The 57,671-nt window shown below is 72.8% G+C and carries 50 protein-coding genes and 1 pseudogene (2 of these 51 cut by a window edge); 22 read left to right on the top strand and 29 right to left on the bottom strand.

Annotation, left to right across the window (positions count from 1 at the left end):
* Together EV371_RS03760 and EV371_RS03755 are read left to right on the top strand one after the other, a co-directional pair.
* Positions 1-785, top strand: partial view of an ATP-binding protein gene (locus EV371_RS03760; RefSeq protein WP_486484466.1) — the 3' portion only. The gene continues 289 nt to the left of window position 1, outside the view; only the last 785 of its 1,074 coding nucleotides appear in the window; its start codon lies beyond the left edge, outside the window; the stop codon is at positions 783-785.
* A 111-nt stretch (positions 786-896) separates the two neighbouring features.
* Positions 897-1,289, top strand: a complete 393-nt coding sequence (locus EV371_RS03755; protein WP_130460812.1) for an SCO5389 family protein — start codon at positions 897-899, stop codon at positions 1,287-1,289.
* A gap of 25 nt (positions 1,290-1,314) precedes the next feature.
* Here EV371_RS03755 and EV371_RS03750 read toward each other — a convergent pair whose 3' ends face one another.
* The 4 genes from EV371_RS03750 to lpdA form a co-directional block, all read right to left on the bottom strand.
* Complete coding sequence (locus EV371_RS03750) at positions 1,315-1,740, bottom strand: hypothetical protein (RefSeq protein ID WP_130460811.1); 426 nt, start codon at positions 1,738-1,740, stop codon at positions 1,315-1,317.
* A gap of 253 nt (positions 1,741-1,993) precedes the next feature.
* Positions 1,994-2,896: a TIGR01777 family oxidoreductase gene (locus tag EV371_RS03745; protein ID WP_130460810.1), complete on the bottom strand. Its 903-nt coding sequence runs from the start codon at positions 2,894-2,896 to the stop codon at positions 1,994-1,996.
* 66 nt (positions 2,897-2,962) lie between these two features.
* On the bottom strand, positions 2,963-4,792 hold the full coding sequence (gene sucB / locus EV371_RS03740; protein WP_130460809.1) for a 2-oxoglutarate dehydrogenase, E2 component, dihydrolipoamide succinyltransferase: 1,830 nt from the start codon (positions 4,790-4,792) through the stop codon (positions 2,963-2,965).
* 69 nt (positions 4,793-4,861) lie between these two features.
* Entirely contained in the window at positions 4,862-6,250 is a 1,389-nt protein-coding gene (lpdA, locus tag EV371_RS03735) for a dihydrolipoyl dehydrogenase (protein ID WP_130460808.1), read from the bottom strand.
* 265 nt (positions 6,251-6,515) lie between these two features.
* Here lpdA and EV371_RS03730 point away from each other — a divergent pair, with 265 nt between their 5' ends.
* The gene (locus tag EV371_RS03730) at positions 6,516-6,842 is read left to right on the top strand and encodes a hypothetical protein (RefSeq protein ID WP_130460807.1); all 327 of its coding nucleotides are present in this window, start codon (positions 6,516-6,518) and stop codon (positions 6,840-6,842) included.
* A gap of 48 nt (positions 6,843-6,890) precedes the next feature.
* Here the strand turns inward: EV371_RS03730 and EV371_RS03725 are convergent, their stop codons facing one another.
* Positions 6,891-8,468 (bottom strand): leucyl aminopeptidase, encoded by a 1,578-nt coding sequence (locus EV371_RS03725; RefSeq protein WP_130460806.1) that lies wholly within the window; start codon positions 8,466-8,468, stop codon positions 6,891-6,893.
* A gap of 196 nt (positions 8,469-8,664) precedes the next feature.
* Between EV371_RS03725 and gcvT the strand changes: the two genes are divergently transcribed.
* Positions 8,665-9,852: a glycine cleavage system aminomethyltransferase GcvT gene (gene gcvT / locus EV371_RS03720; protein WP_130460805.1), complete on the top strand. Its 1,188-nt coding sequence runs from the start codon at positions 8,665-8,667 to the stop codon at positions 9,850-9,852.
* Positions 9,853-9,928: 76 nt separating this feature from the next.
* Here the strand turns inward: gcvT and EV371_RS03715 are convergent, their stop codons facing one another.
* The 3 genes and pseudogenes from EV371_RS03715 to EV371_RS03705 form a co-directional block, all read right to left on the bottom strand.
* On the bottom strand, positions 9,929-11,221 hold the full coding sequence (locus EV371_RS03715; RefSeq protein WP_130460804.1) for a DUF2314 domain-containing protein: 1,293 nt from the start codon (positions 11,219-11,221) through the stop codon (positions 9,929-9,931).
* Between the two features lie 85 nt (positions 11,222-11,306).
* The gene (locus EV371_RS03710) at positions 11,307-12,095 is read right to left on the bottom strand and encodes an adenosylcobinamide-GDP ribazoletransferase (protein ID WP_207230396.1); all 789 of its coding nucleotides are present in this window, start codon (positions 12,093-12,095) and stop codon (positions 11,307-11,309) included.
* A gap of 88 nt (positions 12,096-12,183) precedes the next feature.
* Positions 12,184-14,265: pseudogene (locus EV371_RS03705) on the bottom strand (bifunctional adenosylcobinamide kinase/adenosylcobinamide-phosphate guanylyltransferase); the annotation flags it as partial.
* Between the two features lie 150 nt (positions 14,266-14,415).
* Here EV371_RS03705 and EV371_RS03700 point away from each other — a divergent pair.
* Together EV371_RS03700 and EV371_RS03695 are read left to right on the top strand one after the other, a co-directional pair.
* Positions 14,416-14,616: a hypothetical protein gene (locus tag EV371_RS03700; RefSeq protein WP_130460802.1), complete on the top strand. Its 201-nt coding sequence runs from the start codon at positions 14,416-14,418 to the stop codon at positions 14,614-14,616.
* 4 nt (positions 14,617-14,620) lie between these two features.
* Entirely contained in the window at positions 14,621-15,418 is a 798-nt protein-coding gene (locus EV371_RS03695) for a zinc metalloprotease (RefSeq protein WP_130460801.1), read from the top strand.
* Between the two features lie 89 nt (positions 15,419-15,507).
* Here EV371_RS03695 and EV371_RS03690 read toward each other — a convergent pair whose 3' ends face one another.
* The 5 genes from EV371_RS03690 to nadA all read right to left on the bottom strand — a co-directional run bounded on the left by EV371_RS03690 (position 15,508) and on the right by nadA (position 24,851).
* Complete coding sequence (locus EV371_RS03690) at positions 15,508-16,506, bottom strand: aldo/keto reductase (RefSeq protein ID WP_130460800.1); 999 nt, start codon at positions 16,504-16,506, stop codon at positions 15,508-15,510.
* A 138-nt stretch (positions 16,507-16,644) separates the two neighbouring features.
* On the bottom strand, positions 16,645-20,757 hold the full coding sequence (locus tag EV371_RS34060; protein ID WP_486484465.1) for a WG repeat-containing protein: 4,113 nt from the start codon (positions 20,755-20,757) through the stop codon (positions 16,645-16,647).
* Between the two features lie 470 nt (positions 20,758-21,227).
* Positions 21,228-21,836 carry a DUF3043 domain-containing protein gene (locus EV371_RS03680; RefSeq protein WP_130460799.1) on the bottom strand — a complete coding sequence of 203 codons (609 nt, stop codon included), beginning with the start codon at positions 21,834-21,836 and terminating at the stop codon, positions 21,228-21,230.
* Between the two features lie 203 nt (positions 21,837-22,039).
* Positions 22,040-23,395: a UDP-N-acetylglucosamine 1-carboxyvinyltransferase gene (murA, locus tag EV371_RS03675; protein WP_130460798.1), complete on the bottom strand. Its 1,356-nt coding sequence runs from the start codon at positions 23,393-23,395 to the stop codon at positions 22,040-22,042.
* Positions 23,396-23,681: 286 nt separating this feature from the next.
* A complete protein-coding gene (gene nadA / locus EV371_RS03670; protein WP_130460797.1) occupies positions 23,682-24,851 on the bottom strand; it encodes a quinolinate synthase NadA in 1,170 nt (389 codons plus the stop codon).
* 69 nt (positions 24,852-24,920) lie between these two features.
* Between nadA and EV371_RS03665 the strand changes: the two genes are divergently transcribed.
* The 3 genes from EV371_RS03665 (at position 24,921) to EV371_RS03655 (ending at position 27,834) form a co-directional block, all read left to right on the top strand.
* Positions 24,921-26,060: a glycerate kinase gene (locus EV371_RS03665; protein WP_130460796.1), complete on the top strand. Its 1,140-nt coding sequence runs from the start codon at positions 24,921-24,923 to the stop codon at positions 26,058-26,060.
* A gap of 195 nt (positions 26,061-26,255) precedes the next feature.
* A complete protein-coding gene (erpA, locus tag EV371_RS03660) occupies positions 26,256-26,624 on the top strand; it encodes an iron-sulfur cluster insertion protein ErpA (RefSeq protein ID WP_130460795.1) in 369 nt (122 codons plus the stop codon).
* Between the two features lie 235 nt (positions 26,625-26,859).
* Positions 26,860-27,834, top strand: a complete 975-nt coding sequence (locus EV371_RS03655) for a PfkB family carbohydrate kinase (RefSeq protein ID WP_130460794.1) — start codon at positions 26,860-26,862, stop codon at positions 27,832-27,834.
* 54 nt (positions 27,835-27,888) lie between these two features.
* Here the strand turns inward: EV371_RS03655 and EV371_RS03650 are convergent, their stop codons facing one another.
* Together EV371_RS03650 and EV371_RS03645 are read right to left on the bottom strand one after the other, a co-directional pair.
* Positions 27,889-28,122 (bottom strand): sulfurtransferase TusA family protein, encoded by a 234-nt coding sequence (locus EV371_RS03650; protein ID WP_130460793.1) that lies wholly within the window; start codon positions 28,120-28,122, stop codon positions 27,889-27,891.
* 125 nt (positions 28,123-28,247) lie between these two features.
* Positions 28,248-29,399, bottom strand: a complete 1,152-nt coding sequence (locus EV371_RS03645) for an aminotransferase class V-fold PLP-dependent enzyme (RefSeq protein WP_130460792.1) — start codon at positions 29,397-29,399, stop codon at positions 28,248-28,250.
* Between the two features lie 172 nt (positions 29,400-29,571).
* On the opposite strand from EV371_RS03645, the gene ctaC reads away from it, so the two are divergent.
* The 4 genes from ctaC to EV371_RS03625 all read left to right on the top strand — a co-directional run bounded on the left by ctaC (position 29,572) and on the right by EV371_RS03625 (position 33,402).
* Positions 29,572-30,534, top strand: a complete 963-nt coding sequence (gene ctaC, locus EV371_RS03640) for an aa3-type cytochrome oxidase subunit II (RefSeq protein WP_130460791.1) — start codon at positions 29,572-29,574, stop codon at positions 30,532-30,534.
* 7 nt (positions 30,535-30,541) lie between these two features.
* Positions 30,542-30,967, top strand: a complete 426-nt coding sequence (locus EV371_RS03635) for an aa3-type cytochrome oxidase subunit IV (protein WP_130460790.1) — start codon at positions 30,542-30,544, stop codon at positions 30,965-30,967.
* A 233-nt stretch (positions 30,968-31,200) separates the two neighbouring features.
* Positions 31,201-32,391 carry an FAD-dependent oxidoreductase gene (locus EV371_RS03630; RefSeq protein ID WP_130460789.1) on the top strand — a complete coding sequence of 397 codons (1,191 nt, stop codon included), beginning with the start codon at positions 31,201-31,203 and terminating at the stop codon, positions 32,389-32,391.
* 117 nt (positions 32,392-32,508) lie between these two features.
* Complete coding sequence (locus EV371_RS03625; protein WP_130460788.1) at positions 32,509-33,402, top strand: RNA polymerase sigma-70 factor; 894 nt, start codon at positions 32,509-32,511, stop codon at positions 33,400-33,402.
* A 53-nt stretch (positions 33,403-33,455) separates the two neighbouring features.
* Here EV371_RS03625 and EV371_RS03620 read toward each other — a convergent pair whose 3' ends face one another.
* Positions 33,456-34,256: an alpha/beta hydrolase gene (locus EV371_RS03620; RefSeq protein WP_130460787.1), complete on the bottom strand. Its 801-nt coding sequence runs from the start codon at positions 34,254-34,256 to the stop codon at positions 33,456-33,458.
* An 88-nt stretch (positions 34,257-34,344) separates the two neighbouring features.
* Here EV371_RS03620 and EV371_RS03615 point away from each other — a divergent pair, with 88 nt between their 5' ends.
* Positions 34,345-35,010 carry a winged helix-turn-helix transcriptional regulator gene (locus tag EV371_RS03615; protein ID WP_207230393.1) on the top strand — a complete coding sequence of 222 codons (666 nt, stop codon included), beginning with the start codon at positions 34,345-34,347 and terminating at the stop codon, positions 35,008-35,010.
* 134 nt (positions 35,011-35,144) lie between these two features.
* On the opposite strand, the gene qcrB is transcribed toward EV371_RS03615, so the two are convergent.
* The 4 genes from qcrB to ctaE all read right to left on the bottom strand — a co-directional run bounded on the left by qcrB (position 35,145) and on the right by ctaE (position 39,372).
* Positions 35,145-36,767 (bottom strand): cytochrome bc1 complex cytochrome b subunit, encoded by a 1,623-nt coding sequence (qcrB, locus tag EV371_RS03610; protein ID WP_130460786.1) that lies wholly within the window; start codon positions 36,765-36,767, stop codon positions 35,145-35,147.
* A complete protein-coding gene (qcrA, locus tag EV371_RS03605; RefSeq protein ID WP_130460785.1) occupies positions 36,764-37,852 on the bottom strand; it encodes a cytochrome bc1 complex Rieske iron-sulfur subunit in 1,089 nt (362 codons plus the stop codon). Before qcrA ends, qcrB begins: the two co-directional genes overlap by 4 nt.
* Positions 37,849-38,697, bottom strand: a complete 849-nt coding sequence (gene qcrC / locus EV371_RS03600) for a cytochrome bc1 complex diheme cytochrome c subunit (protein WP_130460784.1) — start codon at positions 38,695-38,697, stop codon at positions 37,849-37,851. The genes qcrA and qcrC overlap by 4 nt, the downstream gene beginning before the upstream one ends.
* A 75-nt stretch (positions 38,698-38,772) precedes the next feature.
* Positions 38,773-39,372: an aa3-type cytochrome oxidase subunit III gene (gene ctaE / locus EV371_RS03595; protein WP_207230392.1), complete on the bottom strand. Its 600-nt coding sequence runs from the start codon at positions 39,370-39,372 to the stop codon at positions 38,773-38,775.
* Positions 39,373-39,480: 108 nt separating this feature from the next.
* Between ctaE and EV371_RS03590 the strand changes: the two genes are divergently transcribed.
* From EV371_RS03590 to EV371_RS03575, 4 genes are all read left to right on the top strand, one after another.
* A complete protein-coding gene (locus tag EV371_RS03590) occupies positions 39,481-40,434 on the top strand; it encodes a cytochrome c oxidase assembly protein (protein WP_130460783.1) in 954 nt (317 codons plus the stop codon).
* 143 nt (positions 40,435-40,577) lie between these two features.
* A complete protein-coding gene (locus EV371_RS03585) occupies positions 40,578-40,988 on the top strand; it encodes a response regulator (protein ID WP_130460782.1) in 411 nt (136 codons plus the stop codon).
* A 59-nt stretch (positions 40,989-41,047) separates the two neighbouring features.
* Complete coding sequence (gene trpD, locus EV371_RS03580) at positions 41,048-42,109, top strand: anthranilate phosphoribosyltransferase (protein WP_130460781.1); 1,062 nt, start codon at positions 41,048-41,050, stop codon at positions 42,107-42,109.
* 217 nt (positions 42,110-42,326) lie between these two features.
* A complete protein-coding gene (locus EV371_RS03575; RefSeq protein WP_130460780.1) occupies positions 42,327-42,986 on the top strand; it encodes a DUF4142 domain-containing protein in 660 nt (219 codons plus the stop codon).
* Between the two features lie 103 nt (positions 42,987-43,089).
* On the opposite strand, the gene EV371_RS03570 is transcribed toward EV371_RS03575, so the two are convergent.
* The 6 genes from EV371_RS03570 to EV371_RS03545 all read right to left on the bottom strand — a co-directional run bounded on the left by EV371_RS03570 (position 43,090) and on the right by EV371_RS03545 (position 49,748).
* The gene (locus tag EV371_RS03570; protein ID WP_130460779.1) at positions 43,090-43,989 is read right to left on the bottom strand and encodes an alpha/beta fold hydrolase; all 900 of its coding nucleotides are present in this window, start codon (positions 43,987-43,989) and stop codon (positions 43,090-43,092) included.
* 67 nt (positions 43,990-44,056) lie between these two features.
* On the bottom strand, positions 44,057-44,344 hold the full coding sequence (locus EV371_RS03565; RefSeq protein ID WP_130460778.1) for an Lrp/AsnC ligand binding domain-containing protein: 288 nt from the start codon (positions 44,342-44,344) through the stop codon (positions 44,057-44,059).
* A 110-nt stretch (positions 44,345-44,454) separates the two neighbouring features.
* A complete protein-coding gene (locus EV371_RS03560) occupies positions 44,455-45,471 on the bottom strand; it encodes a nucleotidyltransferase family protein (protein WP_486484464.1) in 1,017 nt (338 codons plus the stop codon).
* Positions 45,468-46,004: an NUDIX hydrolase gene (locus EV371_RS03555; RefSeq protein WP_486484463.1), complete on the bottom strand. Its 537-nt coding sequence runs from the start codon at positions 46,002-46,004 to the stop codon at positions 45,468-45,470. Before EV371_RS03555 ends, EV371_RS03560 begins: the two co-directional genes overlap by 4 nt.
* A 52-nt stretch (positions 46,005-46,056) precedes the next feature.
* Complete coding sequence (locus EV371_RS03550; RefSeq protein ID WP_130460777.1) at positions 46,057-47,838, bottom strand: HD domain-containing protein; 1,782 nt, start codon at positions 47,836-47,838, stop codon at positions 46,057-46,059.
* Positions 47,839-47,981: 143 nt separating this feature from the next.
* Positions 47,982-49,748, bottom strand: a complete 1,767-nt coding sequence (locus tag EV371_RS03545) for a DEDD exonuclease domain-containing protein (RefSeq protein ID WP_130460776.1) — start codon at positions 49,746-49,748, stop codon at positions 47,982-47,984.
* Positions 49,749-49,874: 126 nt separating this feature from the next.
* Here EV371_RS03545 and EV371_RS03540 point away from each other — a divergent pair, with 126 nt between their 5' ends.
* The 4 genes from EV371_RS03540 (at position 49,875) to EV371_RS03525 (ending at position 54,322) form a co-directional block, all read left to right on the top strand.
* The gene (locus EV371_RS03540; protein WP_130460775.1) at positions 49,875-51,377 is read left to right on the top strand and encodes an NYN domain-containing protein; all 1,503 of its coding nucleotides are present in this window, start codon (positions 49,875-49,877) and stop codon (positions 51,375-51,377) included.
* Positions 51,378-51,538: 161 nt separating this feature from the next.
* Positions 51,539-51,763, top strand: coding sequence for a hypothetical protein (locus EV371_RS03535; protein WP_130460774.1), 225 nt, complete (start codon positions 51,539-51,541; stop codon positions 51,761-51,763).
* 178 nt (positions 51,764-51,941) lie between these two features.
* Positions 51,942-53,201 (top strand): M48 family metallopeptidase, encoded by a 1,260-nt coding sequence (locus EV371_RS03530; protein ID WP_130460773.1) that lies wholly within the window; start codon positions 51,942-51,944, stop codon positions 53,199-53,201.
* Positions 53,198-54,322, top strand: coding sequence for a glycosyltransferase family 4 protein (locus EV371_RS03525; RefSeq protein WP_130460772.1), 1,125 nt, complete (start codon positions 53,198-53,200; stop codon positions 54,320-54,322). The genes EV371_RS03530 and EV371_RS03525 overlap by 4 nt, the downstream gene beginning before the upstream one ends.
* Before the next feature lie 106 nt (positions 54,323-54,428).
* Here the strand turns inward: EV371_RS03525 and EV371_RS03520 are convergent, their stop codons facing one another.
* The 3 genes in view from EV371_RS03520 to EV371_RS03510 are tightly spaced (at most 14 nt apart) and all read right to left on the bottom strand, a layout consistent with a single transcriptional unit that may run on beyond the window.
* Positions 54,429-55,097, bottom strand: a complete 669-nt coding sequence (locus tag EV371_RS03520) for a response regulator transcription factor (RefSeq protein ID WP_130460771.1) — start codon at positions 55,095-55,097, stop codon at positions 54,429-54,431.
* Between the two features lie 7 nt (positions 55,098-55,104).
* Positions 55,105-56,799 (bottom strand): histidine kinase, encoded by a 1,695-nt coding sequence (locus EV371_RS03515; RefSeq protein ID WP_130460770.1) that lies wholly within the window; start codon positions 56,797-56,799, stop codon positions 55,105-55,107.
* 14 nt (positions 56,800-56,813) lie between these two features.
* On the bottom strand, positions 56,814-57,671 hold the end of the coding sequence (locus EV371_RS03510; RefSeq protein ID WP_130460769.1) for an AMP-binding protein. It continues 957 nt past the right edge of the window; only the last 858 of its 1,815 coding nucleotides appear in the window; the start codon falls outside the window, past its right edge — the gene reads right to left on this strand; the stop codon is at positions 56,814-56,816.

Here is a 57,671-nt window from a genome sequence, read left to right as displayed (position 1 = left end):
GTGGCTCCCGACTGCTGCCGGTCGACGGCGACAACCCGCTGTACGCGGCGGTGGTCCGCGAGGTGGCCGGGGTCCGGCTCGCGGTGACCGGCCCGTTCGGCGCAGACGACCTCGGGGTCTCCTGCTACCACGCCAAGGTCGGCGCGGTGGAGCTCCTGCTCAACCACCTGGTCGACGGCCCGGGGGAGTACGTGGTGGTGGACATGACCGCCGGGGCGGACTCGTTCGCCTCCGGACTGTTCACCCGCTTCGACGCCACCTTCCTGGTCTGCGAGCCGACCCTGCGCAGCGTCGCCGTCTACCGGCAGTACGTCGGCCACGCCCGGGAATACGGCGTCCGGGTGCACGTGGTCGGCAACAAGGTCGACGACGACGCCGACGTGGAGTTCCTGCGCCAGCACGTCGGCGCCGACCTGCTCACCTGGCTGAACCGCTCCGACTACGTACGCGGCGCCGAACGGGGCGTACCGGCGCCGCTACACGCCCTGGAGCCGGCCAACCGGGCCGCGCTCGACCTGCTCCGGGCCACCGTCGACGCACAGGTGCGGGACTGGGCGACCTTCCAGCGGCACGCGGTCGAGTTCCACCTGCGCAACGCGGTCGCCTGGGCGAACGAACGGATCGGCGAGAACCTGGCCGACCAGGTGGACCCGGACTTCACGCCCGGGCCGCCGATCGTGTCCGGGCCGCCGGTGGTGTCCGGGCTGCCCGACGAGGTGACCCGGCGCACGGGGACGGTATCCGGGCCGCCGGTGGTGTCCGGATCGCCGGCGCCGGCCGGGTGACGGCGTCGCCGGTCGGGACTGTTCGGTCCGGTCGCCGCGATGGCGCCGGCTGAGGTGTTGCCGGTCCGGGCGCCTGGCCCGGATCGGGTCGAATCGACGACAGGAGAAGAGATGTCCCTGGACGTACCTGCCGCACTGCTGGAGCGGGCCGAGGCCGGCCGGGTCGACGACGAGGAGTTCGTCGACTGTGTCCGGCGGTCCCTGCCGTACGCCTGGGCGGTGGTCGCCGAGGTCTCGGCCCGGGTCCACGCGTCCCCCGCCGACTACGCCGACCACGCCGTACCGCCGCCGGGTGAGGCGGAGCGGGGCCAACTGCTCCGTGCGCTGGCCAGCGACGCCATCCGGGGCGGACTGGAACGCCACTTCGGGGTACGCCTCGCGTTCCAGAACTGCCACCGGGTGGCCGCGTTCCGGCCGGCGGCGGTGGGCGGGACGACGTACCGCTGGTTCGTCTCGCCGCTGGCCCAGGTCCGCAACCAGTCCCCGGAGCTGCGCGACTGCTGACCGCTGTGTCGCGGGGCCCGTCCGGCTAACCGGTGGGCCCCGCCTCGCCGGCGCGGCGGGATCGGCGGGCGACCGCCACGATCAGGGCGCCGGTGAGCACCAGCAGGGCGCCGAGCGCCGGTAGCCAGCCCGCCGACGCCGGGTCACCGCCGCCGGTGACCGGTAGGTGCTCCGAGGGCGCCGGTCGGGGGGTGGGCGGCTGCGGGGTGGGCCCCGTCGGTTGCGGTGTCGGCGCCGCGGGTATCACCCGGAAGGTGACGGTGCCGGGCTCCGCCGATTCCGACGGCTCCGGAGCGGCCGCCGCGATGCCGGTCCGGCCGTCCGGCCGGCCGGGTGAGGCGACCGTCGTACCGGCGGCGGCCAGGCCGGCGCAGAGCGCGAGCGTGACGACCATCGCCTGCCGGGAGCGGGTCGGGATGACCGGTCGGCCGGTGCGGTCCTGCACGGTCACTACGGCCTCCAGCCGGGGCGGGCGCCGCCTCTCGGCGCGGATCACCCCTCGGGACGGACTGGTAACCCGGATGTCGGGATACCGAATGTTATGTCCGCATGAAAGGTGAAATTACCTTCGCACACTCCTTCACGTTCGTTGGCCGTTTCCGGCCGACCGCGCCCGTTACGGCGATCCTCCACCCGGCTCAGCGACCGGCCACGGCTTTCCTGGACCCGGCTCAGCGACCGGCCACGGCTTTCCTCGGCCCGGCTCAGCGACCGGCCAGCGCGGCTTCCAGCGCACCGGGCAGGTCGGGATGCCGGTACTCGAACCCGGCCCGGTTCAGCACCCCCGGTAGTACCCGGAGGCTGCGCAGCGGCTCGACCGACATCCCGCCGAGCAGGATCCGCAGCGCGATCGCGGGTACCGGCATCACGGTCGGCCGGTGCAGCGCCCGGCCCAGCGCCTTGGTGAACTCGGCGTTCGTCACCGGCGCCGGGCCGACGACGTTGACCGGGCCGGCGATCTCCTCGCGGTCCAGCAGGAACGTCATCACGGCCAGCCAGTCCGCCATCGAGATCCACGGGATCCACTGCCGGCCGCTGCCGAACTTGCCCCCGATCCCCAGCCGGTACGGCAGCAGTTGCGGCTTGAGCAGCCCGCCGGTGTGCTCCAACGGCAGGCCGATGCGGAGCCGTACCACCCGGACCCCGGCCTGCTCGGCGGGCGCGGTCGCCGCCTCCCAGACCCGGCACAGGTCGGCCATGAAGCCGTCACCGGCCGGCTCGTCCTCCTCCACCGGCCGGTCGCCGGTGTCGCCGTACCAGCCGATCGCCGAGCCGTTCAGCAGTGCCCGGGGCCGTTGTCCGGCCGGTAGCCCGGCGATCGCCCGGGCCAGCGTCGTTGTGCTGTCGACCCGGCTCGCCCGGAGCACCTCCTTGAAGCCCGAGGTCCAGCGCCGGTCGCCGATGTTGGCGCCGGCCAGGTTGATCACCGCGTCGGCGCCGGAAAGAGCCGCCGGGTCGAGTTGGCCGGCGGTCGGATCCCAGCGCACCTCGTCAAGGCCCTGAGCCGGGCGCCGGACCAGCCGGACGACGTCGTGCTGCGCCGCCCGGAGCCGGTCGGTCAGTCGGGTACCGAGCCAGCCGGACGAGCCGGCCATCAGGATTCGCATCCTCGTATCTTCGCCCACTCCGCCCGGGGCGTCCGAGCCGGCGGCCGGACGCCCCGCGCGGGACCGTCAGGACAGCCCGAGTTCGGCCTCGAACTGGGCGGCCTCCAGCCGCGTCTTGACCGCAGACAGGAACCGGGCGGCGTCCGCACCGTCGATCAGCCGGTGGTCGTAGGAGAGGGCCAGGTAGACCATCGAGCGCGGCGCGATCACCTCGCCGAGCTGCGGATCGTTGATCACCATCGGACGCTTGACCACCGCACCGGTGCCGAGCATCGCCGACTGCGGCGCCGGGACGATCGGGGTGTCGAAGAGCGCCCCCCGGCTGCCCGTGTTGGTCAGCGTGAAGGTCGCCCCGGCGATCTCGTCCGGGCTGATCTTGTTGGTCCGGGTCCGCTCGGCGAGGTCCGCGACCCGGCGGGCGATCCCGGCCAGGTTCAGGTCGCCGGCGTTGTGGATCACCGGCACCATCAGGCCGCGCTCGGTGTCCACGGCGATGCCGAGGTGCTCCGCCTCCGGGTAGGTGATCGTGCCGGCTTCGAGGTCCATCCGGGCGTTGACCACGGGGTAGGTCTGCAACGCCTCGACCGCGGCCAGCGCGAAGAACGGCAGGAACGACAGCTTGACCCCGTGCCGCTGGAGGAACGTCTCCTTGGCCCTGGCCCGCAGCCGGGCGACCTTGGTGACGTCCACCTCGACGACCGTGGTGAGCTGCGCCGTCTCGTGCAGCGACTCCTGCATCCGCCTGGCGATGACGGCACGGATCCGGGTCAGCTTCTGGGTGCTGCCCCGCAGTGGGCTCGGTGCCGCCTTCGGCGCCGGTGCGGCCGGGGCGGCGGCCTCCGCGGCCGGCTGGGCGGCCGGGGCCTGTGCGGCCGCGCGGGCCCGCTCCGCCGCCTCGAGTACGTCCTGCTTGCGGATCCGCCCACCGACCCCGGTACCGCTGATCGTGGAGAGGTCGACGCCCTGGTCGCTGGCGAGCTTGCGGACCAGCGGGGTGACGTAGCCGGCACCGTTCTCGCGGGAGGGCGCCGGGGCCGGGGTACGCGCCGCGGCCGGCTGGGCAGCCTGCTCGGTCCGGACCGGCTGCTCGGACCGCTCGGTCTCCGGTGCCGGGGACTCGTACGACGCACCGGCCGCCGGTGTCGTCGGCTTCGCCGGCTCGGGCTCGGGGGTGGGCTTCGCGGCCTCCGGGGCGGGCTGCGCCGGCTCGGCCGCCGGGGCGGCGCCTCCGGCGGCGCCGATCACCGCCAGATCGGCGCCGACCGGTGCGGTCTCGTCCTGGCCGACCCGGATCTCCAGCAGGGTGCCGGCGACCGGGGAGGGGATCTCGGTGTCCACCTTGTCGGTGGAGACCTCGACCAGCGGTTCGTCGGCCTCGACGGTGTCGCCGACCTCCTTCAGCCAGCGGGTCACCGTGCCCTCGGTGACGCTCTCGCCCAGCGCCGGCAGCTTGAGCACGGTGCCGGAGTCGCCGGCCGGCGCGGTCTGCGCCGTGACCGTCTCCGGCTCGGGCTGCTCGGCATGCTCCGGCTGACCGGCCGGCTCCGCCGCCTCGGCCGACGGGGTGACCTCGGCCTGCTCCGGCTGCGCCTGGGCCTGCTCCGGCTCCGCCTCGGCCTGCTCGGGTTGGGCGGGCCGGGACTCGCCGCCGGACTCGCCGTCGCCGTCGATCACCGCCAGCTCGCTGCCGACCTCGGCGGTCTCGTCCTCGCTCACCACGATCCGGGCCAGCACACCGGCCGCCGGGGAGGGGATCTCGGTGTCGACCTTGTCGGTGGAGACCTCGAGCAGGGGTTCGTCGACCTCGACCCGGTCGCCCTCCTGCTTGAGCCACCGGGTGACGGTGCCCTCAGTGACGCTCTCGCCCAGCCGGGGCATGGTGACCGATACCGGCATGTTTCATACTCCTTCGTGGCCTGTGCGATCCTGGCCCGGTTCCGCCGGGCGCGCGCGGAGATTCTGTGGTCAAGCGTGTGCGTGCAGCGGCTTGCCGGCCAGGGCCAGGTGAGCCTCGCCGAGCGCCTCGCTCTGGGTGGGGTGGGCGTGGATGAGCTGCGCCACCTCGGCCGGGTACGCCTCCCAGTTGAAGATGAGCTGCGCCTCGCCGACCAGCTCGCCGACCCGGGCACCCACCATGTGCAGGCCGACCACGGGACCGTCGTCGACCCGGACCAGCTTGACGAAGCCGGCGGTCTTGAGGATCTGGCTCTTGCCGTTGCCACCGAGGTTGTAGTTGTAGGTCTTCACCCTGTCGGCGCCGTACTGCTCCTTGGCCCGGGCCTCGGTGAGCCCGACCGAGGCCAGCTCCGGGTCGGAGTAGGTGACCCGGGGGATGCCGTTCTCGTCGATCACGGCGGGGTTGCGGCCCGCGATCTCCTCGGCCACGAAGATCCCCTGCTGGAAGCCGCGGTGCGCGAGCTGGAGGCCGGGCACGATGTCGCCGACAGCGTAGACGTTCGGCACGCCGGTGCGCAGCCGCTCGTCGGTGAGCACGAAGCCCCGGTCGAGCTTGACGCCCTGCTCCTCGTAGCCGAGGTTGGCGGTGTTCGGGCCGCGGCCGACCGCGACGAGCAGCACCTCGGCCTCGACGGTCTCACCGCCCTCGATAGTGACCTTGACGCCGGACTCGGTGTGCTCCACCTTCTCGAAGCGCTTGCCGGTCTTGAACCCGATGCCGCGCTTGCGGAAGGCCCGCTCCAGCGCCTTGGACGACTCCTCGTCCTCGGCCGCCACCAGGCGGGGCAGTGCCTCGATGATCGTGACGTCGACCCCGAAGGACTTCCAGACGCTGGCGAACTCGACACCGATCACGCCGCCGCCGAGCACGATCGCCGAGGCCGGCGCCCGGTCCAGGGTCAGCGCGTGGTCGCTGGTGATCACCCGCTCGCCGTCGATCTCCAGGCCGGGCAGGGTCCGGGCGTACGAGCCGGTGGCCAGGATGATGTTGCGCCCGGTGTAGCGGGTCCCGTCCACCTCGACGGTGTCGGCCGAGACGAGCTTGCCCTCGCCCTCGACGAGAGTGACCTTGGCGCCCTTGACCAGCCCCTGCAGCCCCTTGTAGAGCCGGGAGACCACGCCGTCCTTGTAGGCGTTGACGCCGGCCATGTCGATGCCGACCAGTTCGGCCTTGACGCCGAACTGCTCGGACTCGCGGGTCTGGTCGGCGATCTCGGCCGCGTGCAGCAGCGCCTTCGTCGGGATGCAGCCGTTGTGCAGGCAGGTGCCGCCGACCTTGGCCTTCTCGATCATCGCGACCGAGAGGTCCAGTTGGGCGGCGCGCAGCGCCGCCGCGTACCCGCCGCTGCCACCTCCGAGGATGACGACATCGAACGTTCCGCCGTTCGGCTCGCTCACAGTTAACTCCCAGGTCGCGTCGCTGCTACGAGGGTGATGCCGGTCAATCGGGCATACCGCCACCCCCGGTCGGGTTCTCCGGCCGGTGGGGCATGGACTTTCTCCGGACGATCAGTCGGACCGGTGAGCGCCCACCTCGGTCATCTTGTCACTAGTGGAAGCGGGCCGCGTACCGAGGTGCCCAAGGACACGTCGTAGGGACGTACGCTTGCCGGAAGTCGCGACTGTCGCCGCGGGGCGGCGTGCCGGGGAGGAGAGTGTCGGGTTGGCCTGGTTTCGCCGACGCAAGAAGGCGGTTGTCACGGCGGGTGATCGTCCGGCAAACCGTGCGGATCTTGACCATCTTGAACAGTTCGTCCGGTCGAGGCGGGGGGTCGAGGCGTTCATCGAGCCCCGGACGACCGTGACCGAGACCACCGTCATGCTGATCGCGCACGACGGCGAATGGACCCGGCGCCGCATCGACGGCCCGGACGGTGCCCGACGGTTCGCCCACAAGATGGCGATCCCGGTCTACGACGTGCGGTTGGTCGGCTATCCGCAGCGGATGCGCGACTTCAACGAACGCCGCAAACGGCGACCCACCGGCTGACCGCCCGGCCGCCGCCGACCCGTCCGTGAGTCGGCGGCGGCCGGCGGATCAGTCGTTGGCGGCGATGTCGTCGACCAACTCGAGCAGGGTACGCACCGGCACCCCGGTGCCGCCCTTGGTCCAGTACCCGGTCGGCTCGCCCGCGTGGTAGCTCGGCCCGGCGATGTCGATGTGCGCCCACGGCACCTCGTCGGCGACGAACTCGCGCAGGAACACACCGCCCTGGAGCATGTGGCCGGCCCGGTCCATCGTCGCGTTGACCTGGGAGATGTCCGCGACCTCGGAGTCCATTCCCTTCCGGACGTCGTCCGGCAGCGGCATCGGCCAGGCCGGCTCGCCGGCGGCGTCACCGGCCCGCTGGACCCGCTGGCAGAGGTCGGCGCTGCCCATCACCCCGGCCACCCGCTTGCCGAGCGCCACCACCTGCCCACCGGTCAGGGTGGAGGTCTCGACCAGGTAGTCGCAGCCGTCCGCACAGGCCCGGGCCATCGCGTCACCGAGCACCATCCGGCCCTCGGCGTCGGTGTTCAGCACCTCGACCCGCTTACCGTTGAACATCGTGACCACGTCGCCGGGCCGGTACGCGGTCGCCGACGGCATGTTCTCGGCCATCGGCAGGTACCCGGTCACCGCGACCGCCGGCTTCAGCTCGGCGATCGCCAGCATGGTGGCGGCGACCGCCGCCGCCCCGGCCATGTCGGACTTCATCTCCCACATGCCCTGGGCCGGCTTGATCGAGACGCCGCCGGTGTCGAAGGTGATGCCCTTGCCCACCAGCGCCAGCCGCTGCACCGTCCCGCCGGCACCGGCGGGGTCGTAGGAGAGCTTCACCAGCCGGGGCGGCGCCTCCGAGCCGAGCCCGACGGCCAGGATGCCGCCGTAGCCGCCGTCGGCCAGCGCCTGCTCGTCGAGGACCTCCACGCCGAGTCCCGCCTCACGCGCGGCGGCGGCCACCGAGTCGGCGAAGGCGGGCGGGCGCAACTCGTTCGGTGCGGTGTTCACCCAGTCCCGGGTCCGGGCGACCGCCCGGGCCACCACACCGGCCCGGGTGACCTCCGCACGGGCCCGGGCGTCACCGGCGTCCGGCACGTGCACCGCGATCGCGGCCACCGCCGGGCGGCGGGTCGGCTGCGGCCGGGTCTTGTAACCGGCGAACCGGTACGCCCCGAGCAGGGCACCCTCGGCGGCGGCGCGCAGCGCTGCCGGACCGTCCTCGTCGTCGGGTACCGGAAGGGTCAGCGCGACCCGCTCGGCGCCGGCCAGCGCCCGGACGGCGGAGGCGGCCGCCCGGCGCAGGGTCTCCGGTGCCGGGGCCGCGCCGGTCGGCTCGGGGCCGAGCCCGACGGCCACGACCAGCGGCGCCGTGACGGTGCCCAGGGTGGCCAGCTTGACCACCTCGCCCGGACTGCCGGTGGCGCCCAGCAGCGCCAGGGTCTCGGTCAGCCTGCCGTCGAACGCCGCGGCGATGCTCTCCGCTCCGGTCGCGAGGAGCAGGGTCCCGGCGAAGTTCGTGGTCGGACCCGGTTCGTCCACCGTCTGACTGTGCAACCCGATGACGACGGCGTCGACGGCGAGTTCGGCGGGGTCGGTGTCGACCAGGCTGAGGGTGGTGCTGGACGATGTCACTGCGCGGCTCCGGACGGGCGTGGCCGGCCGCCTGGTTGCGGCCGGGCGTTGTGGTCTCCGGCGCAACCTACCCGCCGGACGGATGGACTGTCCCGCCGACGATCCGCCGGACGGGTCCCGCCGATGCTAACCATCAGCCGGATCGCAGGTAGGTTGCGACCCGGGGCCGAGCCGACGCACAGGTATGTTGCGACCCATGACCGACCCGACGCAGGTGACCGGCGAGACCCCGGAACCTTCCGCCGACGCACTCCGCCGATCGCCACTGCACGAGCGGCACGCCGCGCTCGGCGCCAAGTTCGCCGCCTTCGGCGGCTGGTCCATGCCGCTGGAGTACGCCGGCGGCGGAGTCCTCCGCGAACACACCGCGGTGCGTACCGGGGTGGGCGTGTTCGACGTCTCCCACCTGGGCAAGGCCCGGGTCACCGGCCCGGGGGCGGCGGACTTCGTCAACGCCTGCCTCAGCAACGACCTCGGCCGGATCGGGCCGGGACGGGCACAGTACACGCTCTGCTGCGACGAGGCCACCGGCGGGGTGGTGGACGACGTCATCGCCTACCTGCACGATTCCGAGCACGTCTTCCTGATCCCGAACGCCGCCAACACCGCCGAGGTGGTACGCCGGCTGCGCGCCGCCGCCCCGGTCGGGATCACCGTGACCGACGAGCACGAGGCGTGGGCCGTGCTGGCCGTGCAGGGGCCGCGCTCGGCCGAGCTGCTCGGCACCCTCGGACTGCCCACCGGGCACGCGTACATGAGCTTCTCCACCGCCGAACTCGGCCTCTCCACCACCGGGGCGGCCACCCCGGACGGCGACCTGGTGTCGCTGGTGGTCTGCCGGACCGGTTACACCGGCGAGCACGGGTACGAGCTGGTGGTGCCGGTCGAGGCGGCGACCACGGTCTGGGACGCGCTGTTGGCGGCCGGCGAACCGTACGGGATCCGTGCCTGCGGGCTCGGCGCCCGGGACACCCTGCGGACCGAGATGGGCTACCCGCTGCACGGCCAGGACCTCTCCCCGGAGATCACCCCGGTGCAGGCCCGGACGGGATGGGCGGTCGGCTGGGACAAGCCGGCGTTCTGGGGACGGGACGCGCTGCTCGCGGAGAAGGCGGCCGGGCCGCGGCGCACCCTGTGGGGGCTGCTGGCGCTGGACCGGGGCATCCCGCGGCCGGGCATGACGGTGCTCTCCGCCGACGGAACGCCCGTCGGCACGGTCACCAGCGGCACCTTCTCGCCGACCCGGAAGGCCGGTATCGCCCTCGCCCTGCTGGACAGCGCCGCCGGGCTGGGCCAGGACGACGAGGTCGAGGTCGACGTGCGGGGCCGCCGCGCGGCGATGCGGGTGATGCGTCCCCCCTTCGTCCAACCGTCCGTGAAGTAGCGGCCCGCCGCCGCCGTTCGGCGAGACCGGGAGTCCAGGCGGGGTGGGATCGAGGGGGCGGCGGATGGGGGCGTGGTCAGCGCTGCGAGCGGTCGCCAGCGTCGAGTACCGCCTGCGTCCAGCCGCCCTCGATCACCCCGCTGCCGTCCAGCAGGGCCCAGTCGACCACGTCGACGGCGTCCACCACGACGGGCTGACCGATCCGGACCGCCGGATCGGCGGCGGCGTCGCTGACGCTGGCCCCGACGATCCGTTCCGGGTTCGCCCACGAGGTGACCCCGGCCCAGACGAACTCCGGTCCCTCGTCGGTCGGCAGGCCGTACTTGACCAGCAACTGCACCCCGTCGGGCAGGGTGCCGGCGAGGAACCGCTCCCGGATGCCGGGCAGCCCGTCCCGGGCGGTGGCGATCGCCCGGGCCATCGCGTCGTCCGGCCGGGCGTACCGGACGTCGGACTGGGCGGCGGCGCCGAACAGCGCGGCGCAGACCGCGGCGAAGTACCGTCCGGTCGGACCGGGATGGCCGGACGGCGGTAGCAGGGTCAGGAACGAGTCGGCGTCCGGGTCGGTGGCCGGGTCGAGTTCCAGCCGCAGCGCAGCCGGGCCGGTGGTGTCGTGTTGCTGCGGGTTGCCGTACGCCACCGCGATGTCGTGCCCGCTGACCGAGGTGACCACCGGCAACTGGACGAAGGCCGGCACCTCGCTGTCGGAGAGCCCGTCGGTCCAGGCCCGGAGCAGCCGCCGGGCCACCCCGGTCATCACCGCGCCCCAGGCCCGGGTCAGGTGCGTCGGCACCCCCTGGGCCTGCAACTCCAGCAGCCCGAACCGGCGCAGTCCCTTGGTGGTGAACCAGAGGCCGTCGTCGTCCGACGAGTAGGGCACCAGGACCCAGTCGATCAGGCGTACCCGGCCCTCGGCATCCGGCAGCGAGCGCAGCGCGGTGGCCGGGTCCAGGAACTGCAACGCGAAGACGTCCACCACGTCGGCGCCGAGAGACTCGGCGACGGCGCAGGCGACCGTACGGGCCGCCCACTCGTGCGCGGGCGGCCAGCCGGGCCGGTAGCTGGCCTGCACCACCACCAGGTCGGTGGCGGCGTCCAGCCGGGCCAACTGGGTGTCGGTGGCACCGAACGCGGTGAGCAGGTCCGGCGGCAGGTGCGGAAACTCGGCGATCGGCCGGGTGTCGACCGTCATCAGCGGGCTGTCCAGCATCTGCCGGGCGAGGTCGTGCACGGGCGTGGGGAGCCGCCCGCCGAGCGCCGCCACCGCCTCGGCCGGGGCGGGGTCGACCTGGCCGGTGGTGGGCACCAGGTAGGTCGCTGTCAGCGACTCCGGGACCGGCACGGGCAGGAAATCGTCCGTGATGAGCATTACGTTCCCCCGCTCGACCGCCTGTTGGCCTGGTACTCGTGCTGGTGTCCTTTTCGCGAACGCTACCCGCGAACGCCAGCCCCGGTCAGCCGGTCAGCACGACACCCAGGTAGCACATTGTGCTGGCGAGTTCGACGGCCGCGCCGAGCACGTCGCCGGTGATGCCGCCGAGCCGGCGTACCACGTGCCGGACCAGCAGCAGTGTGCCGGCCAGCGCCACGGCGACGGCGAGCGGACCCTGCCAGGGGCGATCCGGCACCGCAGGCACGGCGAGCAGCGCCACCCCGGCCGAGAGCCCGACCAGTGCCGCCGGGCCGACGGTGCCGGCGACCAGCGCGCCGAGCCCCTCCGGGCGGGCCGCCGGGACGCCGCGCCGGCAGGCCCAGGTCACCGCCAGCCGGCCGGTCGCGGCGCCGGCGGCCAGCGCCGCGAGCAGCGCGCTCCACGGCCGGGTGGCCAGCGCCGCGAAGGAGGCGGCCTGGAGCAGGAGTACGAGGAGCAGCGCGGTCACCCCGAACGGGCCGACGTCCGGCTGCCGCATGATCCGCAGCGCCGCCTCCCCGGAGCGGTACGAGCCGAGCGCGTCCACGGTGTCGGCCAGCCCGTCCAGGTGCAGTCCCCGGGTCAGCAGCGCCGCAACCGCCACGGTCACCACGCCGGCGACCAGCGGCGGGGCGAGCGCGCCCAGCCCGCCGAGCACTCCGGCGAGGAGTACCCCGAGCAGCGCGCCGACCACCGGGGCCAGGATCATCGCCGTACCGGCGGTGGCCCGGTCGACCCGACCGGCCCGCAGCGGCGCGACGGTGAACGTGGTCAGTGCCAGCCGGCCGCCGTCGGCGAGCCGGCCCTCGGACACCCGGTGGCCCTCAGACACCCGGTGGCACGGTGGCGCCGTCCCGGCGGCCGTCCTCCCGGTCGCCGGCCGGAACCGCGCCGGCGGTCGTCCCGTCCGTCGGCGGCTGTCCCGGTCGCGGTGCGCCCGCGGGCGGCTGTCCGGTGTCGCCCTCCGGCGTGGCGGTGGGGCCGGGACCGGTCGGTGACGGCTCGATGAACTCCCGGTCGTCGTCCGGGGCGCCGTCGTTCCGCCCGGGGCTTTCGGTGGCGGGTTCCAAACCTTCGGTGTCCGGTTCCGAGCCATCGGTGTCCGGTTCCGAGCCATCGCGCGCCGGGTCGGTCTGCTCGGTACCTGCCGGGTCGGCGGCCTCGGCAGCGCCCGTCGGGTCGGCCGGCTCCGTCGCCAGGCTCGGATGCACCGGCAGGGCGCCGGCGAGGGTCAGCGCGGCGCGCAGCAGCGGCAGCGCGGCCAGTGCCGCGGCGCCTTCGCCGAGGCCGAGCCGCAGGTCCAGCAGCGGCCTCAGGTCGAGCACGTCGGCGCCGAACTCGACGGCCGGCTGGCCGCCGTGGTCCGGCAGCAGGCACCAGTGCCGGGCCTGACCGGCGAGGTCCCGGCTGACCAGGCCGGCCGCCACCCCGACCGGCCCGTCCAGCAGCACCGGGGTACGTCTGGCCGTCGCGCCGAGCAGCACGCCGGCGGCGATCGCCAGGTCGCCGCCACCGAGTTCGGCGAGTACGTCCTTGGCGTCCCGGGGGCTGCGTCGGGTGCGGTGCATCGCGTCCCGTACCGCCGCGCAGCGACGCATCCACGCCTCGTCGTCCACCTGCCCGCCGGGCGTCACCACCCGGCCGAGTACCGCCGCGGGTTCGGCACCGGTCGTGGCGGCCAGCACGGCTGCGGCGGCGGCCCCGGTACCGGCACCGCAGGCGGCAAGGACCAGCAGGTCCACGCCCGCCTCCACCGCCTCCTCCGCGAGCCGCCAGCCGTAGCGCAGGGCCGCCTCGACCTCGTCGGCGGTCAGCGCCGGGCCCTCCTCGATGGGCCGGGACAGCGGCGCCTCGACCACCTGGAGGGTGGCGTCGGCCTCGGCGGCGAGCCGGGCGATCGGCCCCGCGCCCCGCCTGGCCTGCTCGGCGCGGCGGGCGGACTCGCCCGGAACCGTGCCGGCGGCGGCTCCGCCGGAGTGGTCGCTGTGCAGCAGCAGTACCCGGACCGAGCGCCACGGCTGCGGCGTCGGCGTACCCTGCGTGGCGGCGGCGAACGAGACCACCCGGTCCAGGCGGCCGAGGCCGCTGCCGGGCAGATCGAGCGTGCCGAGCCGGTCGACGGCGGCCGGGCCGGCGTACTCGTCCGGCATCGGCAGGTCCATCCCGGCCTGGATGACCAGGCCGGTGGCGACCACCGGCAGTGTCATGGTCGGCGCGGTCCACCCCGGCGTGGTCGCGGTACCCGGCGACGGCACGGGATCGGCCGCCGCCGCCGGCAGCACGGTCGGGCGGAGGACCTGCGGCACCTCGCCCATCACCTCGGTCCAGGCCGAGGGGGCGGCAGCGGCCCGGTCGGCAGCGGTCCGGTCGGCGGTGGTCCGGTCGGCGGTGGCCCGGTCGGCCTGCGTCGGTACGCCCGGCAGGCCGGCACCGCCCGGCGTCGGCGCCGGCCGGTCCGCCCCGGCCTTCAGCCAGGCCGGCTGTCCGGCGATTACCAGCACCACCGCGTCGCAGGCGTCCGCGACCGCCTGGTTGGTGGTGCCGAGCGCGTCGGCGAAGGCCCGCCCGAGCGGGGTCACCGGCACGGTCGACAGCCCCACCTCGGGGCTGACCAGCACCAGCCTGGCCGGGCAGTCCCGGATCGCGGCGCCGAGTTCGCCGATGGTGGCGACGTCGTCGGCGGGCTGGTGCGCCGGATCGAGCAGCACGGTCACCCAGCCGCCGAGGTCGTCGACGAGCAGCGTGTCGCCGGGGCCGGCGTCGGCGATCAGTTCGGCGAGCCGGGACGGGTCGGCGTTGGCCTCCTCGGTCGTCCAGCCCGCCGGCCGGCGGAGCCGATGGGCGTCGATCCGCGCCGTCCAGTCCGGGTCGTCCGGGTCGGTCGCGGCTGTCGCGACATAACGGACAACCGGTACGTCCTTCAGCAGCGACTCGGCGAACTCGGACTTGCCGGAGCGGATCCCGCCCAGCACCAGAAGCCTGCTCCACCCGTCAACGGACATGTCCGTACCTTAGAGCGCTCGGCTGGGCATCCCGCGATGAGGTACGGGGTGCGGAAATCGCTGCGGACCGCTCTGGCAGGCTCGCACCGGCCGGCCGACTAGGCTGGCGGAGGTTTGTCGGCGCGGAAGATCGGCGAGGGGAGACGCGACATGCCGTGGAGCTGGCGGTACGAGGGCGCGAACGGCGATCCGGTGAACGGACCGGCCGAGGCGTTCAGCAGCCAGGCCGACGCCGAGTCGTGGATCGGGCAGACCTGGCGCGAACTCGCCGCCGGGGGTGTCGCCTCGGTGCTGCTCGTGGAGGACGACCGGGTGGAATACCGAATGAGCCTGCTGCCCGCGGCCGAGTGACAGCATGAACTTCGACCGACGCGGCCGGGACCGGCTGGTCCTCGGCGTGCCTCCGGAGGCATTCCGGCCCAGCCCGATCTTCCTGGCCCTGGTCGCGCTCTTCGTGACCAGTGGCGCCATGGCGTGGAACGGGTTCGGCAACCTCCGACTCGACGTCTTCCTCTTCGTCATCACGGGCTGGCTGGTCTCACTCTGCCTGCACGAGTACGCCCACGCCGTGGTGGCGTACCGGGCCGGCGACCATGCGGTGGCGCACCGTGGCTACCTGACGCTCAACCCGCTGAAGTACAGCCACCCGCTGCTGTCGATCATCCTGCCCGTCGCGGTGGTGCTGCTCGGCGGCATCGGTCTGCCCGGCGGTGCCGTCTGGGTCGACCGGCACCAGATCCCCGGCCGGCTGCGGCACTCACTGGTCAGCCTGGCCGGTCCGGCCACCAACGTGCTGTTCGCGCTGCTGCTGGTCGTACCGTTCGCGATCGGGGTGGACGTCGTCGCCCGGCCGGAGTTCTGGTCCGGCGTCGCGCTGCTCGCCTTCCTTCAGCTCACCGCGAGCGTGCTCAACCTGCTGCCGGTGCCCGGCCTGGACGGCGGCAACATCATCCAGCCCTGGCTCAACGCACAGTGGCGGCGCGGCTACGACCTGATGGCGCCGTTCGGCTTCATCCTGCTCTTCGCCCTGCTATGGAACCCGCGCCTCGGCGGCTGGTTCTTCGACGGGGTCTTCGCGGTCGGCGACCTGATCGGCCTGCCCGACTACCTCTACGCCGAGGGTCTGCGCCTGATCCGCTTCTGGCAGGGCTGACCCGCCCGGTACCCGACAGGCCCCCGCCCGGCGCGTGCCGGACGGGGGCCTTCGACGGTGCTGCCGGAGTGCTCAGGGCAGCGACAGGCTCACGGCCGCTTGGCGGGACTCTGCGTCTTCGCCGGGTCCCGCTCGGTGATCGGGTCGAGGATCTCGTCGATCGCCTTGAGCAGCTCGGCGTCGAGCTTCACCCCGGCCGCCTTGACGTTGTCGTGCACCTGCTCCGGGCGGGATGCGCCGATGATCGCCGAGGAGACGTTCCGGTTCTGCAGCACCCAGGCGACCGCGAGCTGGGCCATGCTGAGACCGGCCTGCTCGGCCAGCGGCTTGAGCTGCTGCACCCGGGTCAGCACCTCGTCGGACATGAACCGGGCGATGAAGCCCGCCCCGCCGGAGGTGTCGGTCGCCCGGGAGCCGGCCGGCGGCTCCTGACCGGGCAGGTACTTGCCGGTCAGCACACCCTGGCCGATCGGCGAGAAGACGATCTGCCCGACCCCGAGTTCCTCACTGGTCGGCACGACCTCGGCCTCGATGACCCGCCACAGCATCGAGTACTGCGGCTGGTTCGAGACGAGCTGGATCTTCAGCTCGCGGGCCAGCGCGTGCGCCGCGCGGATCTCGGACGCCTTCCACTCGGAGACGCCAATGTAGTGCGCCTTACCGGAGTGCACGACGTCGGCGAACGCCTCCATCGTCTCCTCCAGCGGCGTGGCGTAGTCGTACCGGTGCGCCTGGTAGACGTCGACGTAGTCGGTCTGCAGCCGGTGCAGCGAGCCGTTGATCGACTCCATGATGTGCTTGCGGGACAGGCCCCGGTCGTTCCGGCCCGGGCCGGTCGGCCAGAAGACCTTGGTGAGGATCTCCAGACCCTCCCGGCGCTCGCCCTTCAGGGCCCGGCCCAGTACCGCCTCGGCCTTCGTGCCGGCGTACACGTCGGCGGTGTCGAAGGTGGTGATGCCGACGTCCAGAGCCGCGCGCACGCACGAGAGCGCGGCCTCCTCCTCGATCTGGGAGCCGTGGGTGATCCAGTTTCCGTACGAGATCTCACTGACCAGCAGGCCCGAGCGGCCAAGGTGTCGGAATTCCATACCTGCGACCCTAGCCCCCGTGCCCCGATTCGATCAGATTGGGCGACGGCTGGGGAACCAGGTCACCCCCGGCCCGGCACCGGACCATCGCTCGGGGCCGGCCCTGCACACCGCAGGCACGGCTGCCGTCACGTCGGATCACAGCACGGGCTTGGTGTCGGCGAGCAGCCGGTCGATCTCCTCCATCACGTCGTTCCGGCTCGGGTGCACCGCGTCGATCAACGGCTCGCCCCGGCGGTCGAGCGCGCCCCACTGCCCGGTGCCGTTGCCGATCAGGAACGCGACCGGGTGGATCACCAGCGCCGGGTGGGCCGGGGCGACCAGCACCTGCCCGGTCCGGTCCACCACGCCCTTGCGCCCGCCCGCGTCGACGATCGCCAGCCCCTCGTCGGTGAACCCGTCGACGTACCGGCCGTCGGTGAGCGCGGTGGTGAAGCCGGTGTAGCGGGTCGGCAGTACCACCTTGCCGGCCCGGTCGATCGCACCCCAGCCGCCCCGCCGGACGGCGGCGACACCGCGCCGGAACGGGCGTACGTCCTCGAAGCCGGCCGGGATGACCACCTTGTTGGACTTGTCGATCGCGATCCAACCGCCGGTACCGTCCGGGGAGACCCAGGCCAGCCCGTCGGAGAAGGAGCCGACTCCGAGGTACCCGGTCGACGCGTCGATCAGCAGCTCGCCGGTCTCGTCGATCAGCTCCCAGGTACGGGTCTCGGGTCGGCGTACCCAGGCCACCCCGTCCCGGAACGGTTGCACGTCGGCGTAGCTCGGCGCGATCGCCAGTTGGCCGTCGGGGTCGGCGTACCCCCAGCGCTGCACCTTCTCGCTGAACTTCGGCACCGGTGGCCGGTGCACCTGGAGAATCTCGTCCCGGTCGCGCGGGTACGGACCCCAGCCGTTCTGCGCGACCTTGTTGAAGACCGCGTCGAGCGCGAGTTCGGTCCGGGCGATCAGATCCGGATCCTCGACCTTGCGCAGCTCCAGCGCCTTCTCGAAGTGGTTGCAGGCTTCCATGTACCGGCCCTGGTCGTAACAGGACCGTCCGGCGTGCTCGTGCATGGTCGCCCGCAGCCGGTCCGGCAACTCGGAGGAGTTCGCCTCCTCGAAGAGCCGGTCCGCCTCGGCGAAGTCACCCCGCCACTGGAGTACGTGTGCCAGCCGGGCCTGCGCGATCGCGATCCGCCGCAGTTGACCGGTCGCCTCCGCGTGCGCCAGCGCCAGCTTGCCGTCGGAGAGCGCCTTGCCCAACTCGCCGAGGATGCGGGAGACCACCGCCCGCAGGCTCAGCAGCCGCGCCCGGGTGGCGTTGTCCGTCGCCGGTTCGAGCTTCTCCGTCAGCCGATCCCGGATCGCCCGTAGCGACTCGGGGTCCTCGACCAGCTCCCGCAGGGTTTCGTGGTGGAACCGCCACTCGTACGACGCCAGCACCTGTTCCGGGTCGGTGGCCGCGGGCTCCGGCGTGACGTCGGCGGGCTCCGGCTCGGCCGGTCCCCGCTTCTCACCCGGTCGGACGATCGGGGTGAGCATGGTGGGCGCGCTCAGTGCGGTCGCGGCTCCGGCGGCCGGCCCGGTCGGCAGCACCGTGTCCGGACTGGCCTCGACGACCGGCGAGCCCGGTGGCGAGGTGGCCAGCGGCGGTTCGGAGGTCGGGGCCGGCGGTCCGGAGGTCGGGGCCCCGGCCGGCGGTCCGGAGACGGGTACTCCGGAGGCCGGGGCGGCCGGCGAGGACTCGGATGTCGGCACGGCGGCCGGCGGGCCGGAACTGGCCGCCGGCTGCGACGGGCCGCCGGCGGGTGCGGTTGCCGGTGCCGTGGTCGCTGCCGGACCGTCCACCGCGGTGGCCGGGACCGGTGTGTCCGTCCGGGTGGCCGGCGCCGGTGTGTCGCCCGCGGCCGGGGCGTCCGCCGGTGGCCCGGCGTCGACCGTCAGCTCCGGTGCGCCTTCGCGCGGCTGGCCCGCCGCGCCGGCACCTTCGTCGGCGACCGGGGGCACGTCCGTGCCCGGCTCGGTGGGGGAGGGTGCCGCCGGGGCGGCATCGGTGAGCGGCCCGACTGGGGCGCGGTCCGCGACAGGTCCGGTCTTTGGCATGGAGGGTACGGAAGTCTCACTCGGGTCGGTGGCCCGTCCGGACTCCGGCGCTGGCCCGGCGTCGGCCGGTTCGATCGGAGGACCGGACGAGGGGACGGGCGAGGCGGGTTCGATGACGGGACCCGCCGCCGGAGTGGCGGCGGCTGGTTCGACCGACGCGCCGGTCTCCGCTCCGGCCGCCGGACCCGGGACCGGGCTGGCGGGCGGCGTCGACTCGGCGGGCGTGGCCGGGGACGGGGTGCCGGTGGGCACCGGTGCGGGCAGGAACTCCAGCCGTAGGCCGGTGGTCGGGGGTGGCACGACCGGAGGGCGCTGGCCTGTCTCGTCGGCGGAGGGCTGTCGGGGCGGCCGGGCAGCCGGTTCCGCCGGAGTGGCCGGGGTCAGCCAACCCGTCACCGGCTCGCGTGCTGGCTCCGTCGGGGCCGCCGGCTCGGTTGGGCTGGCCGGCTCGGCCGGGGGCGGCGTGAGCCACGGCCCGGGGTCGACGGTGCGGGGCGGCTCGACCTGCCGGGTACGGGGCGGTTGCACCTGCCGGGGTGGCTCTGCCGGGCGGGGCGGCTCGACCGGGCGCGGTGGCTCTGCCGGGCGGGGCGGCTCTGCCGGGCGGGGTGGCTCTGCCGGGCGGGGTGGCTCGACCGGGCGGGGTGGCTCTGCCGGGCGGGGCGGCTCGACCGGGCGCGGTGGCTCGACCGGACGGCCGGGCTCGATCGGCCGGGGCTCGATCGACCGGGACTGCTCGACCCGGCGTACCGGCTCGACCTGGTGTGCCGGGTCGAGCCGGCGCGCGGGCTCGACCGGGCGGGGCTGCTCGGCGGCGCGGGCGGGTTCGCCGGTCCTGGGCGGGACCCGATCGGCACCCGGGATCGGCGTCCGGTCCGGTCGCCCGTATCCCGGTGCCAGTTCGGCTGCGGTGCGGTCGACGCCGGGTGGAGTCGGGCCGACCCGGTCGCCCCGGGGGATCGGGCCCGGACGGGCGGCCGGATCGGTACCGCGCGGATCGCGAGCGGGCGGACGGCCCGAACCGAGGTCGGGGAAGCGTCGGCCCTCGCGCGGTTCCTGGCCCGAGCCACGCTGGGCCGGCCAGCTCGGCGCACCGGGCGGTCCCGCGGCGGGCCGCCGCGCCGGCGGCTCGGCCCCGGGGCGTTCGGGGCGGATCCGGGGCGGCGTACGTCCCGGAGGCATCTCGTGGCTCCCGGGAGGCGGTGGGCCACCGGCTCGGGCCGCCCGACCGTCGGCCCGGTCCGGTCCGGGAGCGCCCCGGTCGGGACCGGGAGAGCCGTCGAAGGCCGCCGGCATGGCCGGACGGCCACCCGGGCCGACCCGACCCCGACCGTCGCGCGGTCCAGGCCGGCCGTCCGAGGGCATCGGACGCCGGTCCGGCAGCGGCTGCGTCTCCTCGGACGCCGGCCCGGTCAGCCACCGTCCGCGGCGCTCGGGCGGGGCGGCGGAGCGGCCCGGCCGGTCGTCGCCGGAGCGGTGCGGATCGTGCGCCGACGCTGCCCGACCGCCGGCGAAGCCGCCATCGCCGCGACCTCCGCGTGGTCCGGGCTCGCTACCGCCGGGCGACCGCCGGTCGTCCCGGCCGACCGGCACCGTGCCCCCGGTGCGGTACTCGGCCGGTGGCCGGCCGCGTCCGTTCGACGGCTGGTCCCAGGAGTCCGGCCCGTCGTCGCGCGAGTCGGGCGGCGGGTTCCGGCCGGCGGAACGGGTGTCCCAGCGGTCGAGCCGCCCGGTACGGGTCTCGCGCGGCGACCCGTCGGCCCGGGCCGCCGGGCGCGCACCGGTCGGCTGCCCGGGCCGCCCGCTCGGCAGCGCCTCGGGACGCCCGTACGGCGGTGCGTCCGGGCGCCCGTTCGGCGGTGCGTCGGGCCGGCCGTTCGGCGGTGCGTCCGGGCGCCCGTTCGGCAGGCTGTCCGGGCGGCCGTTGGCGACCGGCTCGGGGCGACCGAAGGACTCCACCTCACCGGGGCGGCTGCCCGGCGGTGGCACCTTGGCCCGACCGGTCGGTACCGCTGCCCGACCGGCCGGCCGGCGGCGGCGCTGATGACCGATGTCTCCGGGATAGCGCTGGCCCGGGAACTGCGGCGCCCACTCCGCGGTCGGCTCGACCACCCAGGACGGTTCGGCGGCCTCGCCCCAGCGCCCGGAGTATCGACCGCTCATACCGGCGCTCCGGGCCGTACGTCGCCGTATCGGCCGGTCCGGTGCCCGATGGCACGACCGGTGCGCCGAACCGCGCGCGACGCGGCCGGGAAAGCCGGCTCACGTCGCTCACTCACGGGGTGTCACCTCGTCGAAAATCTCGCTGGGCAGCCGGGCGTTCCGGGTAAAGCCACCCGGCTAGGTGCAGCGTGGTCGCGGAAGGAGGGTAACGGCGTGGGCTTGGTCACCGCCACTGTGGCACCAACCATCAGCCGAAACATCATCCCACGGTTCCGGACATCTGCCACCATAACCGGACCAAGGTTTCGTCGGTAGCCTACCTATCGGCAATTTGCCGACGCCTTCGCCAACACCGTCTTCGGCTTCTGCTGTTGCCCCGGTCCTGTCCGCCGTCGCCGCCGGCCCGGCGACGGCGACCCGCGCACGTGGTGCGGCGGGAACGGCCGGCCCCACCCGCTGCGCGGCGTGGATCAGATCGAGTCGCCGCGGTTGACCCGGGGGACCGGAGCGCGCATCCGGCGGAACGTGATCGAGCGCATGATCGCGTAGAGGTAGAGCGAGCCCATCCGCTGGTCGGTCTTTGGGAACCGCTGCCGGACCAACTTCTTGATCTTCCGCGAGATCAGCACCGAGTCGATCACCAGGGCGATCGCCAGCAGGCCCCAGAGCAGGTTGGAGGCGAACCGCACCACCGGTGGCATGGTGTTCGCCGAACCGATCAGCACCACCAGGGCGCCGCCGAAGAACCAGGTCCCGACCGTACGCCGGGAGTCCACCACGTCCCGGGCGAGCCCACGCTCCGGAGCCCGGTCCCGAGGGCCGCCCTCCCGGCGGAACTCCGCTGCCGCCTCGGCGCGCGTCTGCCGGCGCCGTTCCCGGGCCTCCTGCTTGGTGAGTGGCTTCGTGTCACCGGCGACCCGCCGGCCGACGCTCGGGCGCTTCGGAGTCTCCCTGCCCAGTTCCTTCTTGCTCGGGGTGTAGCTGCGGGGACGGGCGGGCGCGGACTCCTCCTCGGGGGTCACCTGAGCGGTGCTCTCCTTGACGAGGTCCGTGGACTTGCGGCGAAACAGCGACGGCACGCGGCAAGGGTAGCCAACCGCCGGACGGAGCCGCACGTCGCGGTACGCCGGCAGCCCTCCGCCGCCGCCCCGGAGCCGGGTGAGCAGGTCTCACCCGGCCCGGTCCGCTCTCGTCCTACTCCTACCCGTCCCCCGTCCCACGGGCGCTCGACCTACGGCGGGCTCTTACCTACGGCGGGCTCTCACCTCCGGCGCGCTCTTATCTACGGGCGCTCGACGTGCGCGCCGAGATCGGCGAGCTTGGCCTCGAAGTCCTCGTAACCCCGGTTGATCAGATCCACCCCGTAGACCCGGGAGGTGCCCTCGGCGGCCAGCGCGGCGATCAGGTGGCTGAACCCGGCCCGCAGGTCCGGGATCACCAGGTCGGCGGCGTGCAGCTTCGACGGCCCGGCGATCACGGCCGAGTGCTTGAAGTTGCGGCGGCCGAATCGGCAGGGCGTACCGCCGAGGCAGTCCCGGTAGACCTGGATGGTCGCACCCATCTTGTTCAGCGCCTCGGTGTAGCCGAGTCGCTGCTCGTACACGGTCTCGTGCACGATCGACAGGCCACGGGCCTGGGTGAGCGCCACCACCAGTGGCTGCTGCCAGTCGGTCATGAACCCGGGGTGCACGTCGGTCTCCAGTGCCACCGCCCGCAGTTCGCCGCCGGGGTGCCAGAACCGGATCCCGCCCTCCTGGCCCGGGCTGCCCTGCCGGGGCGGCCGGGTGTCGGTGACCTCGTACGCCCCGCCGACCGAGCGGAACACGTTGAGGAAGGTCATCATGTCGGCCTGCTCGGCGCCGAGCACCTCGACCCGGCCACCCGTGGCCAGCGCGGCGGCGGCCCAACTCGCCGCCTCGATTCGGTCCGGGATCGGCCGGTGGGTGTAGCCGCCCAGCCGGGCCACACCCTGCACCTCGATCACCCGGTCGGTGTGCACCTTGATGATCGCGCCCATCTTCTGGAGTATGCAGATGAGGTCGATGATCTCCGGCTCGACGGCCGCGTTGCGCAGCTCGGTGACACCCTCGGCGAGCACCGCGGTCAGCAGCACCTGCTCGGTGGCGCCCACGCTCGGGTACGGCAGCTCGAACTTGGTGCCGTGCAGGCCGTTGGGCGCGGTCAGGTGCATCCCCTCCGGCGTCTTGTCCACCACCGCGCCGAACTGCCGCAGCGCCTGGATGTGGAAGTCGATCGGCCGGGGGCCGATGTGGCAGCCGCCCAGGTCGGGTATGAACGCGTGGCCGAGCCGGTGCAGCAGCGGGCCGCAGAACAGGATCGGAATCCGGCTGGACCCGGCGTGCACGTTGATCTGGTCCGTGCTGGCGCCCTCGACGTTGGCCGGGTCGAAGATCAGTTCGCCGTCCTCGGCGCCGTCGGTCACCTTCACGCCGTGCAGTCCGAGCAGCCCTCGGACCACCTCGACGTCGCGGATCCGTGGCACGTCGAAGAGCCGGCTGGGCTCGTCGCCGAGCAGGGCGGCGACCATCGCCTTGGAGACGAGATTCTTCGCGCCGCGCACTCGGATCTGCCCGGAAAGGGGCGTACCTCCGTGTACGACCAGGACGTCGTCGGTCAACGCAACCTCCAGCGGGTCGATGCTGCTCTACGTCGATGCTGTCCGCGAGGGTGGACCATCCGGTCCACTCAGCCGTCGCCCCGTGGCCCAACCGGCACGGCGCGTCGCGTCGCGTCCACCGGCCCGGACTCTGTCACGGCCCCGGGCAGCATAGCGCTCGGTCACGGAAAAAGAGCGGTCACGGCGCTACGGATGGCACGAAACGGGGACAGCGGCAGGAAACAGCACCCCGACGATCACTCTCGGTAACTATTCGGGTCCGCTGTGCAGGGTTCGGATCAGGGGTCTACGGCAGGGCCAGCATCTGGTCCAGCGCCACCCGGGCGTGGTGCGCGGTGGCCGGGTCCACAGTGATCTGGTTCGGCACCCGGCCGGCGACCAGTTCCTCCAGCGACCAGACCAGGTGCGGCAGGTCGATCCGGTTCATGGTCGAGCAGTAGCAGACGGTCCGGTCCAGGAACATGACCTGCTTGTCGGGGTGGGCGTTGGCCAGCCGGCGGACCAGGTTCAGCTCGGTGCCGATCGCCCAGGCCGAACCGGTCGGTGCCGCCTCGATGGTGTTGATGATGTACTCCGTCGAGCCGACGTGGTCGGCCGCGGTCACCACGTCGTACCGGCACTCGGGGTGGACCAGTACGTTGACCCCGGGCACCCGCATCCGGACCTCGTCCACGCTGCTCCGGGTGAACCGGCCGTGCACCGAGCAGTGCCCCCGCCACAGGATCATCCGGGCTTCCCGGAGCTGCTTCGCGGTGAGTCCGCCACCCGGCTTGTGTGGGTCGTAGAGCACGCAGTCGTCGGCGTCCAGCCCCATCTTCAGCACCGCCGTGTTGCGGCCCAGGTGCTGGTCGGGGAGGAAGAGCACCCGCTGCCCGCGCTCGAATGCCCAGCGCAGCGCCCGCTCCGCGTTCGACGAGGTGCAGACCACCCCGCCGTTGCGCCCGACGAAGCCCTTGATGTCGGCCGACGAGTTCATGTACGTCACCGGCACCGTCGAGTCGGCGACGCCCACCTCCGCCAGCGCCTCCCAGGCCGCCTCGACCTGCGACAGCGCCGCCATGTCCGCCATCGAGCAGCCGGCGGCCAGGTCGGGCAGTACCACCCGCTGGGCGTCGGCGGTGAGGATGTCGGCGCTCTCGGCCATGAAGTGCACGCCGCAGAAGACGATGTACTCCGCGTCCGGCCGGGCCGCCGCCTCGCGGGCGAGCTTGAACGAGTCGCCGGTGACGTCGGCGAACTGGATGACCTCGTCCCGCTGGTAGTGGTGACCGAGCACGAAGACCCGCTCGCCGAGCGCCGCCTTCGCCGCACCGGCCCGGGCGACCAGGTCGGGGTCGCTGGGCGGCGGCAGCTCGCCGGGACAGTCGACGCCGCGCTCGCTGGCCGGGTCGGCGCCCCGGCCGAGCAGCAGCAGGGCGGTTGCGGTGCTGGACGGCTCTACCCACGTCGAAGTCACGTTCTCCATGCTTCCACAGCCGGGGCCGCTTTCCGGCCGTCCCGATGTGGCCTGCCACACTCGTGATCCATGCGGATCCTGATCTGTCCGGACAAGTTCGCCGGCACCCTCTCCGCGTCCGAGGTGGCCGAGGCGATCCGGGAGGGCTGGCTTGAGGTAGCCCCCGGCGACGACCTGGTGCTGCGGCCGCTCTCCGACGGCGGGCCGGGCTTCGTCGAGGTGCTTGCCGTCGCCCTGCCCGGACGCCGGGTACCGGTCCGCACCGTCGACCCGCTGGGCCGGCCGGTCGACGGTGAGATCCTGCTCACCGCCGACGGCGGTACCGCGTACCTGGAGAGCGCCCAGGCGTGCGGGCTGCACCTGCTCGCCACGGACGAGCGCGACCCGAGGCGGACCACCTCGTACGGGCTCGGCGCGCTGCTCGCCACCGCCGCCGAGGCGGGAGCCCGGCGTGCCGTCGTGGGACTGGGCGGCTCGGCCGTGAACGACGCGGGCGCGGGGCTGCTGGCCGCGCTGAACGCCGTACCGGTGGACGACTCCGGACAGGCCCTCCCGTACGGCGGGGCCGCGTTGCTCGCCGTCGCCGGGCTGGCCGGCCGGCCCCAGACACGCGGGATGGAACTGGTCGGGGCGACCGACGTCGACAACCCGCTGACCGGGCTGACCGGGGCGTCGAACGTCTTCGGGCCGCAGAAGGGCGCGACGCGCGAGGACGTACTCCTGCTCGACGACGCGCTGCGGCGCTTCGCCGAGGTGCTGGAGCGGGACCTGCCCGGCTGCCCGCCCGGGCTGGCCGGGCTGCCCGGTGCCGGCGCGGCCGGCGGGCTCGGTGCGGCGTTGCTCGCACTGGGCGGCAGCTGCGAGTCCGGCATCGAGCTGGTCACCCGGCTGACCGGGCTGGACGCCGCGTACGACGGGGCCGATCTGGTGATCACCGGGGAGGGCTCCTTCGACCACCAGTCGCTGCGCGGCAAGGTGGTCGCCGGGGTGGCCGGGGCGGCCCGGGACCGCGGGGTGCCCTGCGTGGTGCTGGCCGGCCGGGTCAGCGCCGGACGGCGGGAGTCGGCGGCGGCCGGGGTGACCGAGACGCACAGCCTGGTGGACCACTTCGGCGGGGAACCACACGGCGGGGTCGAGCGGGCGATGAGCCGGCCGGCGGAGGGGCTGCGGGCGCTGGCGGGGCGGCTGGCCGGGCAGTGGAGCCGGTGACGCTGCGGCGCGTTCGGCCCCGCCGACGGGCGGCCGGGACGATCCGGCACACCGGGGCCGGTTCCGCCGAGCCGGGGTGACCTGCGTCGCATCGGCCTAGAATCGATCCCGTACCCGCATTGGGAATCATCGGCCAGCCGGCTAGCGTTGGCCAGTACGGACAACCATCGCACCGGCGCAGGGGAGACTTTCATCGTGACAACGCCAGCGCAGACCGAGACGACCGCGGCAACCGCTCCGAGCACCGTCGTCCTGACCGACGTCGCGGCGGAGAAGGTGAAGGCCCTGATCGAGCAGGAGGGCCGCGACGACCTGCGGCTGCGGGTCGCGGTGCAGCCGGGTGGCTGCTCGGGCCTGCGGTACCAGCTCTTCTTCGACGAGCGTTCGCTGGACGGTGACGTGGTCAGCGACTTCGGCGGGGTCGAGGTGGTCGTCGACCGGATGAGCGCCCCGTACCTGACCGGCGCCACCATCGACTTCGCCGACCGGATCGACGCCCAGGGCTTCACCATCGACAACCCCAATGCGCAGAACTCGTGCGCTTGTGGCGATTCGTTCCACTGATTGGTGCTTTGCCCCGGTTTAGCCGGTGCACCCAGATTTACAGTTGCATACTGGTTGCCTGAGCGGGTCGCCCCGGCGGGCGGTGTGAGGTTTACCCGGAGAGTCCGTCACGCCGTCGCGCGGGAGCGGCCCGTTCGGCGTTCCTGGCCGGTACCCGATCGATTCGGGGCGTGGCACCCGACGGACCGGTAGGCTGACCCGGCCGCAGTTCCGTCTCCCACTCCGAGGGCCCGACATGAAGATCGCCGTCACCGGTTCGATCGCCACCGACCACCTGATGAACTTCCCGGGCCGGTTCGCCGATCAGTTCATCGCCGAGCAGCTGCACAAGGTCTCGCTCTCCTTCCTCGTCGACGAGCTGGTGCTCCGGCGCGGCGGGGTGGCCGCCAACATCGCCTTCGGGATGGCGCAGCTCGGTCTGCGGCCGGTGCTGCTCGGCGCGGTCGGTGCCGACTTCGACGACTACCGGTCCTGGCTGGAGCGGCACGGGGTCGACTGCACCTCCGTGCACGTCAGCGAGGTCGCCCACACGGCCCGGTTCGTCTGCACCACCGACACCGAGATGTGCCAGATCGCCTCCTTCTACGCCGGGGCGATGAGCGAGGCCCGCAACATCGAGCTGGCCCCGGTCGCCGAACGGGTCGGCGGGCTGGACCTGGTGCTGGTCAGCGCGAACGACCCGGCCGCGATGCTGCGGCACTCCGAGGAATGCCGCCAGCGGGGGTTCGCGTTCGCCGCCGACCCGTCGCAGCAGCTCGCCCGGATGGACGGCTCCGACGTCCTCGGCCTGATCGACGGCGCCGACTACCTGCTCACCAACGACTACGAGAAGTCGCTGCTGCAGAGCAAGGCCGGGCTCACCGACGACCAGTTGCTGGACCGGGTGAGGATCCGGGTCACCACGCTGGGCAAGGACGGCGTGGAGATCGTCGGCCGGGACATCGAGCGGATCCACGTGCCGATCGCCCGCGAGTTGCACGTCGCCGACCCGACCGGGGTGGGCGACGGCTTCCGGGCCGGCTTCTTCGCCGGTCTCTCCTGGGGCCTGGGGCTGGAGCGGTCCGCCCAGATCGGCGCGCTCCTCGCCACGCTGGTGCTGGAGACCGTCGGCACCCAGGAGTACGAGGTCCGCGCCGACCTCTTCGTCAAGCGCCTCGCGGAGTCGTACGGCGACCAGGCCGCCGAGGAGGTCCGTCAGCACCTGGGCTGAGCCCCTGCCGGGGAGACCGGCGCGGGCGATCACCCCACCCGCGCGGGCCGGGGGTCAGTGGGCGCGGCGGATGTCGTACGCGGGGGAGCCGTCGACGGTCGGGGTGTCGACGAGTTCCTGTCCCCGCATCCGGCACCAGGCCGGAATGTCGATCGCCGCGGCCGGGTCGTCGGCGAGGACCCGGAGCACGCCACCGACCCGCAGCTGGGGCAGTCGCCGGGCCGCCGCGATGACCGGCAGCGGGCAGCGTTGCCCGAGACAGTCGACGACCTCGTCCGGCCCGTTCACCGATGACCTCCCGACACTCGGGTACGACCCTTTCCGATCTGCTCTCTGGCGATTGTCCGACGCCGGCCGGTGTCCGGCCAGCCGGGCTGCCGTCGCGGGTCCCAGCCCGCCTGCCGTCGTGGACCTCACAGCCCGACCACGCCGGCCTCGGCGCGCAGCCCGGCCACGATGTCCGGCAGTTCGGCGAGGAACCGGTCGACCTCCGCCGCGGTGCTCTCCCGGTGCAGCGAGATCCGGATGTTGCCGTGCGACAGCACCCCCATCGCCTCCAACACGTGCGACGGGCGCAGCGTGGACGAGGTGCAGGACGAGCCGGACGAGACGGCGAAGCCGCGCCGGTCCAGGGCGTGCAGCAGCGCCTCGCCGTCCAGGTAGAGGCAGGAGAAGGTGACCAGGTGCGGCAGCCGGTCCACCGGGTCGCCGAGCACCTCCACGTCGGGCACCGTCGCCGCCACGGTGGCGCGGATCCGGTCGACCAGCGGACCGAGCCGGGCGGCCTCGGCGGCAGCCTCCGCGTGCACCGCCCGCAGCGCGGCGGCCGCCGCCACGATCGCCGGCAGGTTTCCGACCCCGGGTGTACGGCCCGCCTCCCGCTCGTCCGCCGGATACGGCGACTCCCAGCGGGTGCCCTTGCGGACCACCAACAGCCCGACCCCGGCCGGACCGCCCCACTTGTGCGCGCTGGCCGACAGGATCGACCAGCCCTCCGGCACCGGCAGCCGGCCCACCGACTGGGCGGCGTCGACGTGCAGCGGCACCCCGGCCGCCGCGCAGGCCCGGGCCGCCTCGGCCACCGGCTGCACCGTACCCACCTCGTGGCTGGCGCTGATCAGGGTGGCGAGCGCCACCCGGGGGCCGGCGACCGCCGACGACCAGGCGTCGAGATCGAGCCGCCCGGCCCGGTCCACCGGGATCGGGGTGGCCCGGCCGCCGGCGGCCACGTGCCGTTCCGCCGCGTGCAGCACCGCGGAGTGCTCGATCGCCGAGTGCACCAGTGTGCCGCCCGCCCGACGTCGCCCGGCCAGCCCGCCGAGCACCGCGGCGTGCGCCGCCGCCGTACCGCTGGGGGTAAAGGAGAGTTCGTCGGGGCGTACCCCGAGCACCTCGGCGGTGGCTGCCCGGGCCGCGTCGAGGAGCTGGCGGGCCCGACGGGCCGGCGCGTAGAGCCGGGCCGGATCGGCCCAGCCGTCCTCCAGCGCGGCGAGCATCGCCTGCCGGGCTACCGGGTGTAACGGTGCCGATGAGGCCGCGTCGAAGTACGCCGGATGGTCGCTCACCAGCAAACCGTAGCGCGGCCCGGGGTCGGGCAAGATCCCCCGGCAGAGTGGGGACACCGACCCCAAGGCCGTCCAGCCCACGCAGGTCGAGTAATCTGCGACCGTCGGTGACGCCTTTGCCGCCGGCGTCGACAACCGCCGACGCCGCGGCGCGCTAGGGAGGCAGGACCAGGTGGTCGCAAGGGGTTCGGAGGTACGGCCGTCGGCCGTACGGCAGAGCAGTCCCCGGAACGCCCGAGGGCGCGGCCCACGCCCGTCGATTGCCCGGCTGGCCGGGCTCGGCGCCGGTGGCGCCGCGCTGCTCGCCCTGCTCACCGGTTGTGACGTCGGCCGGACGTTCGACGGGTTCGGGTGGCCTCAGCAGGGCATCAGCCCCGAGGCCAACCGCATGTACGACCTCTGGATCGGCTCGTCGATCGCGGCCCTGGCGGTCGGCGCGCTCGTCTGGGGCCTGATCTTCTGGTGCATCATCCGCTACCGCAAGCGGGGTGAGGCGCTGCCGGTGCAGACCCGGTTCAACATGCCGATGGAGTTCCTCTACACGATCACGCCGATCCTGGTGGTCGCCGTGCTCTTCTACTACACGGCGGTCGTGCAGACCGGGGTCGACAAGGTCAGAAGCAACCCGGACGTGACCGTCGAGGTGGTTGCCTTCAAGTGGAACTGGCAGTTCAACTACCGGGACAGGCCGGGTGAGGACGCCAACACCGTCGCCTCGACGCTCGGCACCACCGAGGTGATCCCGATCCTGGTGCTGCCGACCGGCCGGAGCATCCGGTTCGAGGAGACCAGCAGGGACGTCATCCACTCGTTCTGGGTGCCGGAGATGTTGTTCAAGCGGGACGTCTTCCCCGGAAACGTCCGTAACGTCTTCGAGGTCAGTAGCCTCGACACCGAGGGGGCGTACGTCGGCCGCTGCGCCGAGCTGTGCGGCACGTACCACTCGATGATGAACTTCGAGCTGCGGGTCGTCTCGCCGGACCAGTACGACCGGTTCATCGAGGCGAAGCGGGGCGGCCAGTCGACCCAGGAGGCACTGATCGCCGTCGGTGAGGAGCCGCTGGCCCAGACCACCCACCCGTTCGAGACCAAGCGGGACAACAACAACTTCGGTAACGCGAGCGCGGGAAGCTGAGGTCCCAATGAAGACCGAGTGGAAGATTTTCAGCGTCGTCTCGATCTTCCTGGCCCTCGCGGCGGTCGTCTACGGGCTGTGGACCTCCGGCGCGGACGGGCGGGTCGAGTGGATCGGTACGATCGCGCTGGGGCTGTCAGCCGGGCTCACCGCGATGTGCGGCGGCTTCTTCTGGTTCGTGTCGCGGCGGATCGACCTGCGTCCGGAGGACCGGGCGGACGCCGAGATCGCGGACGGCGCGGGTGAGGTCGGCTTCTTCAGCCCGGGCAGCTACTGGCCGATCGGGCTGGCCTTCGCCGCCACCCTCACCGGTCTCGGCCTGGTCTTCTGGCAGTGGTGGCTGATCATCGGGGGCCTGGTCACGGTGATCTTCGCCGCCTGTGGCCTGCTCTTCGAGTACTACTCCGGCACCCGGCGCACCGCGGAGCACTGACCGGCCGCCTCGCGACTTCTCCGACGACCCGCAGTCCCCGTCTCGGGGTGCGGGTCGTCGTCGTCAGCGCCCCGCCAGCCTTGCTGAGCGGGGCGTTCCGGGAAGATGGCCAGCTCCGATCGCGAGTACTTCCGCGTGCCGGGCGGCATGCAGAGTGATCCGTCTCACACCTGTTCACGGCGGTCGGTCATCCGGTGTCTTGACGCCGAACGCCTGGAAACGGAGGAGACAGCATGAGCGGGAGCACTGTGGTGGTGGTCGGCGGCGGGTACGCCGGCGTCATGGCGGCCAACCGGCTGAGGCAGCGCGTCGACGTGTCGGTGATATTGATCAACTCGCGCCCGACCTTTGTCCAGCGGGTCCGCCTACAACAACTGGTGGGCGGGTCCCACGACGCGGTGATCGACTACAGAGAAGTCCTGGGTGAGGGTATTCGGCTGGTGGTGGACACCGTGGATCGCATCGACGCGGCCGGGCGCAGGGTCACGTTGGCGAGCGGCGGCACGGTCGGCTACGACTACCTGATCTACGCGGTGGGCAGCGGCAGTGCCGACCCGAGCGTGCCCGGAGCCGCCGAGTTCGGCTATCCGATCGCCAGCCTGGAGGAGGCGCAGCGGCTGCGGTCGGCCCTGCAGGCTACGCCCGCGACGGCCCCGGTCACGGTGGTCGGAGCCGGTCCGACCGGCATCGAGATCGCTGCCGAGCTGGCGGAGCTGGGCCGGACCGTGACGCTGGTCTGCGGCCCGGTGCTCAACCCGTACCTGCACCTTCGGGGTCGACGTTCGGTTGCCAAGCGGCTGGCCAAGCTCGGGGTGACGGTGTTGCAGGGAGCTGACGCGAGGGCGACCGGTGTGACTCCCGATGCCGTGCGGCTCAGCGGTGGCCGCAGGCTGCCGAGCCAGGTGACCGTCTGGACCGTCGGGTTCGGCGTGCCGGACCTGGCCGTCCGTAGCGGACTGAGCACCGACGCGGTTGGCCGCCTGCTCACCGACGAGACGTTGACGAGCGTGGACGACGTACGCATCGTCGCGGCCGGGGATTCGGCGGCACCGTCGGACCTGCCGTTCCGGATGAGCGGTCAGGCCGCGTTCCACCTGGGCGCGCACGCCGCCGACACGGTGCTCAGCCGGATCGCGGGTGGGCAACCCGCGCCCATCAGCCTGGGGTTCGCCGGCCAGTGCATCAGCCTGGGGCGTCGCGCCGGCATTTTCCAGTTCGCCCACCCCAACGACATCGCAAAGGGGTTCCACATCGCCGGCCGTCCCGGGGCGAAGCTCAAGGAGTTCGCCAACCAGATCGGCCTCAAGCACCTGACGACCGAGGCACGCAAGCCCGGCTCGCACACCTGGACCAAGGATGACAAGCGCCGGCAGCTGCTGCGGGCCAAGCGCGGCGAGACGCTGGCCAGTGAACGGGCATCCTAGCGGCTACCGTCGGAGCGCCGAGGCGGCACCGCGAAGCCTTGCTGTGGGTGGCCTTGCTGTGGATGCAGGCGCGATTGCCGTGGCAACCACCGGCCGCAACTGCAGGAGGGTCGAGACGTGAGCGACCACACCACCCAGGTGGCCACCGAGGCCTTCCTCGCCCACCGCGACCTGCTGTTCACCGTCGCGTACGAGATGCTCGGATCGGCGGCCGACGCCGAGGACGTACTCCAGGAGACCTGGCTGCGGTGGGTCAGGGTCGACCTGGAGCAGGTGCGCGACCAGCGCGCCTACCTGATCCGGATCACGACCCGGCAGTCGCTCAACCGGCTGCGTACGATAAACCGGCGCAAGGAAGCATATGTCGGCCCCTGGCTGCCCGAGCCGCTGCTCACCGCACCGGATGTGGCCGAGGACGTCGTGCTCGCCGAAAGCCTGTCGATGGCGCTCATGGTCGTCCTTGAGACGCTGTCGCCGACCGAGCGCGCCGTCTTCGTGCTGCGCGAGGTCTTCGACGTCAGCTACGACGAGATCGCAGCCGCCGTCGGTACCAGCCGCGCAGTCGTCCGCCAGATCGCGCACCGCGCCCGCCAGCACGTCGGGGCCCGCCGCCCTCGCGGAGTGGTGTCCCCGAGCGAGACCCGGGCGGCCCTGGCGGCGCTCCAGCGCGCGGTCGAAACCGGGGATCCACAGGGCCTCCTCGACGTGCTCGCCCCGGAGGTCGTCCTTGTCACCGACGGCGGCGGCGTCAGACAGACCGCGCCGCGACCGATCATCGGCGCCGAGAAGATCCTCCGCTCCTTCATCGGCAATCTCCGCAGGACCGAGGGCACACTCACCGCTGAAGCCACCGTGGTCAACGGGAACCCGGCGCTCGTACTCCGACTGGACGGCGAGATCGACGGCGTCCTGGCGATCCGGGTCGACAATGCCCGCGTCACCGGCCTCTACTACGTCCGCAACCCGGAGAAGCTGACCCGCGTCGAAGCCGAGACCCCACTCCAGCGCTGAGTACCGGTGGTGGAATCGACACGGTCGGATGCAGGGTCAGGTGCGGACGATCATCAGTCGGTCAGGAAGCGCGCCAGTGCCGAGGAGAGAACCGCCGGATCGGCGACGTGTGTCTGGCCCTCGATGATCAGGCGCTCGGCGTTGGGGATCGTCGCGGCGATCGCGTCGGCGGCCGCGTCGAAGAACCCGGGTTGCAACCCACCGGTATGGGGGTCTGGCACTCCGCCGGTGGCCACGAGGGTCGGCTGGGTGATCCGCGCCAGCCGCTCGGTCGGCGGCCGGCCGTCGCCAAGGCACGCCGCGTCATAGGCGAGTGTCGGCGCCAGCGCCTCCAGCCCCGGCCACAGCGGAGAGTTTCTCGCTCCGGCGATATCGTCCTCGGACGAGCCCGCCAGCCGCATGAACAGTTCGATCGCGTCGCCCCGTCGCCCTCCGCCGAGCGCGTGTTTCAGTTCGTTCACGTACTGCACGTAGTGTCCCTGGACGACGTCATCTGTCATGTATGGCACCTCGTAGACGGCGATCCTGTCGATAGGCAGCCCGGCAGCGGCCGCTTCCAGCGCGAGTGCGCCGCCGGAGGAGGCACCGAACAGCGAGGCCGGCCCGGCTGCCTCGGCGATCAACGCATCGATGTCCTCGATCTCGCGTTCGACGGCGTACGGGAGGGTGTCCGCGCTGGCGCCTCGGCCACGGCGGGCGTAGTTGAACACGGTGAACCGCGATGCCAGCTCAGCGGCGAGCGGCGCGTTCTCCGCGCCGTCGTCGAGACCCCCGCCGACCAGAATGACGGCCGGTCCCCGTCCCAGCCGTTCGTAGGCGATCGAGGTGCCGTCCTTCGATGTTGCGCGGTTCATCCTGACCATCCTTCGGGAAGCCGTTCCATGTGACTCCTACTCTAGGAGCGTCTACCGCGACTAGGCAAGTGAAAGCTATTGTTGGGGGATGCGAGGATACGACGATGCGTGCGGAATCGCCCGAGCGTTGGGCGCCGTCGGGGAGCGTTGGGCACTCCTGGTGGTGCGCGAGCTGATGTTCGGGCCGAAGCGATACATCGACCTGCGCCGTGGACTGCCCACCATGAGCGAGAACGTGTTGTCGCAACGTCTGCGCGAGCTGGAGCGGAGCGGTGTCCTCCTCCGCCGTCGGCTTGGACCGCCCAGCAGCGTATGGGTGTACGAGTTGACCGCCCGCGGGCGCGAACTCGAGCCCGTCCTGATCGCGTTGGCGCGTTGGGGGACCCGGGTTCCACTCGATGCCGCGATCACCGCAGATCTGAGCGTCGATGCGCTTGTCTTCGCGTTGAAAACCACCTTCGACGCGGAGACCGCGGGTGCGTTGAGGACGACGTGCCAGCTACGGCTCGGTGACGACCGCTTCCACGCCGATGTCGCCGACGGACAATTCCGGGTAGCACGCGGCGAGATCGACGACGTCGACGCCACCCTCACGGCATCCGCGTCGACGCTGCAGAGCCTGGTGTTCGGCGACCGGCCGCTGGCCGACGCCGAACAAGCCGGCGATGCCCTCATCGAGGGCAACCGCCGAGCCACCGAGCGCCTGCTCCGGTGCTTTCCGCGCACCGTCCCCTGCACGCCCACCTCGCCATAGCGGCACACGTGGGCCTGCCAACTCGATCAGCTGCACGGACGTGGTCGGCCGACAAGGACGGCGGCGGTCGTCGCCGAAACGGGCGTGGCGCCCGCCGGACGGATCCGGCGGGCGCCACGTGGCGTGCCTGTAACTCAGCGGCGGTCGCCGCTGCCGATCTCCCGGCGCTCGGGGCGCGGCTCGACCGGCGGGTGGCCGGGCGAGACCGGCGCCTCAGCCGGCTTCTCGATCGGGTAGAAGAAGCCCCGGATCGCCGGGCCGAGCGCGCCGAGCCGGTTCATCTTCTTCGGTACGACCCAGCCGACGTACTCCAGCTCGCTGTGGCCGTGCTCGTCGGTCGGGCCGAGCGGCTGGTGCACCTCCAGGAACTGCCCGTTCGGGAGCCGGCGGATGATGCCGGTCTCGACGCCGTGCGCGAGTACCTCCCGGTCGTGCTGCTGGAGCCCGAGGCAGATCCGGTAGGTGATGTAGTACGCCAGCGGCGGCACGATGATCAACCCGATCCGGCCCGCCCAGGTCATCGCGTTCAGGCTGATGAAGAACTTCTCCGCGATGACGTCGTTGGCCCCGGAGAGCGTCAGCACCACCCAGAAGGACACCGCCATGGCGCCCAGCGCCGTCCGGCCCGGTACGTCGCGGGGACGCTGGAGCAGGTGGTGGCTGCGGCGGTCCTTGTTGATCCGGGCCTCGATGAACGGGTAGAGCAATGGCACCACGGTCAGGATCCCGGGTAGCACCACGGTCGGCCAGAACAGTGGCGGGATCACGTAGCCGTCACCGATCGGGATGTAGATCTCCCACGGCGGCATCAACCGGGTGGATCCGTCGAGGAACATGACGTACCAGTCGGGCTGGCTCGCCGCCGAGACGACTCCCGCCTCGTACGGGCCGAAGAACCAGATCGGGTTGATCTGCACCAGGCCGCCGAGCAGAGCGATCACCCCGAAGATGATCATGAAGAAGGCGCCCTGCTTGATCGCGTAGCGCGGGAACATCCGTTCGCCGACCACGTTCGCGTTGGTCCGGCCGGGGCCGGGCCACTGGGTGTGCTTCTGCTTGAAGACCAGTCCGAGGTGCACGCTGATCAGGGCCACCAGCAGGGCGGGGATCAGCAGTACGTGCGCGATGAAGAACCGGCTGATGATGATCTCACCGGGGAACTCCCCGGCGAAGATCGACGAGGTCAGCCAGGTGCCGATGACCGGGATGGAGAGCATGATCGCGGAGGCGATCCGCAGGCCGGTGCCGGAGAGGCCGTCGTCCGGGAGCGAGTACCCGGTGAAGCCGGCCAGGAAGCCGACCCAGAAGAGCAGGTACCCGATGATCCAGTTCAGCTCGCGCGGCTTGCGGAACGCTCCGGTGAAGAAGATCCGCATCATGTGCACGATGATCGCGGCCATGAACAGCAGCGCAGACCAGTGGTGCATCTGCCGCATGATCAGGCCGCCGCGGATGTCGAACGAGATGTCCAGCGACGAGGAGTACGCGGCGGACATGTGGGTGCCCTGCAGCGGTCGGAAGCTGCCGTCGTAGACGACCTCGCGCATCGAGGGCTCGAAGAACAGCGTCAGGTAGACGCCGGTCAGCAACAGCACGATGAAGGAGAAGAGCGCGATCTCGCCCAGCAGGAACGACCAGTGGTCCGGGAAGACCTTGTTCAGCAGGGACCGCAGCGGGGTCGCTACGTGCAACCTGTCGTCGACCTCGCGGGCGGCCTTGCCGGGCACCGCCGCCATGTCCAACCTTCGGCGCTTCATGGCCGCTCCCAGAAGTCTGGCCCTACGGTCTCGGTGAAGTCGGACTTCGCCACGAAGAAGCCCCCCTCGACCGCGAGGGGCAGTTGGGGAAGTCGCCGGTTCGCCGGTCCGAAGATCGGGCGGGCGTTGTCGGTGATCAGGAACTGTGACTGGTGGCAGGGGCAGAGCAGGCGGTTGGTCTGCTGCTCGTAGAGGCTCGCCGGGCAGCCGGCGTGCGTGCAGATCTTGGAGTAGGCGATGTAGTTGCCCCACATGAAGTCCGGCTTGTCCTCCCGGAGGTTCGCCGCCTTCGCGTCGGCGGCGTCAGCCTCCCGCAGGTGGATCAGCAGGACCGGCGAGTCCGCGTACTTGTTGGTGGCGCCGCCCTCGATCCCGGGGTACACGGTGATCTGACCGCCGGGGCTGACGTCCTCCGGGCGTACCGGGGTGCCGTCGTGGTGGGCGAGGTGGATCAACCTGCCGTCCTGCGGCCGCCAGCCGGTGACGAACATCTGGTTGTTCTTGTGGGGTTGCTCGATCAGCCCGCCGATCAGCGGTGCCGCGGCGACCGCACCCACCGGGGCGAGGCCGGCCAGCAGCGAGACGCCCAGCAGCGGCCGGCGTCGTACGCCCATCTCGTCGGCCATGTAGAGCATCGTATTGCCGGTGAGCTTGCGCTCGTCCTCGTCGACGTGCTCGTCGTGCCGACCCTGGATCGACACCTCCTTGGGCAGGAGCTTCTTGCCCCAGGCGAGGAGACCGAAGCCGACCAGGAGCAGCGCGAGCCCGAGGGTGACGCCGAGCAGCGGGGTGTACAGCACCCCGATCCCGCTCTGGGACTCGTAGTCCCAGGGCCACCAGATGTAGATCGCCAGGAAGGCGGTCCCCAGGAGACCGACGAGGAGGAACATCAGGGTGATGGTCCGGGTCAACCGGCGCTCCGCCTTGGTGCCCGGTACCGGGAACTGCGACTCGTAGTGAACGATCTCGATGTCGTCTCGCCGGGCCCCCTCGAGGACGACGTCGAACCGGGACAACGTCCGGTCGTCCAGGTCGACCGGCGTCCGTCCGGCCCCGTGCGGCTGTCCGTCGTTGGCAGTGCTCATGACTTACCCGCAATCCACAGAGCAGCGAAGATCAGGGCTACCATGCCGACCAGGAAGATCACCAGCGCCTCGGTGGCCGGGCCGTAACGGCCGAGGTTGAACCCGCCGGGATCGTTGTCGGCCTGCACCGTCTCGTTCAGGTACGCGATGATGTCGGCCTTCTGCTCCGGCCGCAGCTGGTTGTCGCCGAAGACCGGCATGTTCTGCGGTCCGGTCAGCATCGCGGCGTAGATCTGCCGGTCGGTCGCGTCCCGCAGGCTCGGCGCGAACTTCCCGGACGAGAGGGCGCCGCCGCCACCGCCGTAGGCGTGGCAGGAGGAGCAGTTGATCCGGAACAGCCGGCCCCCCTCGGCCGCGTCCCCGCCACGGTGCAGGTTCTCGCCCTCGGGGAGCTGCGGCCCACCGCCCAGTTCCTGCACGTACTGCGCGAGCTGCTGGGTCTCTTCCTCGTTGAAGACCCGCGGCTTCGCCTCGGCCTGGGCCTCCTGCCGGGCCATCGGCATCCGGCCGGTGCCCACCTGGAACTCCACGGAGGCGGCGCCGACGCCGATCAGACTCGGCCCGCGCCCCTCGATGCCCTGTGCGTTGCGGCCATGGCAGCTCACACAGCTCGTGTCGAAGAGCGCCTTGCCCTCCTGCGCGGCCGAGGTGAGCTGCGGGGTGTCCTGCGCCGAGATGCCCGGTGCGAAGACGGTGTAGGCGCCGCCGGCCAGGATGAGTGCGGCCAGCAGCCGGACTGCGGCGCCCAGTCGACGACGCGCCTTGCCGCGCGGCCTCGACCGCGCGCGGCGAAGCCGCGGGAGCAGCCCGCGGGAGCGGTCGCCGCCGGGGGTGTCAGAAGTCATGGCCTGTGTCCTTAACGGTTTTCTCGACCTTGTCTCAGGGACGGGGCAACGGGGCGGAACGTGACAGCTCCAAGATCACTGAAGCCAGTAGATCATGCCGTAGAGCGCGAGCCAGACCACATCGACGAAGTGCCAGTAGTAGGAGACGACGATCGCCGAGGTGGCCTGTGCCGGGGTGAACCGGCCCATGGTCGTCCGGATCATGAAGATGATGAAGGCGATCAGGCCGCCGCTCACGTGCAGCGCGTGGAAGCCGGTGGTCAGGTAGAAGACCGACCCGTACCCGTCGCCGTTGATCTTCACGCCGTGGCTCACCAGCTCGCGGTACTCGTTGAGCTGACCGAGGACGAAGACCAGGCCCATCAGGAACGTGATCGTGAACCAGCGACGCAGTGCGTGCACGTCACCCCGCTCGGCGGCGAAGACCCCGATCTGGCAGGTGACCGAGGAGAGCACCAGGATCACCGTGAAGGTCGTCGCGTACGGGATGTTGAGCACCTCGGTGTGCTTCTCCCACTGCTCGGGCGCTGCCGCCCGGATGGAGAAGTACATCGCGAAGAGCGCCGCGAAGAACATGAGTTCGCTCGAGAGCCACACGATCGTCCCGACGCTGACCATGTTGGGTCGGGTCAGCGAGTGGATCCGGCTCTTGTCAATGGCTGAGGCCGCAGTCACGCGGTCATTATTGCCCCTGACCGGCATCGGCGATCCTCGGGGTGGCCCAACTGCCTCGTCGGACGGGGTGACGTCCCCCGCCCGGTTGGTCTGGCCTAGCCTGAAAACGTGCTGCACCTCGATCCCGGTACCGCCTCGGCGGTGCCCCCGGCACCGGCCGTTCTCGCCGGTGGGGGCACCGAGACGGCACCGTTCACCGTCTCGACCATCTTCACCGAGGCGACGCTGAACAGCTGGCTCGCCGTCGTCCTGGTGCTGGCCGCCGCCTGCTACCTGTACGGCGTGCACCGGCTGCGGGTGCGCGGGCACTCCTGGCCGGTGTCGCGCACCGTGTTCTTCCTCGGGCCGGGGCTGGGCGGGATCGCCTCGGTGACGCTCACCGGGCTGGGCGCGTACGACACCACCCTGCTGTCGGTACACATGATCCAGCACATGGTGCTGTCGATGGTCGCGCCGATCTTCCTCGCGCTGGGTGCCCCGGTGACGCTGGCGCTGCGTACCCTCGGCAAGGCGCCCCGGCGGCGGCTGCTCGCCGTGCTGCACAGCCGGGTGGCGAAGGTCCTCTCCTTCCCGCTCTACGCCTACGCGATCTTCGTGATCAACCCGTTCGTGCTGTACTTCTCCGGGCTCTACCGGCTGACCCTGGAGAACCCGTTCGTCCACGAGGCGGTGCACGCGCACTTCATCCTCACCGGCTGCCTCTTCTTCTGGCCGCTGATCGGGCTCGACCCGCTGCCGGGCCGCTGGCCGTACCCGGCCCGGGCGCTGCTGATGGTGCTCTCGGTGCCGTTCCACACCGTGCTCGGGCTCACAGTCATGCAGAGCAGCACGCTCTTCGGCGGCGACTGGTACCCGTCCCTGGGGCTGACCTGGTCCGATCCGTGGAGCGACCAGGAGGTCGCCGGCGGCATCCTCTGGGCCGGTGGCGAGTTCGTCAGCGTCACGATGCTCGCCGTGCTGGTGGTGCAGTGGGTGCGGCAGTCCGAGCGGGAGGCCCGCCGGATGGACCGGGAGTTGGACCGCCAGGAGGCCCGGGAGCGCGCCGCCGGCACCCCGGTGTAACGGCCCGGGCCGGGGCGACGTCCGGCGCGGCGGACGTCCCGGGATTCGGGCGGTGCCACCCCCGGAGGCCGGGCGGGCCGGTCGGGGCCCGGAGCCGACCGGTACGATCGGCGGGCAGCTACGAGGTGGGAGCCCAGCGACCGATGAGCGATCGTCAATTCACCGTCCTGCTCTACAGCGACGACCCGGAGGTCCGCGACCGGATGCGGCTCGCGGTCGGCACCCGGCCGGCGGCCGACCTGACCGTCGAGTTCGTCGACGCGGCCAGCTACGACGAGTGCATCCGGCTGGTCGACGACTACGAGATCGACCTGCTGCTGCTCGACGGCGAGGCGACCCCGGCCGGCGGGCTCGGCATCGCCCGGCAGATCAAGGACGACCGGGAGGACGCCCCGCCCACCTGCGTCGTGATCGCCCGCGCCGCCGACCGCTGGCTCGCGGCCTACGCCGAGGTCGACGCCACCCTGGTGCACCCGCTCGACCCGGTGACCACCGGCCAGACCGTGGCCGCCCTGCTCCGCGCCCGCGCCGACGGGGCGGGCGCCCGCTCCTAGGGCTCCGGGAACCGCACAGCACACACCCGCCAACCACCCGCCCCGCCCGGGAGGCCCGCATGGGGGAACGGACCTGGCCCAACCTCCTCGCCGCGCTGCTGCGCGCCGAGGAGCTCTCCACCGCCGACACCGCGTGGGCGATGGGGGAGATCATGTCGGGGTCGGCCACCCCGGTGCAGATCGCCGGGTTCGCCACGGCGCTGCGGGCCAAGGGGGAGACCCCGGTCGAACTGGCCGGCCTGGTCGAGGCGATGCTGGACCGGGCGACCCTGGTGGAGCTGCCCGAGCCGCTGCGGGCCGACGCCGTGGACGTGGTCGGCACCGGTGGTGACCGGGCGCACACCGTCAACATCTCCACCATGACCGCGATGGTGGTGGCCGGCGCCGGGGTGCGCGTCGTCAAGCACGGCAACCGGGCCGCCTCCTCCACCTGCGGGGCCGCGGATCTGCTCGAGTTCCTCGGTGTACCGCTCGACCTGGGGCCGACCGGGGTGGCCCGGTGCGTGACCGAGGTCGGCATCGGGTTCTGTTTCGCCGCCCGGTTCCACCCCGGCATGCGGCACACCGCCGTGCCCCGACGCGAGATGGGTGTGCCGACGGTCTTCAACTTCCTCGGCCCGCTGACCAACCCCGCCCGACCCCGGTCCGGCGCGGTGGGGTGTTTCGACCCCCGGATGGCTCCGGTGATGGCCGAGGTCTTCGCCCGGCGTGACGACTCGGTGCTGGTGATGCGTGGCGAGGACGGGCTGGACGAGTTCAGCACCGCCGCGCCGACCCGGCTGTGGATCGCGCACCAGGGCGGGGTCACCGAGACGGTGGTCGATGCCGCCGACCTCGACCTGCCCCGCTCGGCGCCCGGCGACCTGCGCGGTGGCGACGCCGCCTTCAACGCCGACGTGACCCGCCGGCTGCTGGCCGGCGAGCGTGGCCCGGTCCGGGACGCGGTGCTGGTCAACGCCGCTGCCGCACTGGCGGCGAAGGGCGGGTTCGCCGGCGGGCTGCTGCCGGCCCTGCGGGACGGGCTGGTCCGGGCGGCCGAGTCGATCGACTCCGGCGCCGCCGCCCGTACCCTCGACGGCTGGGTCGAGGTCGCCAAGGCCGCCAGGGCCGACGAACTGTAGCGGCCCGCGCGGGCCCTCCCGGGCGCGGCCACCCCGGCGGTACCGGTCCCGGGCGCGGCCTACCCGGCGGATCGACCCACAAACGCGGCGTCCGGTTCGCCCCCGGGTGCCGGTCGGGCGGGGCGTGTCGGACCTGGCCGATCTCGGCTGCCCTGGGTCCGCGTGCGATCGGGTCAACCGGGTATCCCCGAAGTTCAACGACGGAGGGGGGAACAACATGTTGGTCGTCAAACGCTTGGGTGTGCTCGTCTCGATGGCGCTGCTCGGCCTCGTACCGGCGGGTGCCGCGTACGGCGCCGCCGTGGCACCGTCGGGGACGCCGTCGGCCACGCCGTCCGCTTCGCTGTCGGCGCAGGACAAACAGTTCCTGCAGTCGATCCACCAGGTGAACCTCGCGGAGATCGCGACCGGCAACCTGGCCAAGCAGAAGGGGGCGAACCAGGAGGTCAAGGACCTCGGCGGTCGGTTCGTGACGGATCACACCCAGCTCGACCAGAAGGTGCAGAGCGTCGCCTCGGCGGCGTCCCTGACCCTGCCGAACAAGGTGACCAGCGAGCAGCAGGCGGTCATCAATCAGTTGCAGAACGTCACTGGTGCGGACTTCGACACGCAGTGGGTCACCGCCCAGCTGACCGCACACACCCAGGCGATGCAACTGGTGCAGGCCGAGCTGACCCAGGGTTCCGACCCGTCGGCCAAGCAGGTGGCGCAGCAGGCGGCTCCGGTGCTCCAGGCGCACCACCACGCGCTGGTGGCGTTGGCCCAGAGCCTGGGCATCCCGATCCCGGGTGGCACCACGGTGGCACCGAGTCCGGGAGTCAGCTCCGGCGCTCCGTCGCCGGGTGGCACGGTGACGCCGAGCCCGACCATCAGCTAGCCTGCCGCCGCACCGCGGCGGCATGACGGGTCCTCCGGTCACTACTGCTCCGGGGGGCCCGTCGCCGCGCGACCGTGGCTACCGGCCGGGTCGGACCGCGAGGCTACCGGGGCGGCAGCTCCGCGACGAACGCCGCCACCCGGGCGGCGATCGGCGCCGACGCGCGTACCCAGGTGAAGTGGTCGAGTCGGATACCGCTCTCGGCGACGGTGTGCCGGGTACGCCGGATCGGCGCGGCGACCAGCTTGTCGCAGAGGTAGTCGAGAGTCTCGTGCGGGGTGTACTGGTCGTGGTCGACGCTGACCGCCAGCACGGGGGTACGGACCTGCCGGACGGCCGCCTCGGCATCCACCCCGTCGAGCCGGGGAAACCGCCCCGTCCGGGCCGCGTACGCCCAGTCCCGGATCACCCCGCGCGCCTGCCGGCCGCCGAAGCCCCATCCCGGCCAGTAGCCGAGGACGGCCGCGCAGCCGTGCACCAACTGGCTGCCGGTGAGGACCGCGAGGCGACGGTGGCCCGGATACGTCCGCCAGTACGGCAGTCCGACCGCGACCAGGGCCAGCCCGTCGACCTGCGTCGTGGGGTCGAGCGCCAGGTGCAGCAGTGCGGCCTGCCCGCCGAGTGAGTGCCCGAGCAGGATTCGGGTCCGGCCGTCGAGCCGTGGCTTGAGGCTCTCCAGCACCGCGCCGACGTCACCGGCCAGCTCGGCGTAGCCGTATCGGGAGGCGCGGCTCGGTGCCGGGGTGCTGGCGCCGGTGCCCCGCAGGTCGGCCACGACCACGGCGAGGCCGGCGCTGCGGAGGGCGGCGGCGAACGGCGCGTAGTAGCTGGCCCGTACCCCCATCGCCGGCCAGACCACCACGACCGGCGCCTCCGGTGCGCCGACCGGGTCCGGGTAGTTGCGCAGCGCGATCCGGCCCCCGTCGCGGTCGACGAAGGACTCCTCGTACTCCGGCGTCGGATTCTGGTCCGGGGTCCGGTTCTGGTCCGGCCTGCTGGTCATCCGGTGAGCCTACCCACTGACGTTACTGGCGGGTAGCCTCCGTCCGGCTCCAGCGTCGCGACGCCGGTCAGTCCGGGTCGGGGAGGCCGATCGCAAAGGCCTCCTCCAGGTCGTGCTGGGAGTACGCCCGGAAGGCGATGTGCGACTCGGTGCCGACCACGCCCGGCACCTTCGAGATCCGTCCCGCGATCACCTCGGCGATCTGTTCGAACTCGCGTACCCGGACGATCGCGATCAGGTCGACGTGACCGGCGACCGAGTAGACCTCGCTGACGCCGGGCACTGCGGCCAGCGCCTCGGCCACCTCGGGGATCGAGTCGGTGGCGCAGTCGATCAGGACGATCGCGGTGATCACCGGGGTACTCCTCTCGTCGGCGTGCTCGCCGGCACGATCCCGCGCCAGGTGGCGCGGATGCGCTGCGGCTGCCCGCCCATGCTAGAGCGGTGTCGGCAGCCGGGTCGCGATCAGGGTCTGCCGGCAGGACCGTCAGGATGGCGGTGGGAGGCCGGGGTCCGCCGCCGGGGGTCCGGGTCTGCCGCCGGGACGGTCAGGGCGGCACCGACCCGTACCGCGTCGGTCAGGTGCTCGTCCGGCCGGACCAGGCCGCCGGGCCAGACCACACACCGCTCGACGCTGCCCCGGACCACCGCACCGGCGCCGACCACCGCCAGCCGGTGCTCGCCGGTCACCTCGGCGGTCGGGTCGACCAGGCTGCCGCCGCCCGCCGCGTGCAGGTTCGCCGCCAGGTAGTCGGCGGGCGTGCCGGTGTCGAGGTACCGGCCGGGGAACTCCACCACCTCCAGCTCGCCGGCCGACTCGGCGGGGCGCCAGACGGTGCGTACCAGTTCCGCCGGCTCGACCGGCAGGTCGCGGATCCGGGCCCAGGGCAGCAGCGAGAAGCCGGCGAACCGGTGCCGGCCGAAGTCGCCGGGGCGGGGCGGCCCGTCGACCGGTCGGCCGAGCAGTCGTACGGTCGTGCCGTCCCAGCCGGCGAGCAGCGCGGCGATGTCGGGTCCGGGTGGCCTGCCGGGCGCGGCCAGATAGGCGTCGGCGTTTCCGACGAGTACGCCCCGGCCGTCGATCCAGTTCCGCAGGTTGGCCACCCCGCCGGAGGTGCCGAGCGGGTCACCGGGCTCGACCGAGAGCGCAGCCCGGCCGCCCACGTGCCGGACCACCTGGTCACCCAGGTAGCAGGCGTTCACCGCGACGGTCGCCGGAGTGTCGAGGCCGAGCGCCGCCAGCCGGCCGAGCGCCCGATCCAGCAGCGGCACGTTCCCCACCGGACAGAGCGCCTTCGGCAGGTGTTCGGTCAGCGGGCGCAACCGCCGGCCCTCCCCGGCGGCCAGCACCACGGCGCAGACCTCGACCCGGACCCCGAGCGCACCGGCATCACGGGCGCCGGCCCCGAGCGTGTCGGCTCCGAGCCGGTCGGTCCCGAGCTGGTCGGTCATGATCCGGGCCGGACCGGGGGTTGTGGTCACGATGGCGGTGGGGTGCCGGCCGGGTCGGTCTCGGCGAGGGGGCCGATCCGGTAGTGGGCCAGCAGCCGGGCGGTGGCGGTGCTGAGCGGAGGCAGTTCGTCGAGCGGGTGCCAGGCGGCCTCGTACACCTCGGCACCGTCGACCACCAGTTCGGTGGTCGAGGCCGGGACGCGTACCTCGAAGACCATGTCCACCCAGCCCTTGACGTGTACCACCGCGTTCGGCACGGCCGGCTGGAACTCCGTCAGCGGCAGCTCGATGCCGGTCTCCTCGTGCAGCTCCCGGGCGGCGCCGACCAGCGGCGCCTCGCGGCGCTGGAGCAGTCCGGCCGGGAGCGTCCATCCGCGACCCGGCGGCTGACGCAGCAGTAGGATCCGGCCCGGGGCCGGTGCCTCGGCGTCGTGCACCAGGGTGACCGCGCCGACGATGTACTTCGGCACCGCCAGTCGGACCAACCGGCGGCGCACCCCGAGGGGCAGACGGTAGAAGATCTTGTAGCCGACGGCGCGCGTCGGTGAGCGGTGGGAGATCACCGGACCAGGCTAGTGCGGTGTCCGGGCCCGGCGCGCGACCCGCGCACCCGGTTCACTCCTGGTGGTCCACCATCGCGATCAGCTGCTCGACCACGGCGTCCGGCTCGACCGTCCGGTCGACCACCGCGACCAGCAGGGTCTCCAGGTCGGGATAGCCCTGCTCCTCGGCCAGCCGGCGCAGCGGCAGGTCGTTGGCGAGCCCCCGGTCGTGCTTGCGCAGCGTCAGCCCGATGGTGGCCCGGCCCAGCCGAACCTTGTCGGAGATCGAGATCGCCGGCTCCTGGTGATCGGCGAACCAGCGGTTGATCTGCATCTGCGCGTGCGGTGACTTGACGAAGCCGAGCCACTCCTTGCGCGGCCCGGGTGGTGCGACCGCCAGGTCGAACTCGCCCTGCGCGTCGGTCTCGCTGAAGATCTCGACCACGTCGCCCTCGTCCAGTTCGGACGAGAGCGGGGCCAGCCGACCATTGATCTTCGCGGCGAGGCAGTGGTCGCCGCGGTGCGGGCCCAACTCGTACGCCAGATCGACCGGGGTCGAGCCGGCCGGCAGGACGATCTGCCGCCCCTCGGCGAAGACCTGGATCTGGGCCTCGGCGAGATCGCAGCGCAGCGACTGGAGGAACTGCGCCGGATCGGCGGTGTCCCGCTCCCAGTTGAGTACCCGCTGCAACCAGTCGAGCTGCTCCGGGCTGCCCGCGGCGTCGACGCCCGGCCTGGGGAAGCGGAAGTGGGCGGCGACGCCGTACTCGGCGGACTGGTCCATCGTCCTGGTCCGGATCAGCACCTCGACGATCCGCTCGTTCGGCCCGATCACCGTGGTGTGCAGGGACTTGTAGAGGTTGTTTTTCGGCGCGGCGATGTAGTCCTTGAACCGCCCGGCGACCGGCCGCCAGAGCCCGTGGATCGAGCCGAGCGCGGCGTAGCAGTCGGTGTCCGGGCCGTCCACCACGATGGCGATCCGGGGCAGGTCGAACGGGGTGGTCTGGTCCCGGGCGACGGTGTCCTTCCAGATCGAGTAGTAGTGCCGGTCCCGGCGCCGGACGGTGGAGACGATCTTGTCGCGCCGGAGCACCACCTTGGCCTGGCCCACCACGTCGTCCAGATAGCCGGCCCAGTCCGGCCGGTTGTTCACGTACTCGTCGATCCGGGCGTACGCCTCGGGTTCGAGGTGGCGCAGCACGGCGTCGTCCAGGTCGCGTTTCAACGCCTGGATGCCGAGCCGGTCGCAGAGCGGGACCAGCACCTCCTGGGTGGCTCGGGCGATCCGGGCCCGGGAGGCCAGCGAGCGGGCGTCGAGGGTACGCATGTTGTGCAGCCGGTCCGCGAGCTTGATGATCAGCACCCGGACGTCCTTGCCCGCCGCCACGATCATCTTGCGGATCGTCTCGGCCTCGGCGGCCTTGCCGTAGAACGCCTTGTCGAACTTGGTCACCCCGTCGACCAGGTGTGCCACCTCGCGTCCGAAGTCACCGGTGAGCGCCTGGAGGGTGTAGCGGGTGTCCTCCACGGTGTCGTGCAGCAGGGCGGCGACCAGCGTGACGGTGTCCATTCCCAACTCGGCGCAGAGCTGCGCCACCGCCAGCGGATGGGTGATGTACGGCTCGCCACTCTTGCGGAACTGCCCCCGGTGCATGCTCTCGGCAATGGCGTAGCTGCGGCGCAGCACTCCGACATCGGCGCTGGGGTGCACACTGCGGTGGGCCCGGACCAGCTGGGTCACCGGGTCGTCCTCAGCGGACGGCCAGGACAGCAACGAGCGCAGCCGCCGGCTCAGCGTGATCTCCGGCGGGCGGGCGCTTCCGAAGGCAGCGCCGTGACCGGCCTCGAGGTTCACGCGGAGCCACCTCCTCACTCGCCGCCGCGTCCGGTGCCGACGGACGCGCCGGGACGCCGGTGCGAACGCAAGCCCCGAAATCGGGCAGGACTGCACTTCTCTAACAGCCTAAAGGAGTGAAGGTCGTCCGATCGGTCACTTGCCTATGTGCGTTCGGTCGGGAGTTGTCGCGACGACGCCGCCTCGGCCCGGGCCAGCAGGTCACGGAACCGCCCCGCGCCCCTGGCCGGGGAGGCCCAACCGGCGGAGGCCGCCACCAGTCGGGTCTCCGGGCGCTCCAACCAGGACAGGATGCGTTCGGACTCCTCGGCGGTGGCGTTCGGGACCGGGCCGTGTCCGGGCAGCACCGTCTCGGCGGTGGCCCGGACCAGGTCGAGCACGCCCCGGGGCGGTACGCCCGGGGCGGCGGTGCCGGCCCCGGCGAGCCGGCCGTGCCGGATCACCGCGATCTCCCAACCGCCGTCGGCGGCCCGCCGGGCGGCGGCCAGCTCGCCGATGCTGGTCAGCCCGACCAGGCGTTGCATCCGGACGGTGGCCCGGAGCACCGCCGCCAGCCTGCTCCGGACCACCGCCGCCTCCTCGTAGCGCCGGGCGTCCGAGAGCACCCCGATCCGGGCCAGCAGCGCGTCGACCAGCACCTGCGGGTCGTCCGTCAGGGCGGAGCGGACCGGCTCGACCGCGCGGTGCGCGTACTCCTCGACCGAGATCCGGTGTTCGCAGGGTGCCGGGCAGCGACCCAGCTCGGCCAGCGCGCAGGCCGGGCTGGTGCTGCGCACCGAGAGCCGGGGGGTGCACTGGCGCAGCGGCACCGCGTCGTGCACCCCGGCGGCGGCCAGCTCCGCCGAGCGGCGCGAACCGAACGGGCCGAGATAGGCGGCGTCGTCCGGGCCCAGCGATCGGACCAGGGACAACCGCGGGTACGGCTCCGAGGTCAACTTGAGCCAGACCATCCGCTCCGGAAACTTCGACCGGCGATTGTACGGCGGTGCGTGCGCCGCGATCAGCCGCAACTCCCGTACCTCCGCCTCCAGCGGATGGGCGCACTCGACCGCCTCCACCCGCTCGGCGGCGGCCAGCATCTCCGAGATGCGGGCCCGCTTCTCGGCGGCGGTGAAGTAGCTGCGGACCCGGGTGGCGATGTCGCCGGAGGTGCCGACGTAGAGCGGCCGATCGTCGGCGGCTCGGAAGATGTAGACCCCGGGCACCCTGGGCAGCCCCTCGGCCAGGTGTCGCTTGCGGCGCTGGGTCGGAGTGACCGCCTTGGCGAACTCGATCGCCTCGCCCAGGGTCTCGACCCGGTGCCCGCCGAGCCGGGCGATCAGCCCGTGCAGCACGTCCACGGTGGCGTGCGCGTCGGCCAGCGCCCGGTGGGTCGGCTGGTGCGGGGTGCGGAAGTAGGCCGCCAGGGTGCCGAGCTTGCGGTTGGGCACCTCGTCCCGGGTGAGCACCCGGCGGGCCAGCGCCGCCGTGTCCAGCACCCGGGGGTTCGGCCAGGTGTAGCCGTGCCGGGCGCAGGCGGCCTTGAGGAAACCCACGTCGTACGGGGCGTTGTGCGCGACCAGCACCGCACCCCGGAGGAACTCCAGCAGGCTGGGCAGCACCTCCTCGACCGGCGGGGCGGGCAGCAGCATCGCCTGGGTGATCCCGGTCAGCACCGTGATGAACGGCGGAATCGGCTCACCCGGGTTGACCAGGGTGGCCAGCACCCCCAACTCCTCGCCGCCGCGCACCTTGACCGCGCCGATCTCGGTGATCCCGCCGCCGTCCGGGGCGCCCCCGGTGGTCTCCAGGTCGAGCACCACGAAGGTGGTCTGGCGCAGTGACGTCGCCTCGTCGGACCAGCCGTCCGCGCCGGGAGTGCCGTCCGGCAGGCCGTCCAGAGTGCCCTGGACATATTGAGGTGAGACCACGGCGGGCAGGCTAGGTGGCACGTACGACACTTCCGTATCATCCGTACCACTCGTTACCGGGGCCGACGGGCCGAGATCATCTGAGGTGTTGGGCGATCGGTAGGGTGTCGGTGGGAGACTGGCGGCATGCCCCGCGCCGAACCGTCCGACGACCGCCTCCCGGAGGAGGCGGCGCAGCCTGCGCGCGTCGAGCGTGCTGGCGATCCCGGGCGGGACGGCGGCATCGACGTGCCGCGTCCGGCCGAAGCCGGCACCGACCCGACCGATCCGGAGCGGGCCGGCGGGGATTCAGCTGACCGGACGCGGGCCGACGGGGAGCCGGGTGACCGGGAGCCGGAGCCGACGCTGCCGGAGCCGGTCCGGGCCCGGATCGTCAGCCTGGCCGCTGCCGCACTGCCGACGCTGCCCTCCGACGAACTGCCGCCGCCGCTGCGCCGGGTCGCCAAGTTCGCGCCGAACCGGCGGGCCCGGCTCGGCGGCGGGCCGATCGCCACCCAGCTCGCCGCCGATCCGCTGTTCCGGCAGCGGGTCGCCAGCCGGGTGCTCGCCGAGGCCGGCGAACTGGGATCCGTGGTGGTCTCCGGTGCGAGCCCGGCCGCCGCCGATCCGGTGGAGGTGGCCGCGCTCGCCTACCTGACCCGACCGCCGGGCTGGCGTGATCTGGTCGAGGACGCCGGTGCGGCGGTCCGGGCCGAGGTGGACAGCGCGGTCGTGGCCGAACTGGTCCGGGAGGCCGAGCAGCGGGCGACCCGGGCCGAGCACGACCGCGCGGTGGCGAAGGTCGAGGCCGACAAGCTGCGCGACGAGGTGGCCCGGCTCCGGGAGGAGTTGGGCCAGCTCCGCGAGGAGAACCGGGTGCTCGGTCGGACGCTGCGGGAGACCCAGGCCCAGCAGCGACGGGCGGCCGAGCTGCTGGCGACGGAGAAGGGCCGGGCCAGCCGGGCGGCGGCCGATCACGAGGCGGAGCTGCGCCGGGTACGTGCCCGGTTGGCCGAGGCCGAGGCGACCGCCGGCGCGGTGCGGCAGACCGCCAAGGAGGCCCGCTCGGTGGACGACGCCCGGCTCTGGCTGTTGCTGGAGACGATCGGTCGGGCCGCCGTCGGGCTGCGCCGGGAACTGGCCCTCGATCCGGCCGACCGGCTGCCGGCCGACTACGTCGCCGACACGTTCGCCGAGCGTCCGGCCACGGCCAACTCGGCCCGGGCGCTGGACGCCGACGACCCGGCCCGGCTGGACGAACTGCTGGCGCTGCCCCGGGCACACCTGCTGGTCGACGGCTACAACGTCACCAAGCGCGGCTTCGGGGACATGTCCCTGGAGCAGCAGCGCAAGCGCCTGATCACCGGGCTGGGCGGCATCGCGGCGCAGACCGGTGACGAGGTGACGGTCGTCTTCGACGGTGCCGAGCGGGTGCACGGGCTGCCGCCCGCGCCGCGCGGGGTGAGGGTGCTGTTCTCCCGGAAGGGCGAGACCGCCGACGACCTGATCCGCCGGCTGGTCCGGGCCGAGCCGGCCGGCCGGCCGGTCGTGGTGGTCTCCTCCGACCGCGAGGTCGCCGACGGGGTGCGTCGGCACGGCGCCTATCCGCTCGGTGCGGACTCTCTGCTGCGCCGGCTCGCCCGTTCCTGAGCGGTCGCGCGGAACCCGCCCGCCTCTTTGTCCGTTGATCATCCGGATGGGGGCGTTGGGTGGCAACGGCGGTTTTGTCGTACCCCCGTTCTAGCGTCGGTGTCACGGATGGTGGCCAGGTCATGACACCACCGTCCCCGGTTGCTGTGAGGAGTGCGCAGATGCTCATCGACTGCGACAGTTGCCCCCTGCGGGGCGCGGCCTGTTCCGGGTGCCTGGTGAGTGCCCTGCTGGACCAGCCGCCCGGGCAGGCCGCGCTGACCGCCGACGAGATGCACGCGATCGAGGTCTTCACCCGGGCCGGCTTCGACGTCGAGATCCTGGACGCCCCGGTCTCGGCGCCTACCCGGCTCGCCAGCCGGCGTCGGCGCAGACGGGTCGCGTAGGCCGTCGGCCGACTCCGCCCCGCGTCGCCGGCCAGGTGGCCCCGACCTCGGCCTGTTCGAGTCGGCCGGGGATGGTCGACCCGGCCGAGGGTCCCGGCGTCCGGTCCGGCATAGGATTGGCCCCGCGATCGGGCCGGCGAAGGGCGGAGCGGATGACCGAGCGGGTACGGACGGCGACATGACGCCGCGGGCCTGGGCCGGGCTGACCCTCGTCGCCCTCGTCGTGCTGCTCGTCGCCGCCACCGCGCTGCTGGTGCCGTGGCACCGCCCGCCCGCCCCCCGCGCCGACCAACTCGCCGCGCTGGACGAGCTGGACCCGGCCGATGTCGCCCGGGGGCGGTCCTTCGGCGCGGCGCTGCGCCCGGGTGGCTACGGCGCCCTGGTCGTCGGGCTGGTGATCGCCCTGCTACTCGGCCTCACCCCGCTGGGCGCGAAGCTGGTCGCCCTGGTCGGGCGCCCCTTCGGCGACAACTGGATCGCCCAGGCCGTGCTCGGTGGTCTGGCCGTGGTGCTGGTGGCCGACCTGGTCACCCTGCCGTTCGCCGCCTGGCGGCATGCGGTGGTGGCCCGCTACGGGCTCGCCACCCAGGGCTGGGGGGGCTGGACGGTCGACCTGCTCAAGTCGTACGCGGTCAGCGCCGTGATCGGCGCGGTGGCGCTGCTCGGTTTCTACACGGTGACCCGGCTGGCCCCGAGCTGGTGGTGGGCGTTCGGGGCGGCCGGCGCGGCGGTGCTGGTCACGCTCCTCTCCTTCGTACTGCCGGTGCTGGTGGAGCCGATCTTCAACCGGTTTACCCCGATGGAGCCGGGGCCGCTGCGCACCGAGTTGATGACGTTGGCCGACGCCGACGGCGTACCGGTGAAGGACGTGCTGGTCGCGGACGCGTCGCGGCGGACCCGGGCGGTCAACGCGTACGTCTCCGGGTTCGGGCCGACCCGACGGATCGTCGTCTACGACACCCTGCTGCGGGAGGCGCCGCCGGCCGAGGTGGCCGCCGTGGTCGCGCACGAGCTGGGCCACGCCAAGGACCGGGACGTGCTGACCGGCACCCTCACCGGCGCGCTCGGCGCGGCGGCGGCGGTCGTCGCGCTCTATCTGCTCGGCTCCTCGGGGGCGCTGCTGCGGGCCGCCGGAGTCGACTCGGTGGCCGAGCCACGAGCGTTTCCGCTGCTGCTCGCCCTGGTGACGGTGGCCGGCCTGCTGGCGGCACCGGCCCAGGCCTGGGTCTCCCGGCAGGTCGAGGCGCGGGCCGACGCGCACGCCCTGGCGCTGACCAATGATCCGGCGTCCTTCGAGGCGATGCAGCGGCGGCTCTCCAGCGTCAACCTCGCCGACCCCGATCCGCCCCGGTGGGAGTACCTCTTCCGGGCGAGTCACCCATCCACAGTGGAGCGCATGGCCGCGGCCCGCGCGTACGCCCGAGGAGCCGGCGGTTGACCAGGACTCTGCTCGTCACCAACGACTTTCCGCCGCGGCCCGGTGGCATCCAGTCCTTCGTGCACGGCCTCGCGGTCCGGCAGCCGGCCGGATCGGTGGTGGTCTACGCCTCCACCTGGCGCGGCGCCGACAAGTTCGACGCCGACCAGCCGTTCGAGGTGGTCCGCGAACCGACCGGCGTGCTGCTGCCGACCCGGCGCGTCGCCCGGCGGGCGGCGGAGCTGGCCCGGGCGTACGACTGCGACACCGTCTGGTTCGGCGCGGCGGCCCCGTTGGGGCTGCTCGCCGCCGGGCTGCGCCGCCGGACCGGCATCGCCCGGGCGGTGGCGCAGACCCACGGGCACGAGGTCGGCTGGGCGGCGCTGCCGGGTGCCCGTGCGGCGCTGCGTCGGATCGGTGACGGCGTCGACGTCACCACCTATCTGGGGGAGTACACGCGCGTCCGGCTGGACCGGGTGCTGCGCGGCCGCACCGAGCTGCGCCGGCTGGCTCCCGGGGTGGACGTGGACGTCTACCACCCGGACGTGGACGGGTCCGAGGTGCGCGCCCGGCACGGCCTCGCCGACCGGCCGGTGGTGGTCTGCGTCTCCCGGCTGGTGCCGCGCAAGGGGCAGGACGCGCTGATCCGGGCATGGGCGGAGATCCGTCGCCGGGTGCCGGGGGCGGCGCTGCTCGTGGTCGGCGGTGGGCCGTACCGGGGGACGCTGGAGAAGCTCGCCCGTCGGGCCGGAGTCGCCGCCGACGTGGTCTTCACCGGTTCGGTGCCGACCGCCGAACTGCCGGCGCACTACGCGGCCGGAGACGTCTACGCGATGCCGTGCCGCACCCGCAACGGCGGGCTCGACATGGAGGGTCTGGGCATCGTCTATCTGGAGGCGTCCGCTACCGGGCTGCCGGTGGTGGCCGGGAACTCCGGCGGCGCTCCGGACGCGGTCCGGGAGGGCGAGACCGGGTACGTCGTCGACGGCCGGAACGTCGGCCAGCTCGCCGACCGGGTGGCGAGGCTGCTCGCCGACCCGGAGCTGGCCCGCCGGATGGGTGCCGCCGGCCGCGCCTGGGTGGAACGGGAGTGGCGCTGGGAGCGGCAGGCGCGACGGATGACGGAGCTGCTGGCCGGCTGACATCGCTCGGGCTGGGTGCCGTCAGCCGGGGCCGATGGTGCCGGGTGGGGTGCCGGGCCAGGTCAGCGGCGTACCGCTGGCACCGGACCGGCACTCCGGCCGGTGGTCAGAACTTCGGGGCGTCCGGTGCTTCGAGCAGGCCCAGCCGGAGTGCGGTCATCAGGGCCTGGGCCCGGTTGGCCGCGCCGAGCTTCTCGTAGAGCTTCGAGATGTGCGTCTTGGCCGTCGACTCGCTGACGAAGAGCTGCTTGGCGATGCCGGCGACACTCATCCCGTCGGCCAGCAGGCGCAGCACCTGCCCCTCCCGCGGCGAGAGCTGCGGACCGGACGGGGCGAGCCGGCGCTTCATCGCCTCGGCCAGGTCGGCGGCGGTGAACGCACTCGGCGAGGAGGCCGCGTGCCGGGCGGCGGCGACGACCTCGTCGGCGGGGGCGGTCTTCGGTACGAAGGCGCTGGCGCCGGCCTCGAGGGCGCCGAAGAGCTGGTCGTCGCCCGCGTACATGGTGAGCACCACGATTCCCATGGTGGCGCTGGACTTGCGAAGGGCCCGGGTCGCCTCCAGTCCACTGCCGTCGGGAAGTCGGAGATCCATGATCACTACATCGGGTTGCAGGGCGCCGGCCTGGCGGACCCCCTCGGCGGCGGTGGCGGCCTCGCCGACGACCTCGAACTGCCGATCCCGCTCGAACGCGTGCCGCAGGCCCTTACGGATCAGGTCGTGATCGTCGACGAGCAGGACCTTGGTCCGAGTGGTCGGCGTGGGGCTGGTGGTCATGCTCGGGTTACTCCCCTTCTGATGCGGTGACGCTATCGCGCACGTTATCGCGCCGGGGCGAGGTTCCGAGCACCACTGCCACCGTCGTGCCGCTGGGGTGTCGCGGACTGATCTCTAGCCGGCCCCGGATACGTTCCGCCCTCTCCGCCATGATCGCAAGACCATACCTGCCATCGGGCCGCTGGTCAGCAATGCCCTGACCATCATCCGACACTTCAATCTGGGCGAATGGGGGATCCACGGCACAGGTCACCCAAAGGTTCGACGCTCCGGCGTGCTTGCGGGCGTTCGTGATCGCCTCCTGCGCGATGCGCAGCAGCTCCGCCTCGGTGGCCGCCGGCAGCCGGGCGGTGGACTCGTCGAGGGTGTAGTGCACGCGCAGACCGGCGGAGGCACCGACGGTGCGGGCGTACTCGGCGATGGCGGCGGCGAGCCCGCCGTGCCGGTCGACCTCGCTGCGCAGCTCGAAGAGGCTCAGCCGCAACTCGGTGATCACCCGGGTCACCTCACCACGCAGGGCGCGGAGCTCCTCGCCGGTCTCTCTGGCCTCCTCCGGGAGGCTGGCCAGGGCGTTGTCGATGCCGTAGCCGACCATCACCAGTTCCTGGGCCACCCCGTCATGGATCTCCCGGGCCAGTCGCTGCCGCTCCTCGTTGGTGGCCAGCGACCGTACCTCGTCGAAGAGGAGCGCGGCCTCCAGCCGCAGCGCCGCCGGGCGGGTCAGCGCGGTGACCCGGGCCACCACCGGTGGCGGATAGGCGCCTGCCACGTCGGCCTCCAGGGTCACCAGGCCGACCGTGCGGACCCCGGCGACCAGCGGTACGACCAGTGCGGACACCTCGCCGCCGGGGTGCGAGCGGGCCTGCGACCGGTGTGCCGTCTGGGGCTGCTGGCTCGCCCAGGCGTCCGCGATGGCCGAGTCGGCGTCCAGCGTCGTCTCCCAGTCGACCCGGTCCGCACCGGCCTGGGCGAGCACGACCAGCCGGCCGCCCCCGCTGGCGGAGAGCACCGCCGCCCGGTCCGCCCGGGTGACCCCGCGCAACTCCTCGATCAGGTGCTCGGAGATGCTGCCCGGATCAAGAGTGGCTCCGGGTAGCTGTCGAGCGACGCTGCGTAACTGGGTCAGCAGTCGGGTCGCCTCGGTGTAGGGCTGCGGCCGGGGCTCTTGGCGGGCCTGGACCATCCGTTGCAGGGAACCCGCCGCGAAGAGACCGAGCGCGGCCAGGATCACCCACTGGGCGGCCACGGTCAGATATCCGACCTGGCTGATCTGCGGCCCGCCGTCGCCGGTCGTGAGGGCGCCGCTGGTGATCAGGGTCACCGCGGCGACCACGACCAGCGCGATGCCCTCCCGGACCCGCCGCTGCAGGGCCGCCACGGTGAGCGGTACGGCGAGGTAGGGCAGGATCGCCGAGGCTCCGACCCCGGGCATCGGGGTACCGATGTGCGCCGCGGCGGCGATCTGGCCGGCGGCCAGGCCCACCAGGACGACCTCGGCGAACCGGCCGAGCGGGGCCAGTATCCGGTGTCGGGGGGCGACCAGCGCGGGGATGCCGGCGACGGCGAGCAGGGCGACCCAGCGCAGTTGCCCGGGCTCCCGGGTGGCGATCAGGGTGAGCACCGCGACGAGCGCGAGCATGACGACCCGCGCCGCCGCCGCGAGCGGGTGCGGACGGGGAAGACCGGTGGTCGAGGCGGGCACCTGACGGATGGTAGTCAGTCGCCGTATATCCCGGCGATTTCCGTCGAGTATGTCTGTTCCACGACGCGGCGCTTGACCTTCATCGACGGGGTCAACTCGCCGGTCGCCTCCGTGAAGTCCCGGGGAAGGATCCGGAACTGCCGGACCGACTCGGCCCGGGACACCGCCTGGTTCGCCTCGTCCACGGCAGCCTGGATCTCGGCGCGCAGCTCCGGGTCGTCCCGGAGTTCCCCGATCGGCGTACCGTCCGGGCGGCCGCGCTCGCGCAGCCAGCCCGGCAGCGCCTCCTCGTCGACGGTGACGAGCGCGGCGACGAAGGGCCGCCGGTCGCCGACCACCATGCACTGGCTGACCAGCCGGTGCGCCCGGATCCGGTCCTCCAGTACGGCCGGGGCGACGTTCTTGCCGTTGGCCGTGACGATGATCTCCTTCTTCCGCCCGGTGATGGTGAGGAAGCCGTCGTTGTCCAGCTCGCCCAGGTCACCGCTGTGGAACCAGCCGTCCGGGGCGAGCACCTCGGCGCTCGCCTCGGGGTTGTTCCAGTAGCCCTGGAAGACCACGTCACCGGAGATCAGGATCTCGCCGTCGTCGGCGATCCGGATGGTCACCCCCGGCAGGGGCCGGCCGACGGTGCCGATCCGGGTGGCGCCGGGCAGGTTCACCGCCACGGCCGGGGAGGTCTCGGTCAGGCCGTACCCCTCGTAGACCAGCACCCCGACGCCCCGGAAGAAGTGCGCGAGCCGGGCGCCGAGCGGGGCTCCGCCGGAGATCGCGTTCTGGCAGCGCCCGCCGAGCGCGGCCCGGAGCTTGCGGTAGACCAGCCGGTCGAAGACCCGGTGCCGCAGCCGTAGCCCCAGGCCCGGCCCGGACGG

Source organism: Plantactinospora sp. CNZ321, from assembly GCF_004217235.1.
Note: the sequence above shows the minus strand (reverse complement) of the source record. Positions and strands in the feature narration are given on the sequence as shown.

Bases quoted from the DNA above. Each gene is read 5' to 3' on its own strand.
- EV371_RS03700 (WP_130460802.1), top strand. From the start codon at position 14,416: ATGCCGTGGAGCTGGCGGTACGAGGGCGCGAACGGCGATCCGGTGAAC.
- qcrB (WP_130460786.1), bottom strand. From the start codon at position 36,767: ATGAAGCGCCGAAGGTTGGACATGGCGGCGGTGCCCGGCAAGGCCGCC.
- EV371_RS03635 (WP_130460790.1), top strand. From the start codon at position 30,542: ATGAAGACCGAGTGGAAGATTTTCAGCGTCGTCTCGATCTTCCTGGCC.
- EV371_RS03615 (WP_207230393.1), top strand. From the start codon at position 34,345: ATGCGAGGATACGACGATGCGTGCGGAATCGCCCGAGCGTTGGGCGCC.
- EV371_RS03520 (WP_130460771.1), bottom strand. From the start codon at position 55,097: ATGACCACCAGCCCCACGCCGACCACTCGGACCAAGGTCCTGCTCGTC.
- gcvT (WP_130460805.1), top strand. From the start codon at position 8,665: ATGACCGACCCGACGCAGGTGACCGGCGAGACCCCGGAACCTTCCGCC.
- EV371_RS03630 (WP_130460789.1), top strand. From the start codon at position 31,201: ATGAGCGGGAGCACTGTGGTGGTGGTCGGCGGCGGGTACGCCGGCGTC.
- EV371_RS03585 (WP_130460782.1), top strand. From the start codon at position 40,578: ATGAGCGATCGTCAATTCACCGTCCTGCTCTACAGCGACGACCCGGAG.
- EV371_RS03715 (WP_130460804.1), bottom strand. From the start codon at position 11,221: ATGCTCATCACGGACGATTTCCTGCCCGTGCCGGTCCCGGAGTCGCTG.
- qcrC (WP_130460784.1), bottom strand. From the start codon at position 38,697: ATGACTTCTGACACCCCCGGCGGCGACCGCTCCCGCGGGCTGCTCCCG.
- EV371_RS03540 (WP_130460775.1), top strand. From the start codon at position 49,875: ATGCCCCGCGCCGAACCGTCCGACGACCGCCTCCCGGAGGAGGCGGCG.
- EV371_RS03745 (WP_130460810.1), bottom strand. From the start codon at position 2,896: ATGCGAATCCTGATGGCCGGCTCGTCCGGCTGGCTCGGTACCCGACTG.
- EV371_RS34060 (WP_486484465.1), bottom strand. From the start codon at position 20,757: ATGAGCGGTCGATACTCCGGGCGCTGGGGCGAGGCCGCCGAACCGTCC.
- EV371_RS03695 (WP_130460801.1), top strand. From the start codon at position 14,621: ATGAACTTCGACCGACGCGGCCGGGACCGGCTGGTCCTCGGCGTGCCT.
- EV371_RS03570 (WP_130460779.1), bottom strand. From the start codon at position 43,989: ATGACCAGCAGGCCGGACCAGAACCGGACCCCGGACCAGAATCCGACG.
- qcrA (WP_130460785.1), bottom strand. From the start codon at position 37,852: ATGAGCACTGCCAACGACGGACAGCCGCACGGGGCCGGACGGACGCCG.
- EV371_RS03535 (WP_130460774.1), top strand. From the start codon at position 51,539: ATGCTCATCGACTGCGACAGTTGCCCCCTGCGGGGCGCGGCCTGTTCC.
- EV371_RS03620 (WP_130460787.1), bottom strand. From the start codon at position 34,256: ATGAACCGCGCAACATCGAAGGACGGCACCTCGATCGCCTACGAACGG.
- EV371_RS03665 (WP_130460796.1), top strand. From the start codon at position 24,921: ATGCGGATCCTGATCTGTCCGGACAAGTTCGCCGGCACCCTCTCCGCG.
- EV371_RS03690 (WP_130460800.1), bottom strand. From the start codon at position 16,506: ATGGAATTCCGACACCTTGGCCGCTCGGGCCTGCTGGTCAGTGAGATC.
- EV371_RS03755 (WP_130460812.1), top strand. From the start codon at position 897: ATGTCCCTGGACGTACCTGCCGCACTGCTGGAGCGGGCCGAGGCCGGC.
- EV371_RS03575 (WP_130460780.1), top strand. From the start codon at position 42,327: ATGTTGGTCGTCAAACGCTTGGGTGTGCTCGTCTCGATGGCGCTGCTC.
- trpD (WP_130460781.1), top strand. From the start codon at position 41,048: ATGGGGGAACGGACCTGGCCCAACCTCCTCGCCGCGCTGCTGCGCGCC.
- sucB (WP_130460809.1), bottom strand. From the start codon at position 4,792: ATGCCGGTATCGGTCACCATGCCCCGGCTGGGCGAGAGCGTCACTGAG.
- EV371_RS03530 (WP_130460773.1), top strand. From the start codon at position 51,942: ATGACGCCGCGGGCCTGGGCCGGGCTGACCCTCGTCGCCCTCGTCGTG.
- EV371_RS03655 (WP_130460794.1), top strand. From the start codon at position 26,860: ATGAAGATCGCCGTCACCGGTTCGATCGCCACCGACCACCTGATGAAC.